The 53,128-nt window shown below is 69.3% G+C and carries 58 protein-coding genes, 1 tRNA gene and 7 pseudogenes (1 of these 66 cut by a window edge); 42 read left to right on the top strand and 24 right to left on the bottom strand.

The genetic code is table 11. The features are described from left to right. A protein-coding gene (ygfZ, locus tag FCI23_RS28330; protein ID WP_136726776.1) for a CAF17-like 4Fe-4S cluster assembly/insertion protein YgfZ crosses the window boundary here: on the top strand, positions 1–928 show its 3' portion. The gene continues 53 nt to the left of window position 1, outside the view; only the last 928 of its 981 coding nucleotides appear in the window; its start codon lies off the left edge, out of view; it ends in the stop codon at positions 926–928. A 9-nt stretch (positions 929–937) separates the two neighbouring features. On the opposite strand, the gene dtd is transcribed toward ygfZ, so the two are convergent. Continuing rightward, on the bottom strand, positions 938–1,363 hold the full coding sequence (gene dtd / locus FCI23_RS28325) for a D-aminoacyl-tRNA deacylase (protein ID WP_136726828.1): 426 nt from the start codon (positions 1,361–1,363) through the stop codon (positions 938–940). A 193-nt stretch (positions 1,364–1,556) separates the two neighbouring features. On the opposite strand from dtd, the gene FCI23_RS28320 reads away from it, so the two are divergent. Both FCI23_RS28320 and FCI23_RS28315 read left to right on the top strand, forming a co-directional pair. Further along, on the top strand, positions 1,557–2,087 hold the full coding sequence (locus FCI23_RS28320) for an RsiG family protein (protein ID WP_246144112.1): 531 nt from the start codon (positions 1,557–1,559) through the stop codon (positions 2,085–2,087). Positions 2,088–2,292: 205 nt separating this feature from the next. Next, positions 2,293–3,537, top strand: coding sequence for a GNAT family N-acetyltransferase (locus FCI23_RS28315; protein ID WP_136726774.1), 1,245 nt, complete (start codon positions 2,293–2,295; stop codon positions 3,535–3,537). Between the two features lie 22 nt (positions 3,538–3,559). Here the strand turns inward: FCI23_RS28315 and FCI23_RS56720 are convergent, their stop codons facing one another. Next, positions 3,560–3,727 carry a hypothetical protein gene (locus tag FCI23_RS56720; protein ID WP_169316966.1) on the bottom strand — a complete coding sequence of 56 codons (168 nt, stop codon included), beginning with the start codon at positions 3,725–3,727 and terminating at the stop codon, positions 3,560–3,562. 280 nt (positions 3,728–4,007) lie between these two features. Between FCI23_RS56720 and FCI23_RS28310 the strand changes: the two genes are divergently transcribed. The 3 genes from FCI23_RS28310 (at position 4,008) to FCI23_RS28300 (ending at position 7,161) form a co-directional block, all read left to right on the top strand. Continuing rightward, positions 4,008–4,871 carry a GntR family transcriptional regulator gene (locus FCI23_RS28310; protein ID WP_136726773.1) on the top strand — a complete coding sequence of 288 codons (864 nt, stop codon included), beginning with the start codon at positions 4,008–4,010 and terminating at the stop codon, positions 4,869–4,871. 31 nt (positions 4,872–4,902) lie between these two features. Then, complete coding sequence (locus FCI23_RS28305) at positions 4,903–5,607, top strand: HAD family hydrolase (protein WP_169316965.1); 705 nt, start codon at positions 4,903–4,905, stop codon at positions 5,605–5,607. 183 nt (positions 5,608–5,790) lie between these two features. After that, a complete protein-coding gene (locus FCI23_RS28300) occupies positions 5,791–7,161 on the top strand; it encodes a phosphotransferase family protein (RefSeq protein ID WP_169316964.1) in 1,371 nt (456 codons plus the stop codon). Here FCI23_RS28300 and FCI23_RS28295 read toward each other — a convergent pair. After that, entirely contained in the window at positions 7,095–7,514 is a 420-nt protein-coding gene (locus FCI23_RS28295; protein WP_211265497.1) for a GNAT family N-acetyltransferase, read from the bottom strand. The genes FCI23_RS28300 and FCI23_RS28295 overlap by 67 nt on opposite strands. 105 nt (positions 7,515–7,619) lie before the next feature. On the opposite strand from FCI23_RS28295, the gene FCI23_RS28290 reads away from it, so the two are divergent. The 4 genes from FCI23_RS28290 (at position 7,620) to FCI23_RS28275 (ending at position 11,962) form a co-directional block, all read left to right on the top strand. Next, on the top strand, positions 7,620–8,456 hold the full coding sequence (locus tag FCI23_RS28290) for a dihydrodipicolinate synthase family protein (protein WP_136726770.1): 837 nt from the start codon (positions 7,620–7,622) through the stop codon (positions 8,454–8,456). A gap of 169 nt (positions 8,457–8,625) precedes the next feature. After that, on the top strand, positions 8,626–9,654 hold the full coding sequence (locus tag FCI23_RS28285; protein WP_136726769.1) for an aspartate-semialdehyde dehydrogenase: 1,029 nt from the start codon (positions 8,626–8,628) through the stop codon (positions 9,652–9,654). Positions 9,655–9,778: 124 nt separating this feature from the next. Continuing rightward, positions 9,779–10,705, top strand: a complete 927-nt coding sequence (locus FCI23_RS28280; RefSeq protein ID WP_136726768.1) for an SRPBCC family protein — start codon at positions 9,779–9,781, stop codon at positions 10,703–10,705. A gap of 81 nt (positions 10,706–10,786) precedes the next feature. Then, a complete protein-coding gene (locus FCI23_RS28275; RefSeq protein ID WP_136726767.1) occupies positions 10,787–11,962 on the top strand; it encodes a zinc-dependent alcohol dehydrogenase in 1,176 nt (391 codons plus the stop codon). Here FCI23_RS28275 and FCI23_RS28270 read toward each other — a convergent pair. Together FCI23_RS28270 and FCI23_RS60195 are read right to left on the bottom strand one after the other, a co-directional pair. Beyond that, entirely contained in the window at positions 11,959–12,327 is a 369-nt protein-coding gene (locus FCI23_RS28270; RefSeq protein ID WP_136726766.1) for a TraR/DksA family transcriptional regulator, read from the bottom strand. The two genes, FCI23_RS28275 and FCI23_RS28270, sit on opposite strands and share 4 nt — an antisense overlap. Beyond that, entirely contained in the window at positions 12,317–12,514 is a 198-nt protein-coding gene (locus FCI23_RS60195) for a hypothetical protein (RefSeq protein WP_246144096.1), read from the bottom strand. Before FCI23_RS60195 ends, FCI23_RS28270 begins: the two co-directional genes overlap by 11 nt. Positions 12,515–13,059: 545 nt before the next feature. On the opposite strand from FCI23_RS60195, the gene FCI23_RS28260 reads away from it, so the two are divergent. Next, positions 13,060–13,989, top strand: coding sequence for a type IV toxin-antitoxin system AbiEi family antitoxin domain-containing protein (locus tag FCI23_RS28260; protein WP_136726765.1), 930 nt, complete (start codon positions 13,060–13,062; stop codon positions 13,987–13,989). 68 nt (positions 13,990–14,057) lie between these two features. Here the strand turns inward: FCI23_RS28260 and FCI23_RS28255 are convergent, their stop codons facing one another. Both FCI23_RS28255 and FCI23_RS28250 read right to left on the bottom strand, forming a co-directional pair. Further along, positions 14,058–14,276, bottom strand: a complete 219-nt coding sequence (locus FCI23_RS28255; protein ID WP_136726764.1) for a DUF397 domain-containing protein — start codon at positions 14,274–14,276, stop codon at positions 14,058–14,060. 4 nt (positions 14,277–14,280) lie between these two features. Continuing rightward, positions 14,281–15,108, bottom strand: coding sequence for a helix-turn-helix domain-containing protein (locus FCI23_RS28250; RefSeq protein WP_136726763.1), 828 nt, complete (start codon positions 15,106–15,108; stop codon positions 14,281–14,283). A 116-nt stretch (positions 15,109–15,224) separates the two neighbouring features. Here FCI23_RS28250 and FCI23_RS28245 point away from each other — a divergent pair, with 116 nt between their 5' ends. Both FCI23_RS28245 and FCI23_RS28240 read left to right on the top strand, forming a co-directional pair. Next, complete coding sequence (locus tag FCI23_RS28245) at positions 15,225–15,425, top strand: hypothetical protein (protein WP_136726762.1); 201 nt, start codon at positions 15,225–15,227, stop codon at positions 15,423–15,425. After that, positions 15,422–15,697: a hypothetical protein gene (locus FCI23_RS28240; protein ID WP_246144095.1), complete on the top strand. Its 276-nt coding sequence runs from the start codon at positions 15,422–15,424 to the stop codon at positions 15,695–15,697. The genes FCI23_RS28245 and FCI23_RS28240 overlap by 4 nt, the downstream gene beginning before the upstream one ends. 6 nt (positions 15,698–15,703) lie before the next feature. Here the strand turns inward: FCI23_RS28240 and FCI23_RS28235 are convergent, their stop codons facing one another. From FCI23_RS28235 to FCI23_RS60185, 3 genes and pseudogenes are all read right to left on the bottom strand, one after another. Further along, positions 15,704–16,240: a DinB family protein gene (locus tag FCI23_RS28235; RefSeq protein ID WP_136726761.1), complete on the bottom strand. Its 537-nt coding sequence runs from the start codon at positions 16,238–16,240 to the stop codon at positions 15,704–15,706. A 70-nt stretch (positions 16,241–16,310) separates the two neighbouring features. Then, on the bottom strand, positions 16,311–17,258 hold the full coding sequence (locus FCI23_RS60190; protein WP_136726760.1) for a hypothetical protein: 948 nt from the start codon (positions 17,256–17,258) through the stop codon (positions 16,311–16,313). 331 nt (positions 17,259–17,589) lie between these two features. Next, positions 17,590–17,874, bottom strand: a pseudogene (locus FCI23_RS60185) (cysteine hydrolase family protein); the annotation flags it as partial. A 37-nt stretch (positions 17,875–17,911) separates the two neighbouring features. Between FCI23_RS60185 and FCI23_RS28220 the strand changes: the two are divergent. Beyond that, positions 17,912–18,172, top strand: coding sequence for a hypothetical protein (locus FCI23_RS28220; protein ID WP_136726759.1), 261 nt, complete (start codon positions 17,912–17,914; stop codon positions 18,170–18,172). A 90-nt stretch (positions 18,173–18,262) separates the two neighbouring features. Here the strand turns inward: FCI23_RS28220 and FCI23_RS28215 are convergent, their stop codons facing one another. Then, positions 18,263–19,138, bottom strand: coding sequence for a class I SAM-dependent methyltransferase (locus FCI23_RS28215; RefSeq protein ID WP_136726758.1), 876 nt, complete (start codon positions 19,136–19,138; stop codon positions 18,263–18,265). Positions 19,139–19,185: 47 nt separating this feature from the next. Here FCI23_RS28215 and FCI23_RS28210 point away from each other — a divergent pair, with 47 nt between their 5' ends. Next, positions 19,186–19,764, top strand: coding sequence for a helix-turn-helix domain-containing protein (locus FCI23_RS28210; protein ID WP_136726757.1), 579 nt, complete (start codon positions 19,186–19,188; stop codon positions 19,762–19,764). 114 nt (positions 19,765–19,878) lie between these two features. Here FCI23_RS28210 and FCI23_RS28205 read toward each other — a convergent pair. Then, positions 19,879–20,597 (bottom strand): annotated as a pseudogene (locus FCI23_RS28205) (PP2C family protein-serine/threonine phosphatase); the annotation flags it as partial. A gap of 25 nt (positions 20,598–20,622) precedes the next feature. Between FCI23_RS28205 and FCI23_RS28200 the strand changes: the two are divergent. From FCI23_RS28200 to FCI23_RS28170, 7 genes and pseudogenes are all read left to right on the top strand, one after another. Further along, positions 20,623–21,177 (top strand): hypothetical protein, encoded by a 555-nt coding sequence (locus FCI23_RS28200; protein WP_136726756.1) that lies wholly within the window; start codon positions 20,623–20,625, stop codon positions 21,175–21,177. 10 nt (positions 21,178–21,187) lie between these two features. Next, positions 21,188–21,919, top strand: a complete 732-nt coding sequence (locus tag FCI23_RS63895; protein WP_136726755.1) for a TniQ family protein — start codon at positions 21,188–21,190, stop codon at positions 21,917–21,919. Between the two features lie 68 nt (positions 21,920–21,987). Further along, on the top strand, positions 21,988–23,166 hold the full coding sequence (locus FCI23_RS28190; RefSeq protein WP_136726754.1) for an alpha/beta fold hydrolase: 1,179 nt from the start codon (positions 21,988–21,990) through the stop codon (positions 23,164–23,166). Between the two features lie 50 nt (positions 23,167–23,216). Next, positions 23,217–23,339 (top strand): annotated as a pseudogene (locus FCI23_RS28185) (helix-turn-helix domain-containing protein); the annotation flags it as partial. A gap of 163 nt (positions 23,340–23,502) precedes the next feature. Then, positions 23,503–23,988: a helix-turn-helix domain-containing protein gene (locus FCI23_RS28180; RefSeq protein WP_136726753.1), complete on the top strand. Its 486-nt coding sequence runs from the start codon at positions 23,503–23,505 to the stop codon at positions 23,986–23,988. A gap of 84 nt (positions 23,989–24,072) precedes the next feature. Further along, positions 24,073–24,669 carry a hypothetical protein gene (locus FCI23_RS28175; protein WP_136726752.1) on the top strand — a complete coding sequence of 199 codons (597 nt, stop codon included), beginning with the start codon at positions 24,073–24,075 and terminating at the stop codon, positions 24,667–24,669. A 100-nt stretch (positions 24,670–24,769) separates the two neighbouring features. Then, the gene (locus tag FCI23_RS28170) at positions 24,770–25,117 is read left to right on the top strand and encodes a DUF2516 family protein (protein WP_136726825.1); all 348 of its coding nucleotides are present in this window, start codon (positions 24,770–24,772) and stop codon (positions 25,115–25,117) included. Between the two features lie 32 nt (positions 25,118–25,149). Here the strand turns inward: FCI23_RS28170 and FCI23_RS28165 are convergent, their stop codons facing one another. Beyond that, a complete protein-coding gene (locus FCI23_RS28165; protein ID WP_246144110.1) occupies positions 25,150–26,355 on the bottom strand; it encodes a PP2C family protein-serine/threonine phosphatase in 1,206 nt (401 codons plus the stop codon). Between the two features lie 199 nt (positions 26,356–26,554). On the opposite strand from FCI23_RS28165, the gene FCI23_RS28160 reads away from it, so the two are divergent. Further along, positions 26,555–27,076, top strand: a complete 522-nt coding sequence (locus FCI23_RS28160; RefSeq protein ID WP_136726750.1) for an O-acetyl-ADP-ribose deacetylase — start codon at positions 26,555–26,557, stop codon at positions 27,074–27,076. Positions 27,077–27,376: 300 nt separating this feature from the next. On the opposite strand, the gene FCI23_RS28155 is transcribed toward FCI23_RS28160, so the two are convergent. Then, the gene (locus FCI23_RS28155) at positions 27,377–28,198 is read right to left on the bottom strand and encodes a class I SAM-dependent methyltransferase (RefSeq protein WP_136726749.1); all 822 of its coding nucleotides are present in this window, start codon (positions 28,196–28,198) and stop codon (positions 27,377–27,379) included. 307 nt (positions 28,199–28,505) lie between these two features. On the opposite strand from FCI23_RS28155, the gene mshA reads away from it, so the two are divergent. Beyond that, positions 28,506–29,759, top strand: a complete 1,254-nt coding sequence (mshA, locus tag FCI23_RS28150; protein WP_136726824.1) for a D-inositol-3-phosphate glycosyltransferase — start codon at positions 28,506–28,508, stop codon at positions 29,757–29,759. Next, positions 29,752–30,273, top strand: a complete 522-nt coding sequence (locus tag FCI23_RS28145) for a type III secretion system chaperone family protein (RefSeq protein ID WP_136726748.1) — start codon at positions 29,752–29,754, stop codon at positions 30,271–30,273. Before mshA ends, FCI23_RS28145 begins: the two co-directional genes overlap by 8 nt. Positions 30,274–30,324: 51 nt before the next feature. Here the strand turns inward: FCI23_RS28145 and FCI23_RS28140 are convergent, their stop codons facing one another. After that, positions 30,325–30,960, bottom strand: coding sequence for an SCP2 sterol-binding domain-containing protein (locus FCI23_RS28140; RefSeq protein ID WP_322973905.1), 636 nt, complete (start codon positions 30,958–30,960; stop codon positions 30,325–30,327). Between the two features lie 718 nt (positions 30,961–31,678). On the opposite strand from FCI23_RS28140, the gene FCI23_RS28135 reads away from it, so the two are divergent. Then, positions 31,679–32,440, top strand: coding sequence for a phosphoglyceromutase (locus FCI23_RS28135; RefSeq protein WP_136726747.1), 762 nt, complete (start codon positions 31,679–31,681; stop codon positions 32,438–32,440). A gap of 172 nt (positions 32,441–32,612) precedes the next feature. Then, positions 32,613–33,377 (top strand): annotated as a pseudogene (locus tag FCI23_RS28130) (PP2C family protein-serine/threonine phosphatase); the annotation flags it as partial. 431 nt (positions 33,378–33,808) lie between these two features. Here FCI23_RS28130 and phoU read toward each other — a convergent pair. Then, positions 33,809–34,501, bottom strand: a complete 693-nt coding sequence (phoU, locus tag FCI23_RS28120; protein WP_136726744.1) for a phosphate signaling complex protein PhoU — start codon at positions 34,499–34,501, stop codon at positions 33,809–33,811. Positions 34,502–34,697: 196 nt separating this feature from the next. Between phoU and FCI23_RS28115 the strand changes: the two genes are divergently transcribed. Both FCI23_RS28115 and FCI23_RS28110 read left to right on the top strand, forming a co-directional pair. Then, entirely contained in the window at positions 34,698–36,017 is a 1,320-nt protein-coding gene (locus tag FCI23_RS28115) for a sensor histidine kinase (RefSeq protein WP_136726743.1), read from the top strand. After that, positions 36,014–36,694: a response regulator transcription factor gene (locus FCI23_RS28110; RefSeq protein ID WP_136726742.1), complete on the top strand. Its 681-nt coding sequence runs from the start codon at positions 36,014–36,016 to the stop codon at positions 36,692–36,694. Before FCI23_RS28115 ends, FCI23_RS28110 begins: the two co-directional genes overlap by 4 nt. A gap of 152 nt (positions 36,695–36,846) precedes the next feature. Here the strand turns inward: FCI23_RS28110 and FCI23_RS28105 are convergent, their stop codons facing one another. After that, the gene (locus tag FCI23_RS28105; RefSeq protein WP_136726741.1) at positions 36,847–37,446 is read right to left on the bottom strand and encodes a DUF461 domain-containing protein; all 600 of its coding nucleotides are present in this window, start codon (positions 37,444–37,446) and stop codon (positions 36,847–36,849) included. Between the two features lie 577 nt (positions 37,447–38,023). Here FCI23_RS28105 and FCI23_RS28095 point away from each other — a divergent pair. The 7 genes from FCI23_RS28095 (at position 38,024) to FCI23_RS28065 (ending at position 45,268) form a co-directional block, all read left to right on the top strand. Then, complete coding sequence (locus FCI23_RS28095; protein ID WP_033174074.1) at positions 38,024–38,506, top strand: CarD family transcriptional regulator; 483 nt, start codon at positions 38,024–38,026, stop codon at positions 38,504–38,506. Positions 38,507–38,790: 284 nt separating this feature from the next. Then, entirely contained in the window at positions 38,791–39,522 is a 732-nt protein-coding gene (gene ispD / locus FCI23_RS28090; protein WP_136726740.1) for a 2-C-methyl-D-erythritol 4-phosphate cytidylyltransferase, read from the top strand. Beyond that, entirely contained in the window at positions 39,512–40,021 is a 510-nt protein-coding gene (gene ispF, locus FCI23_RS28085; RefSeq protein WP_136726739.1) for a 2-C-methyl-D-erythritol 2,4-cyclodiphosphate synthase, read from the top strand. The genes ispD and ispF overlap by 11 nt, the downstream gene beginning before the upstream one ends. A gap of 122 nt (positions 40,022–40,143) precedes the next feature. Next, on the top strand, positions 40,144–40,536 hold the full coding sequence (locus FCI23_RS28080; RefSeq protein ID WP_136726738.1) for a PPOX class F420-dependent oxidoreductase: 393 nt from the start codon (positions 40,144–40,146) through the stop codon (positions 40,534–40,536). Positions 40,537–40,640: 104 nt separating this feature from the next. Beyond that, positions 40,641–42,041, top strand: coding sequence for a cysteine--tRNA ligase (gene cysS, locus FCI23_RS28075; protein WP_136726737.1), 1,401 nt, complete (start codon positions 40,641–40,643; stop codon positions 42,039–42,041). A gap of 75 nt (positions 42,042–42,116) precedes the next feature. Next, on the top strand, positions 42,117–43,076 hold the full coding sequence (gene rlmB, locus FCI23_RS28070) for a 23S rRNA (guanosine(2251)-2'-O)-methyltransferase RlmB (protein ID WP_136726736.1): 960 nt from the start codon (positions 42,117–42,119) through the stop codon (positions 43,074–43,076). Between the two features lie 515 nt (positions 43,077–43,591). Further along, positions 43,592–45,268, top strand: a complete 1,677-nt coding sequence (locus FCI23_RS28065; protein ID WP_136726735.1) for a DoxX family protein — start codon at positions 43,592–43,594, stop codon at positions 45,266–45,268. Positions 45,269–45,675: 407 nt separating this feature from the next. Here the strand turns inward: FCI23_RS28065 and FCI23_RS28060 are convergent, their stop codons facing one another. From FCI23_RS28060 to FCI23_RS28050, 3 genes are all read right to left on the bottom strand, one after another. After that, entirely contained in the window at positions 45,676–46,401 is a 726-nt protein-coding gene (locus tag FCI23_RS28060; RefSeq protein WP_136726734.1) for a nucleotidyltransferase family protein, read from the bottom strand. Between the two features lie 32 nt (positions 46,402–46,433). Then, positions 46,434–46,841: a hypothetical protein gene (locus FCI23_RS28055; protein ID WP_136726733.1), complete on the bottom strand. Its 408-nt coding sequence runs from the start codon at positions 46,839–46,841 to the stop codon at positions 46,434–46,436. A 194-nt stretch (positions 46,842–47,035) separates the two neighbouring features. Beyond that, positions 47,036–48,154, bottom strand: coding sequence for an ABC transporter ATP-binding protein (locus FCI23_RS28050; RefSeq protein WP_136726732.1), 1,119 nt, complete (start codon positions 48,152–48,154; stop codon positions 47,036–47,038). A 180-nt stretch (positions 48,155–48,334) separates the two neighbouring features. Here FCI23_RS28050 and FCI23_RS28045 point away from each other — a divergent pair. Next, positions 48,335–48,408: transfer RNA gene (locus FCI23_RS28045), tRNA-Thr, on the top strand. 161 nt (positions 48,409–48,569) lie between these two features. After that, positions 48,570–48,947 carry a hypothetical protein gene (locus tag FCI23_RS28040; protein WP_136726731.1) on the top strand — a complete coding sequence of 126 codons (378 nt, stop codon included), beginning with the start codon at positions 48,570–48,572 and terminating at the stop codon, positions 48,945–48,947. Positions 48,948–48,982: 35 nt separating this feature from the next. Here the strand turns inward: FCI23_RS28040 and FCI23_RS28035 are convergent. From FCI23_RS28035 to FCI23_RS28025, 3 genes and pseudogenes are all read right to left on the bottom strand, one after another. Further along, positions 48,983–49,564 (bottom strand): annotated as a pseudogene (locus tag FCI23_RS28035) (tyrosine-type recombinase/integrase); the annotation flags it as partial. A gap of 2 nt (positions 49,565–49,566) precedes the next feature. Beyond that, positions 49,567–49,854 (bottom strand): annotated as a pseudogene (locus FCI23_RS60170) (SCO3933 family regulatory protein); the annotation flags it as partial. A 199-nt stretch (positions 49,855–50,053) separates the two neighbouring features. Further along, a complete protein-coding gene (locus FCI23_RS28025; protein WP_136726730.1) occupies positions 50,054–50,842 on the bottom strand; it encodes a GntR family transcriptional regulator in 789 nt (262 codons plus the stop codon). A gap of 86 nt (positions 50,843–50,928) precedes the next feature. Here FCI23_RS28025 and FCI23_RS28020 point away from each other — a divergent pair, with 86 nt between their 5' ends. The 4 genes from FCI23_RS28020 to FCI23_RS28005 are packed head-to-tail and all read left to right on the top strand — an operon-like array spanning position 50,929 to position 52,635. Beyond that, positions 50,929–51,360, top strand: coding sequence for an NUDIX hydrolase (locus FCI23_RS28020; protein ID WP_136726729.1), 432 nt, complete (start codon positions 50,929–50,931; stop codon positions 51,358–51,360). A 46-nt stretch (positions 51,361–51,406) separates the two neighbouring features. Then, positions 51,407–51,841, top strand: coding sequence for an ATP-binding protein (locus FCI23_RS28015; RefSeq protein ID WP_136726728.1), 435 nt, complete (start codon positions 51,407–51,409; stop codon positions 51,839–51,841). After that, entirely contained in the window at positions 51,832–52,134 is a 303-nt protein-coding gene (locus FCI23_RS28010) for a hypothetical protein (protein ID WP_136726727.1), read from the top strand. Before FCI23_RS28015 ends, FCI23_RS28010 begins: the two co-directional genes overlap by 10 nt. A gap of 60 nt (positions 52,135–52,194) precedes the next feature. Continuing rightward, positions 52,195–52,635, top strand: coding sequence for a hypothetical protein (locus tag FCI23_RS28005; protein WP_136726726.1), 441 nt, complete (start codon positions 52,195–52,197; stop codon positions 52,633–52,635). 5 nt (positions 52,636–52,640) lie between these two features. On the opposite strand, the pseudogene FCI23_RS56715 reads toward FCI23_RS28005, so the two are convergent. Then, positions 52,641–52,778, bottom strand: a pseudogene (locus FCI23_RS56715) (hypothetical protein); the annotation flags it as partial. Between the last annotated feature and the right edge of the window lie 350 nt (positions 52,779–53,128).

Genomic DNA, 53,128 nt, shown 5'->3' with positions numbered 1-53,128 from the left:
AGCCGAAGGCCCTGACGAAGGTGTCGCCGGCCACTACGGTGACCTGTTCCGCGAGCAGCGCGCCCTCGCGGACGGCACTGGTTTCGTCGATCTCTCGCACCGCGGCATCGTCACCGTCTCCGGCGAGGACCGCCTTCCCTGGCTGCACCTGCTGCTCACCCAGCATGTCAGCGCCCTGCCGCCCGGCCAGGCCACCGAAGCGCTGGTCCTCTCCGCGCACGGACACATCGAGCACGCGCTGTATCTCGTCGACGACTCCACGACGACCTGGATACACGTCGAGCCCGGCACCCAGGAGGCGCTTGTCGCCTACCTGGAAAGCATGAAGTTCTTCTACCGGGTCGAGGTCGCCGACGCCACCGAGCGGTACGGACTCGTCCACCTCCCCGCAGGCAGCATCACCCCCGCCCCGGCGGGGTGGCCGGTACGGGAGACGCCGTACGGCCGCGAGGTCTTCGTGCCGCGCGACGAGCTGGAGTCGTACGCCAAGGAAGCCGCCCCGCCCATCGGCTCGCTCGCGCTGGAAGCCCTCCGCATCGAGGCGCACCGCCCGCGTCTCGGCCTGGAGACCGACCACCGCACCATCCCGCACGAGCTGGGCTGGCTGGCCACCGCCGTCCATCTCGACAAGGGCTGCTACCGGGGCCAGGAGACCGTCGCCCGGGTCCACAATCTCGGCAAGCCGCCGCGCCGGCTGGTCTTCCTGCACCTGGACGGCAGCGAGGTCCGGCTGCCTGGGCACGGCACGGCGGTCCGCCTCGCCGAGGACGGCCCGGAAGGCCGACAGATCGGCTTCATCACGTCCTCGGCACGCCACTGGGAGCTGGGCCCGATCGCCCTGGCGCTGGTGAAGCGCAATACGGCGCCGGAGGCGCTGCTGGACGCCGAGGGCACGCCCGCCAGCCAGGAGATCGTCGTAGCGCCGTAGCCCCCGGCGTCAGATGTCGATGACCACCGTGAACGGGCCGTCGTTCGTCAGCGAGACCTTCATGTCCGCGCCGAAGCGGCCCGTCTCCACGTGCGCGCCCAGTTCCCGCAGCCGCGCCACGACCTGCTCGACCAGCGGCTCGGCGACTTCGCCGGGCGCGGCGGCGTTCCAGGTGGGGCGGCGCCCCTTGCGGGCGTCACCGTAGAGAGTGAACTGGCTGATCACCAGAAGTGGCCCGGAGACGTCCGAGCACGACTTCTCACCGGGCAGAATGCGCAGGCTCCACAATTTGCGCGCGAGCTGGGCGGCCTTGTCCGGGGTATCGTCGTGAGTTACCCCGACCAGTACGCACAACCCTGGTCCGACGATCTCTCCGACCGTCTCGCCGTCGACCACCACACTCGCTTCGCTCACCCGCTGGGCCACCGCTCGCATGGCGTCATTGTCACTCATGCAAGTGGGGGAGCGCGGGCTCCCCTGTCCTGTACGCCTTCTGGCCGCGCGCACACCTGTCCGCCGGGGCCGTTCGGGTGCAGGGTCGATGCGCGCTGCCGGTGGTCGATGGGACGATCGAGGTCTGCTGGACGAGGGGACGACAGATATGACCGATACCGAGAAGAGCCAGCGCATGCTCAAGGCACCACCTGGCCCGCGCAGTCCGCTCGCGGAGACCGACGAACCCGAGCTGACCGGCCTCACCCTGGCCGGTCTGCGCACACTGCGCCGCGAGGCCCAGCAGGAAGAGGCCGACCTCTCCTACCTGCGACGCCTCCTCCAGGGCCGGATCGACATCCTCCGCGCCGAACTCGCCCGCCGTACCGCCCCCGACGCCCCCGTACTCGACCGCCTGTCGGAGATCCTCGCCGACGTCCCGTCCCGGGTCCGTTCCTCCGCCCGTCATGTCACCCTCGGCACCCCGGTCAGCGAGCGCTACCGCCGGCTCGCCGAGGAGATCCTCGCCGAGGTGGAGCTCTCCGACCTCGGCGCCCGCACCGACCAGGAACTCCACGACGGCATGGGCCGTCTCGTCCGTCACGAACAGCAGGTCTCCCAGCGCCGCCAGAGCCTCCAGCGCACCGTCGACGGCTGCAGCACCGAAATCACCCGCCGCTACCGCTCCGGTGAAGCCAGCATCGACGACCTCCTCTCCACCGACTGACCCGGCCCCCCGGTTGTGGGCAGGCGTTCCGCAGGGCCGAGCGGAGCGAGACGGGGGCACCCCCCGGCCGAAGGCTGGGGGAGGGTGGGCACAACCGGGCCACCGGCAGCGCCGGAGCCGGGGTCCGGGCGGAGCCCTGGAAAGGGCGGGCGGGTGGGCGAGAAACTCCGGTGCGTACGGCCCGGCGGCCGAATAGTGTGCGGCCATGGGTCTTGACGTACGTACGCTCGAAGCAGCCGATCTCCCGGAGTGGCTGCGCGCCGTGAACACCGGCTTCCTGCGGGCGCCCACCGTCTCCGACGAGGAGGTCGAGGTACGCCGCCAGGAGATCGACCTGAGCCGCACCCAGGGCGCGTACGACGCCGGCCGCTGCGTGGCCACCTTCCGCAGCATGCCCCGCGAAGTCACCGTGCCCGGCGGTGCCCTGCTGGATACCGATGCCATCACCAACGTCACGGTGACCGCCACCCACCGCCGCCGGGGCCTGGCGACCCGCCTGATGGCCAATGACCTGCGCGCCGCCAAGGAAGAGCGTGGCGAGGCGCTCGCCATCCTCATCGCCGCCGAGTACCCCATCTACGGGCGCTTCGGCTTCGGCCCCGCGACCTCGTACACCGAGTGGTTCGTCGAGGTCCCCCGCGCCCAGCTCCGGCCCGTCCCCCTCCCCGAGGGCGCCCGCATCGACCTCGCCGAGCCCGCCGAGGTCCGCAAGGTCGGCCCCGAGGTGCACGAGCGCTTCCGCCGCCGTACGCCAGGCGCGATCAACCGCACGGAGCTGTGGTGGCAGCTGGAAACAGGTGAGATCCGCAACCCGGCCCAGGGCTGGACCGAGCCGATGTTCGCCGTGTACCGCGACGCCACGGGCCAGGCGACCGGCCTCGCCACCTACACCGTCGAGGAGAAGTGGCACGGCATGTACCCCGAGTGCCCGCTCTCCGTCCGCGGCCTCATCGCCGCCACCCCCGAGGCGGAGGCCGCCCTCTGGCGCTTTCTGCTCTCCGTCGACTGGGTCTCCACCGTCAAGGCCGGCATCCGCGCCCCCGACGACCTGCTCCCCGACCTCCTCGGCGATCCCCGTTGCGCCAAGGTCGACACCACCGCCGACCTGATGTGGGTCCGGGTCCTCGACCCGAAGCGCGCCCTGGAGGCCCGTACCTACGCCCCCGTCCCCGGCGCCCTCGTCCTGGACATCCAGGATCCCCTGGGCCACGCCGCGGGCCGCTATCGCCTGGAGGTCGCCGCCGACGGCACCGCGCAGGCCGTCCCCACCACCGCCTCCCCCGACCTCACCCTCCCGGTCGCCTCTCTCGGCGCCCTCTACCTCGGCAATGAATCCGTCCTGCGTCTCGCCGCCCTCGGCCGCCTCGCCGAGGAGACCCCGGGCGCCGCGATCCTCGCCGACGCCCTCTTCCGGACGCCGCGCCGGCCGTGGTGCCCGGACATCTTCTGACCGGCATGCCGGGCTGACGGTTCTACTGCGCCAGGAGCAGGGCGACGGCGACCAGGCCGACGCAGGTGAGTGTGTGGAGCCGGGCCCGGAGGCCGAAGGTGAGGAGGCCGAAGGCGATGGCGCCCACGAGGCCGTACCTGCACTGGATTAGTTGTTCGAAGATGAACACGCAGACGGTGACAGCAGACATTTCCGGTCTCCCTCGTGGCACTGACTGTCACTGACGGACAGTCACCGACCTTTCGATCTACCACGAACGTACGCGCGATATATGCCGCCAACTATTGGACCGGCCCGCCGGATTTGCTGCTCCTGGCTGCTGTTCTGGATGTGACTCTCCGGAGTTGACAGGCCAAATCCCTTGGTTGACTGACATGGAATTGGCCAGTCAGGTCCGTCGCAGAACGGGTATTTGGCCAATCCTGGTTAGCCAACTGCCCTGACTTGACCAAGAGGTATACCTTCGCTGGGTGAGCTCGGAGAGCACATTCTTCCCGCCCTATCGACGTATCGCCCTGGAGTTGCGTGGTGAGATCGAAGCGGGCCGTTATCGCGTGGGGCAGCTGATTCCGACTCAGCAGGCTCTGGTGCGGCGGTTTCAGACGTCCAGGGCGACCGTGCAGCGTGCACTGGACGTCCTGCGCCAGGACGGCTACATCAATTCACAACAGGGCCGGGGCTCTGTCGTCCTCGACCGGAATGAAATGCTCCGTTCCCAAGGTGCCCCGCCGGACCTGACTAGCCATGTCGCCCGCGCATTCCGTGCGGACCGGGTCACCCTTGATGTCTTTTCCCTCACCACCGAAACTCTCAACTGGGCGCTCACGCCGACGCTGAACCTTATCCGCGACGGTGAGCTCTGCCCCCAGCACATCGCGGTACGCGTCCTCGTGCCCAGTCCCGACCTGGAGCTCCCCGTGCACCGGCGCGTGGACGACGCTCAGGACACCCGCCCTCTTAAGCGCTTCCAGCGGCTCCTGCGGAGCAGCGTGGTCGCCCTCAAGAGCTCGCTGGAGTCGCTGTCCAGCGACTTGGGCCTGGTTCCGGAGGTCTCCGTCGAGGTCCGTACGGTGGCGATCGCGCCCATGCAGAAGCTCTACGTCCTGAATGGCACCGATGTGCTGACCGGCTTCTACCGGGTGGTGCAGCGCAGTGTGCTGGTCGAGGGGGAGCGCATGGACATCTTCGACGCGCTCGGCGCCAAGGTGTCCTTCTTCCACCATTCAACCGCTGACGGCGATGCCAGCCAGGGGGCGCAGTACGTCCGGCAATGCCTGGTTTTCTATGACTCCCTCTGGTCTACAGTCGCCACCCCGTGGGAATTGTCTGAGTAACCCTGTCCCCTCCCCGACGGACGGATGGCGTGTGCTGGACGACGAACTGACCTGCCGGACCAGGTGTGTGATCTTCGACTTCGACGGTCCGCTCTGCAAGCTGTTCGGGGGCTACCCGGCGCATGAGGTGGCCCGGGTGATGGTGGGGCACCTCGGTGAACTGGGGCTGCCCGTCCCCGCCGTGGACGACCTGGACGATCCCCACGCGATCCTCCGCGCGACTGCCGCCGGGCATCGCGCCCCCGGGGGAGCCGGCAGCCCCGCCGGCCCGGCCGTCGTCGAGCTGGAGAGCCGGCTCACCGCCGAGGAGGTGCGGGCGGCCGCGTCGGCCGTGCCGACCCCGCATGCGGACGATCTCGTCCGCGCTCTCGCGGCCGACGGGCTCACCCTCGCCGTGGCCTCGAACAACTCTCCGCTCGCCGTGGAGCGTTATCTGCGCTCCCGGGGCCTCGCCGAACTCTTCGGGCGTCACATCCACGGCCGGCGGCCCGACCCGAGCCTGATGAAGCCGGATCCGGACTCCGTACGCCGAGTGTTGCAGTCGACGGGAATCAATTCAGCGCATTGTCTGATGATCGGCGACGCGGTTTCCGATCACACTGCCGCGAGGCGCGCGGGTGTTCCCTTCCTCGGTTTCGCGCCGGACGACCGCAGGGCGGAGGCCTTGCGGGGGGCGGGTGTTGGGGGCGTACTACGATCAATGGAAGCCGTTGATCAAAAACTGAGGTACATGTAATCCCCGCAGGTGTGGCGGCTTGTGAAGTTCCATGAGGTGGCTCCGGTGGTGTGCTAGCGACGCACTACACTGGGTGTTGGCAATGAGATGGCTGTGAACTGACCTGAGTTCTGGGGGCTGCTATCCGTCGGTCGGACCTGACGGTTGCCAATGATGATCATCGCGCAACCCCTGGAGCAATCCATGATCACCATTCCTCCGTCACGTTATTCCGGCCCCGATGGATATGTCCCTCTGTCGCCCGCCGGGCTCGATGCCTACCGTCGGGCCGTCGCGCTGGCAAGGGCGACACCCCTCAGGGTGATTCCGGGTCATCACCACGACAACTACGTCTTTCTCATTCCTGACGCGCTGGCCGCCGAGCTGGGCCTCCCGCGCGCCACGTCGGGGGTCCTCCGGGTGCGCCGGACCGACACGGTGCAGGTCGCCGTGCGGACCTGGGACTGTGAAGCCAACCTCGCAGCCGCCCTCCGGGGCCGGCTGGATGTCCCTGAACTCCTGGTGCAGGCCTGCGACGAGGCGATCTACGTCTTCCACAAGGGCAAGCCGCTGGTCCACCTCCTCAAGCCGGGCCAGCGGGTTCCCCAGGCACGCGTCGACCAGCTGGTCCAATTCATGGCCGCCAAGGCGCGAGTCGGGCGGGACCGCCTGCCCCAGCTGCCCCTGCTGTCCCGGCTGGGGGTCCGGGACGGCGACAGCGGCAGTGACCTGCTCCGGAACATACGCACGATGGAACGTTCCGTCATACGTCCCAACTGGCCCACCTTCGGACCGGTCTTCGAAGACCTGGGGCTGTCCATGAGCGGCCTGCGGGCCCTCAAGGGCCGTGCGGCCGGCATGCGCCGACGCCCGTCCGGCCTGCTGCACAAAGACCTGCACGCCGGAAACGTCCTCGTCAACCAGGGCGGCCGGCCCCTGTTCCTGGACTGGGAACTGGCCTCCTGGGGCGACCACCTGCATGACCTCGCCATCCACCTGATACGGATGGATTACCCCCCGGAACGGCGGCCGGACGTCATCGAGGCCTGGCGCGTCGCGCTGCGCGACGTACGCCCGGAGGCGGTCACCGGCCTCCACGAGGACCTGCCGCACTGGCTGGCCTACGAGCACGGCCAATCCGCGTACGCGGATGTGATCCGCGCCGCCGACAGAGTGGTCCGGGACGAGAAAGTGCTGTTGGAGGAGCAGGCGGAGAAGATCAACCGCGCCCTCCTGCTCGCCAAAGCGCCGCTCGGACTGGCCCGCGTCCCCTCCGCCGAGCAGGCCGCGAAGGCGCTCCAGTTCCACCGGGACCGCGCCGCGCAGGAAGGCACGCCGCGCTCGTACGCGGTCGGGTGGTTCGCCGAGGCACCCCGGCCCGACCGCCCCACGGCCTCCCTTTTCTGGCGCAGGCAGGCGCGCCGCGCCTACCGCGCTCTGCGGGCAGCCGGATGGGCGCTGGTGAACACCTGGCTGGACGAGGCCGAATTACCAGCGGTGAACCCGGGTCACCCGAGGAGCAGCGCCATCCAGAGCGAGGGGTCGGCGAGCGGTTCGAAGCCGATCTTCGCGTAGACGCCATGGGCGTCGTGGGTGGCCAGCAGCACACGACGCACCCCGGCCGGCTCCAGGTGATCGCGGACGGCGGTGACCAGGGCGGTGCCGAGGCCCTTGCCGCGGGCGCCGGGGGCGACGTAGACGTCGCAGAGCCAGGCGAAGGTGGCGTGGTCGGTGACGACGCGGGCGTAGGCGAGCTGCTGCCCGGAGACGGTGTCGTAGGCGCCGAAATTGAGTGAGCCGGCGATGGCGCGGTCCTGGGTGTCGCGGGAGCGGCCGAGGGCCCAGTAGGCGTCGGTGGAGAGCCAGTGGTGGACCCGGGCGGCGTCGAGGCGGCCCGGGTCGGTGGATATCTCGTAGCTGTTCGTCATGGCAGGGGAGGGTGCCAGACAACCCCTTCCGGTAGGGATGCTTAATGGTCGGATGAAGGACAATTAAATAGACCTTGACGGTCCGTGCCGGTCAGGCTCTGCGGCATGGGAATCCTCCACGTACCGCTGATCACGCCCTTCAACGCCGCCGGAGCAGTCGCCCCGGGCCCGCTGGAGGAGCTCGCGCACTCCGTGCTCGACGACGGCGCGGCGGGCCTGGTCGCGCTCGGCACCACCGCCGAGGCGGCGGTCCTCGACGCCGACGAGCGCAGGCTCGTGACGGAGGTCGTCACCCGGGTCTGCCGCGAGCGCGGGGCGCACCTCACCGTCGGCGCCGGGTCGAACGACACCCGGAGCACCATCGAGGCGCTGGCGAAGACCGGGGCGGACGCCGCTCTCGTGCCGGTGCCGTACTTCACCCGGCCGTCGGAGGCCGGGGTGATCGCGCACTTCGAGGCCCTCGCCGAGGCGAGCCCGCTGCCGCTGATCGTCTACAACATCCCGTACCGCACGGGCCGGGTGCTCGGCGCGGACACCGTACGGCGGCTCGCCGCGATCCCCGCCGTCGTCGGCATCAAGCACGCGGTCGGCGGCATCGACCAGGACACCGTCGCCCTCGTCCGGGACGTGCCCCTGCTCGCCGGGGACGATGTCTTCGCCCCCGCGCTCTTCGCGCTGGGCGCGGCGGGCGGCATCCTCGCCTCCGCCCACCTCGCGACGGACCGGTGGGTACGGCTGGCCGGGTCCTACGACGCCGGGCTCGGGCATGAGCTGGCGGCGCTGGCCGCTGCTGTGTTCGCCGAGCCCAACCCGACGGTCATCAAGGCCGTACTGCACGCCCAGGGACGCATCCCCACCCCCGACGTCCGGCTGCCACTGCTTCCGGCGGCCCCCGCGGCGGCCAGGACCGCCGAGGCCGCGCTGGCCGCCGTCCGGCCGTGACGCCGTGGCGCCGTGGCGCCGTCTCGGCCTGCGAACCGCCGAGCCGCCGCCCGCTCCCGCGAGGGATACTCACCTTGGAGCAGAGCCGCGCCCCTCACCCGGGCACCACGCCGGACCGCGTGGTCCGGACCGCGTAGTACAGCGTTGGACCAGATCGGAGACAAACCGCATGAGGATCGGAATCGTCGGAGCCACCGGCCAGGTCGGCGGGGTCATGCGCAAGGTACTCGCCGAGCGCGACTTCCCCGTGGAGCAGCTGCGGCTGTTCGCCTCCGCCCGCTCGGCCGGGCGCGTACTGTCCTGGCAGGGCGGCGACGTCGTCATCGAGGACGCCGCCACGGCCGACTACACCGGGCTGGACATCGTCCTCTTCTCGGCCGGCGGTTCCACCTCCAAGGCCCTGGCCCCCAAGGTCGCCGCCGACGGCGCCGTCATCATCGACAACTCCTCCGCCTGGCGGATGGACCCCGAGGTCCCGCTGGTCGTCTCCGAGGTCAATCCGCACGCGATCGCCGACCGTCCCAAGGGCATCATCGCCAACCCCAACTGCACCACCATGGCCGCCATGCCCGTCCTCAAGCCCCTGCACACCGAAGCAGAGCTGACGGCCCTGGTCGCCACCACCTACCAGGCCGTTTCCGGCTCCGGGCTCTCCGGTGTCGCCGAGCTCGACGGCCAGGTCCGCAAGGTCGCCGACCGCGCCGCCGAGCTGACCTTCGACGGCTCGGCCGTGGAATTCCCCGAGCCGGCCGTCTATGCCCGCCCGATCGCCTTCAACGTGCTCCCCCTCGCGGGCAAGATCGTGGACGACGGCCGCTTCGAGACCGACGAGGAGCAGAAGCTCCGCAACGAGTCGCGGAAGATCCTCGAAATCCCCGGCCTCAAGGTCTCCGGCACCTGCGTCCGCGTCCCGGTCTTCTCCGGCCACTCCCTCCAGGTCAACGCCCGCTTCGCCCGGCCGATCACCGTCGAGCGCGCCTACGAGCTGCTGGCGGACGCCCCTGGCGTCGAGCTCTCCGAGATCCCCACCCCGCTGCAGGCCGCCGGCCAGGACCCGAGCTATGTCGGCCGCATCCGCCTGGACGAGACCGTCGAGCACGGCCTCGCCCTCTTCCTCTCCAACGACAACCTCCGCAAGGGCGCGGCCCTGAACGCCGTCCAGATCGCCGAACTGGTCGCCGTCGAACTCTCGCGCTGACGCCGGTCGGCCGGACCGTACGTGTGTGACCCCTTGCGCGAGGGGTACTGCGAAAGGCCTGGAGCAGCCGGGCCGCTTTCCGCGCCTCCCGGCCGCATCGCGCGACAGCCGAGGTGAGGCCCTCATGACCCGTCACAAGAAGGACTCGTCGCATCGTCTTGCCCGCGCCCTGGGATGGTTCAGCGCCTCCCTCGGGCTGGCGCAGATCACCGCGCCGCATGCCGTCAGCGGGTTCAGCGGAGTCGATGACTCCGCCCTGGCCCGGACCCTGGTGCCGCTTGTCGGCGTGCGCGAGCTGGGCCACGCCGCGCTCCTGCTGGGCACTCGCAGGCCCGGGCCGTGGACGTGGACCCGGGTCGCCGGAGACGCACTCGACCTGACGCTGCTGGTGCGCGCCCGCCGTAACCGCACCGGCCTCAGGCAGCTCCGCGTCACGGCCGCCACGGCTGCCGTCGCCGGGATTACCGCGGTCGACCTCTACGTGGCGGTCCGGTCGGTCCCGCGGAGCGGTGGGAGGGGGAGGGACGGCATGCATGCCGCCGCGTCCATCACGGTCAAACGGCCGCGGAACGAGGTTTACCGGTACTGGCGCTCCCTCGAAAACCTGCCCGCCTTCATGCAGCACCTGGAAGCTGTGCGGACGGACGGTGATGGGCACTCGCACTGGATCGCCAAAGCCCCGGTGAAGAAGAAGGTCGAGTGGGACGCCGAGGTGGTCGAGGACCGTCCGGGCGAGCTGATCGCCTGGTCCTCGCTCAAGGGCGCGGATGTGGGCAACGCGGGCTCGGTCCGCTTCCGTGACGCACCGGGCGGCCGGGGCACCGAAGTGTGGGTGGAACTCCACTTCAGCCCGCCGGGTGGCTACGCCGGAGCGGCCGTCGCCAAACTCTTCGGCGAGCACCCCCAGCAGCAGGTACGCGACGATCTGCGCCGCTTCAAGCAGGTCATGGAAGTCGGCGAGGTGGTCCGCTCCGAGGGCAGCCCCGAGGGCCCGCACGCATGGCGGCTGGCCAAGCAGCACCCGGCGAAGCCGTACGGCAAGAAGGTCTAACACGCCCCGGACAGCGGCCCGGAGAACGGAGAACACACGAAACGCCACGCCGAGAACCCGAAACGCCGGAGAGGAAGCATCGTGAAAGCCAACTGCTGGATGGGCCGCAACTCCGTCGAAGTGCAGACGGTGCCCGATCCCCAGATCCTCAACGCCCATGACGCCATCGTCAAGATCACGTCGACCGCCATCTGCGGCTCCGACCTGCATCTGTACGACGGCTACATCCCGACCATGGTGGAGGGCGACATCCTGGGCCACGAGTTCATGGGGGAGATCGTCGAGACCGGCCCCGACGTGAGGACTCTCAGGACCGGCGACCGGGTGGTCGTCCCCTTCCCGATCGCCTGCGGTCACTGCACCGCCTGCGAGCACCGGATGTACTCGGTCTGCGAGAACTCCAACCCCAACGCCGGCCTGGCGGAGAAGTTGATGGGGTACTCACCGGCGGGGATCTTCGGTTACTCCCACATGCTCGGCGGCTATCCGGGCGGTCAGGCGGAATACGCGCGGGTGCCGTTCGCCGACGTCGGACCCATCAAGATCGAGGACGACCTCCCGGACGACCAGGTGCTCTTCCTCTCCGACATCCTGCCCACCGGCTACATGGGGGCGGAGATGTGCGACATCGAGCCGGGCGACACCGTCGCGGTGTGGGGCGCGGGGCCGGTCGGCCAGTTCGCGATCGCCAGCGCCTACCTGCTGGGAGCCGATCGTGTGATCGCGATCGACCGCTTCCCCTACCGGCTGCGGACAGCGCGGGACAAAGCCGGGGCCGAGACCATCGACTACGAGGAGACGGACGTCCTGGACACCCTCAAGGAGATGACCGCCGGACGTGGCCCGGACGCGTGTATCGACGCGGTCGGCATGGAAGCCCATCACCCCACCCCGGCCATCCACGCCTACGACCGCGTCAAGCAGGCGAGCCGACTGGAGACCGAGCGGCCGCACGCCCTGCGCGAGTCGATCCTGGCCTGCCGCAACGGCGGCACCGTATCCGTCATCGGCGTCTACGCAGGACTGCTCGACAAGTTCCCCATGGGATCACTCATGAACCGGTCGCTGACCCTCAAGACCGGTCAGTGCCATGTCCAGCGGTATCTGCAGCCCCTCCTGGAACGGATCAGGAACAAGGAGATCGACCCCAGTTTCGTCATCTCCCACCACCTGCGGCTCGACGAGGCACCACACGGCTACGAGATCTTCAAGCACAAGCAGGACGAGTGCAACAAGGTCGTCCTGTCGGCCGCCTAGGTTCTTCCGTGCGCCGGACCGGGTCGGCAATTGACGCACAGCTCGGTGTGGGGCAGCGCCATCAACCGCTCCCTGCCGATCGGTGTGCCGCAGGACGTACAGATCCCGAAGGTGCCGTTGTCCAGACGGCCGATCGCGGCAAGGGTCTGTTCCAGCAAGGAGCGCGCTTCCTCGGTGCGGGCGTGCTCCTCCTCGAGCGACGTGGTTTTCGCGCCGGAGTCGGCGGCATCGAGGTCGCATTCGGCCCGTAGGTCCGCGGCTGACGACTCTGCGGCGGCGATCCGCTCCCGCCACAGTTCGGCTCGCGCGGCCAGGTCATGGCGGAGGGCATCTCGGTCGTCCTGGGACGGGAAGTCATTGCTCATCGGACGCTCCCTGTGCTCCCCTCGCTGAGCCTGCGCCCGTCGGTGGTGGATTGCGCTGGAAGGTCGCGTACAGCAGCCACAGCGAGGGGACGAGGACCAGCGAGCCCACGCCCAGGGCGATCAGGCAGGCCGCCAGCACGCTGTCGTACGAGGCCGATTCGGCCACTGTGGTGGCGGGCACGAGCATGTACGGGTACTGGCGAGGCCCCAGGCCCACAGGATCGCCGCCACCGCGAGCGCTGCGGCCGCCCGCGCGATGACGTAACGCCGTCCTGCCATCAGCGCCAGCCCCAGCAGGCCCGCAACGGCGCTGAGGATGACCAGCGGAAGCGCGCGATGGGTGAGGCCGTGAAAGAGAAGCGGCGCGTCCCGGTGCAGAACCGCGATGCCGGCGAGTGCCACGAGGCCGCTCAGCAGTCCGCTGGCCACCGCCCTGCGGCGGAAGCCCGCCAGCAGTTCGGCGTTGCCCGCGCGGGCGGCGGGCAGCCGACAGATCCCCCGGCGACGCCGCTGCGACCACCAGGCGCCGCGCCAGCCCCGGGAACGGGAAGCTACCGGACAGGTCCACGAACGGCTCCTAAGGCCAAGGCATGCGATGAGTACCCCCAACATATCGGTACGAAACCGGCACTGTAGTGGATCAGTGCCGCGCGCCCACAGCCGACAGGGAGTTATCCACAGGGTTTATCCACAAGCCCTACCCAAGGCCACGCCCGGCGGCCACAGTGGGGCATGACACGGGAGAGCGAAGTACTGCGGGCCATCCGTGCCCAGGCCGCCTGCCAGGACGGCGTGGTGACATCGACCCAGTTGCAGACAGCCGGAACCGAACCGGCCTACTTGCGGCGGATAGTGCGCGCAGGACGCTGGGTGCCGCTCGCGCGGGGCAGCTACTGGGTGACCGTGGCCCCTGACGGGCCGTCACTCCGGACGCGGGTACGCGCGGTGATGCTGTCGTATGGATCACGGGTCGTGGCCGTCCACGAGACCGCTGCTCGGCTGTACGGCATCGAGGGCCTGCCCAAGGACGACGGCATCCTGCAGCTGGCCGTCCTCACGGGTCACAGCATGCGCGGCCGTCCAGGCGTGGCCATCAGCCGCCTCGACCTCCCGCCCGAGGCGTACCACGTGGTGAACGGAATCCGGTTGACCACCCCCGCACGGACCTGCGCCGACCTGCTGTGGCGCATGGACCGGCCCCACGCGGTGAGCATGCTGGACTCGGCCCTGCACAAGGGGGTGCTGGGCCCCGGCGACCGCTCCGCAGTGGCCGCCCAGCTGTGGAATCGCCCCAATGCGGAGCAAGCCCGCTCCTGGCTCGACCTGGCCGACCCCCGGGCCGAGTCACCCCTGGAGACCCGGGTGCGGCTGGCCTGCCTGGACGATGGCCTGCCCAGCCCCGTCCTGCAGTGGCGCATCCCCGACCCGCACCAGCGGAGCGACTGGCGCATCGACCTGGGCTGGCCCGCCCAACTGGTCGGCCTGGAGGCCGACGGCCGCGAGGAGCACGACAAGCCCGAGGCCCTCCACCGGGACCGCTTCCGCCAGAACCGCCTGGTGACCCTGGTGCCCGGCCTGACCCTGCTCCGCGTCACCTGGGCCGACACCTACGCCCCGGGCCCGTTCCTGAGTCGCCTCCGCGAGGCGCTGGGCCGGCGTTGATCGCCGAAATGACGGGGCCCTTGTGACCACTCTGAAACGATTCAGATGGTCATAAGGCCCCCGTCATTTCAGGCGACGCGGAAGCCGTCGCCCTTCAGGGCGCTGATGAAGGGGGTCCAGGAGTGTGCCGGGATGATGAGTGCGGGCCCGTGCGGGGCGGCCTTGCTGTCGCGTACGGGGACGAGGCCGGGTATGCCGTCGGCGACCTCGACGCAGTTGCCGCCGTTTTCGGCGCTGTAGCTGCTCTTGCGCCAGGCCGCGCTGGCCAGGCTGGCTGCGATGCTCATGGGGTCAGAGATCCTTCATGACTGAGGCGATCAGATCGGCCGACGCCTCCGGCGGCAGGGCGATGGCCCTGAGCAGATCATAGGCACGATGAGCTGACGATACGACCTCCGGTTCGGCGCGCAACTGGCCCTCGTAGTAGCCCTCCACGTAGATGACATCCGGTCCTTCAGTGAAGGACAGCGTCGCGAACGCTCCGGCGAGCGCCGGATGGCTCCGCACAGCGGCGGGAACCACCTGAACCAAGCTCCGGGGAACCTCGGATGCTTCCAGCAACCGGGCCAACTGCGCCCGCATGACGGCTGGGCCGCCGATGTTCCGCCGGATCGCGGTCTCGTCCAGGACCACCCAGAGCCGGGGCGGCTCGTCGCGGTCGAGGATGTGCTGCCTGTGCATGCGCGCAGCGATCAGTTCCTCAAGCTTGGGCCGGTCTGGCCGATTGCCGCCCAGGACAGCCCGCGCGTACTCCTCGGTCTGGAGAAGCCCCGGCACAATTTGCAACTCGAACGACCTGATAGCGACGGCCTGTTGTTCCAGATCCACGAACGGTCGGAACCAGGCCGGGAACGCGTTCCGGATCACGACCGGCCACAGCCGTGCGAAGAAGCCGTCCGCGCCAAGCGCGCCGTCGAACGCCTCCGCCAGGTCCTCCTTGGGCACGCGCACCGCCGATTCAATCTTGCTGACCAGCGACGGCGCGCAGTGCACGCGCTTCGCGAGTTGCGTCTGCGACAATCCTGCTCCCTCGCGCCGGAGGCGCAGTTCCGCGCCGAAGAAGGCGAGGGTCGATGCCTTGGGGTCGGAAAACGGCTCAAGGTCGAATTCTGCGGCCACAGTTGTCCTCCAGGGCTTGACAAGCGCTCCGTCTCAGCTTTCCCTCTGGCCACCGTAGCTCCGCACAGCGACCATGGGTATACACAGAGTGAAAACTATCCGAAGGAGAGCCTGCGATGCCCTACGCGACAGACGCCCGCCGCATCGGCGACCACGTGGCCGCGGAACTACAACTCACCTTCGCCGAGGCCGGGTTCTGGCTGGAGGCCCGGGGTGCCGTCCCGATCTCCGTCCGGGCGTACGTGGACATCGCGCCGATCCCCGCCGAGGTGGCCGCCCGCCTGATCGAGCGCGTACGGGAATGGGCGGCCCGGTGAGCACCGAAGGCACCAAAGGCACCGAAGGCAGCGAGGGCACTCCGGCGGAGACCCCGCGCGGGCCGCGGGTGGGGGCGTTGGCGCGGGATATCGGCCGGGACAAGGTGGGGGTGGTGATGGCCATCCTGGGTGACCGGATCTTCCTCCGGCCGCTCGGGGGCGGTCGGGAGTGGGAGACGGCCATGGACGGCGTGCGGGCGCTGAGACCCCGGGAGGAGCTGAGCGTGCGGCTCGCCGTGGCCAACGCCCGCAGCCGGAACCCGATCCGGTGAGGCCGGTCAGGCCTCGACTTGGGCGGCGGCGACCAGGGCGAAGGCGGTGGCGCCGTCCAGCGACTCGCGGAGAATGTCGGCGTGCCCGGCGTGGCGGGCGGTCTCCTCGATCATGTGCAGGAGGATCCACCGGGCGCTGACCTTCATGCCCGGCGGGAACCACGGGGCCTCGGGCAGGGCCACGACTCCTTCGAGGTCGGGCAGTGCGTTGACGGCTTCCTCCGTCGCCCGGGCGACCTGCTCGTACCGGTCCAGGGTGCTCGCCACCGTCTCGCCGTCGAGCAGCTGGAAGCCGCTGACGTAATCCGCCTCGCTCCCCGCGAACTCGGGGCGGCCCATGAGGATGGACTGTACCCAGACCTCTTCGGTCCGGGCGACGTGCTTGAGCAGCCCGGCGAGCGAGAGTTCGCCGGCGCTCGGCCTGGAGGTGGCCTGCTCGTCGGTGAGCCCGAGCACGGCCCGCCGCAGGCCGCCGCGCTGGGCGTCCAGGAAGGTGAGGAGGGCGTCGCGCTCGTTGGTCTCGGCTCGTACCAGTGTGGGCATGGTGACTACCTCTCGGCTTGCGGGCCTGTGCTGCCCGGTCTCGATACCTCGACGATATGAGCCCTTGCGGTCAGCTTCTGTCCGCGTTGCCTTCCGCGTTTCGTACGGCGTACGCGTAGCCGCCCGCCGCGCCTTCGCTGGGGGTGAGGTCGATGGAGAGTCCGCCGCTCCCGGCGGTCAGCGGGATGGTCCACTGCTTCGGTGACGTCTCGCACGGCACGGTCCGCTTCGCCTTCGCCGCGCCCGACGACACCTTGACGGTGAGGGTGCCCGATCCGGCGCAGGCGACCTCGACGTCGAGGTGCTGGCCGCGCTTGATGCTGCCGTCGTTCTCGTCGTAGCGCGGCTCGGACAGCCCGTCGCTGGACGCCAGCAGATAGGACCCGTTGCCCCAGCCGTTGGGCAGGAGCACCTTCTCCGCCGCCTTGCGCGGCAGCGCCTCCTGCGCCTGGGCGCCGGTGAGCAGTTGCACCGTACGTACGACGAAGCCGGCCGAGCTCTTGGTCTTCGCGCCCGCGCTCAGATAGACCCTCAGGTCCTTACTGTCCGCGACGGTGAAGATGACCGGCTGGAGCCCGGCCGAGTCGGGCCGGCAGTCCGCGGGCTCGCGCTTCGTGCGCGCGCCGGACTCGATGACCAGCGAAACCGGCCCGGCCCCGGAGCAGGAGACATCGACCTCGACGGCCTTGCCGGTCTTGACCGTGTCCGCGTATGAAGCGCCCCAGGTGCCGTTGTCACTCAGTACGCCGTAGACGCGGCCGAGTTCCTTGCCGGGCGGGTCGAAGAGGTCGCTGCCCTGGGCGAGCATCTCCTTGACCAGGCTGAGCTGCTGCTTCTCGGCGGTGGTCGAACCCTTCGTTTCTGTCGGCGCCCGCAATGCGGCGGCTGTGGCGCTCTCTTTGTGGCTCTTGTGGCCGGAGCTGCCGCCGGAGCACCCGGCGGCGCAGCCCAGAAGGCCGATGGTTACTGCGGCCGCGACGACGATCCGTGCGGTCCTCGCGATCCCCGTGTCTTCCATGCAGCGGATCTTTCCGCAGGCCGCTCGGCGTCAACCGGAGCTTGAGCAACATCAGAGGTTGAGTGCCACCGGGCCGTATTGCCGGGACCTTCCAGGCGGCAACCGCTTCGGATGCGGCAGACGGCGAGGCGTCGGCGCGTGAGGAGCGCCGGAGCGTCCGCGCGCGCCGGAATCCCATCGTCACGAGCTGGGCCGGGATGCGGCCGCGCGTAACGCTGGCACCGTCAGCGCGCCGCTGCCCAGTCGGCCACGGTCGTGACATCCGACTGGTGGGGTCTGGGTCGGCGTCCAGGCATCCGTCGGCCAGGACGGTGAGGCTGAAGTCCAGGTCGGCCGCTTGGCGCAAGGTGGACAACACGACGCCGCTCGTGGCGATGCCGGTGAGGACGAGGTGATCGATGTCGCCGGCCCGCAGAACCATGTCGAGGTCGCTGCCGGCGAAGGCGCTGACGCGTCGCTTGGTGACGATGATGTCGCGGGGTTCGGGTGCCACGTCCGGATGGACCCGGGTGGCTTCGCCGCTGCCGGCCGCTCCCGCGGTGCGCCCGAGCATTGGACCGAACATCTTGTTGCGGGTGCTGACCTCCGGGTACCCCGGGCGGAACCCGACGCCCACGTAGATCACGGGAAGGCCGCCCGCCGGACAGCGCCGATTGCCTCGCGCAGGCGCGGCGCTGGCGTCCACACCCCGATTCCTGGGGGGTGAAGGCGAGTTCCCCCAAGACCGCGCCGCCCTCGCCGAGGCACTCAGCCACCAATTGCCGGCCGGCGCCTGGCCGGAGTTCGGCGAGCACCCGGTGCTGATGTTGTTGCGCGTCTCCGGCGACGAGCGGGTGGACAGCCAGCGCAGGCATGCCCTGCAGGAATTCAGCCGACAGGTGCTCGACCGGGACGAACCGAGGGCAACCGCATGAGCCCCAACGCACTTAGAGGCCGCCCCACCTATTCGCGCGGCCTCTTACCCCGCCGGGCGCTGACCCGGTACCTCGCGACGGCCTCGCGTGTCATGGCCGCCTGGCCACCCATACGGTCCTCGCGGTGCGGACGGTGAGGTCGTCGCGCCGCAGGATGCCGTCGGGCCCGTCGCTGTCGATGAGGGTGTCGAGCGTGGCCAGATCGTCGGCGCTCATCCGGCCGTCGAGGTTGGACCGGATGCGTCGCAGAGATGCCTGAGCGTAACGGCCGGTGGAGGCGGGAAGCGGCGGCGTCAGATCGGTGGCGAAGGGCCGCTCGGCCTCGATGGTGAAGCCGGCCCGGGACAGACCTGAGCGCCAGTCGGAGCCGAGATGCGGTATGTCGGCGGCCCGTCCCTCGGCCAGGGCGGCATGGCAGCGCGCTTCGAGGCCGGGGCGGCCGATGCCGAGGTCGTCGGGCAGAAAGCGCGGGAAAGAGTCCATCTCGACCACAACCAGGAGCCCGCCGGGGTGGAGCGCGGCGAAGACCTCGGTGAGGATGCGATCGGGATCTGCCATGTGGTGGAGGGACAAGGACGCCCACACCAGGTCAACGGTGTCGATGGCCGGCCACGCCGCGTCCAGGTCCGCCTGGACGGTACGGACCCGGTCGGCCACGCCGAGAACGCGGGCTTTGCCCCTGAGGTGGTCCAGTAGTTGCGCGGATACGTCCAGGGCGATCGCGTCGGCCCGCTCGAAGCGCTCGAGCAGAGCGAAGGCGCCGGTACCGGTTCCGCTACCCAGGTCGAGGATCCGGCGGGGGAGCGGATCGGTAGCCAGCTCTTGGATCCAGGCGGTCACTTCTGACAGGTACGAGTGCATTACCTCGGCGTCGAGGTCCAGGAGCTCGGCCATGGCCGCCTCGTCGGTCTCGGCTGCGGGGTGGTGCTGCTGGTGCTGGCCGTGATGGTGGTGAATGTTTCCCATGGCTCCACGCTACGTGCTGCTTGCGCCGCTGGCATAGGATCTTGCGCATGACGCAAGACAGCGATCTCGACGGTCTGGTCCGCAAGCGGATCAGGGGGCTGCGGGTGGCCCTGGGCTGGTCGCTCGACGATCTGGCTGCCCGCTGCTACCTGAGTCCATCCACCCTGAGCCGTATCGAGACGGGCCACCGGCGGATCAGCCTCGACCAGCTGAGCTCGATCGCCCGGGCCCTGAGGACCACCCTCGACCAGCTGGTGGAGTCCGTCGCCGACGACGACGTGGTGATCAGGCCGCAGCACGATGCGGTGCGGGGGATGACCTCCTGGATACTGAGCCGTGAGCCCGGGCCGCACGGCGTAACCGTGTGCAAGATGCGTGTCACCAACCTGGAACCCCGGCGCGGCAGCGACGAGCTGAAAGTCCATCCCGGCAAGGACTGGGTCACCGTCTTGTCGGGAACCCTTGTGCTGCTGCTGGGAGAGCGGACCATCCTGGTCGAGGCCGGCGAGGCGGCGGAGTTCTCCACCATGATTCCCCACGCCTTCGGGGCCCACGGCGGTCCGGCGGAGATCCTGTGCATCTTCGACCACGACGGACAGCGCACCCATCTGCGGCCGCTGCCATGACGTCGGCCACCGGGTTCGCCTTCCTGGCTTGGCAGGCGAGGCGGTATTCGTCGGCCTCGCGGATGAGTTCCTGGGAGCGGAGTCGGTGCGTCTCTATGTGCATGCCGCTCGCTCCTACTGCTGGAGCTCCAGCACGTCGGCGACCACGCAGCTGATGTTGTCGGGGCCGCCGGAGCGGTTCGCCAGGGCGATGAGTTCGCGCACCGCCTGCTCGGGTTCGGTGATCGTGGAGATCACCTGGTGTACCTCTTCGCCTGGCACGACGGTGGACAGGCCGTCGGAGCAGAGCAGGAGCGGTCTCCGGGCTGGGCGTCGTGCAGGCGCGTGTCGGGGGTGACCTCGGTTCCTCCGGCCAGGGCTCGCTTCAGTAGCGATCGTTGGGGGTGGGAGGTGGCTTCTTCCGGGCTGATGCGTCCTGCGTCGACCATGGACTGCACCAGAGTGTGGTCGTGGGTGATCTAGAAGAGTTCGCCGTCGCGCAGGAGGTACGCGCGTGAGTCGCCGATGTGGACGAGGGCCAGCTGGGATCCGGTCCAGAGCATCGCGGTGAGCGTGGTGCCTACTTCCTGTGGCGAGGGGTCGGATTCGGCGATGCCGTGCACGGCCTGATTGGCCTGTTCGATGGCGTCTTCGAGGGCGTTGAGGAGGTTGCCTGACGGGATGCTGTCGGTTTCGAGGCGCTTGAGCACATCGATGGCGGCTGCGCCGGCGGGGGCTCCGCTACCTCCGAAGCCGTCGGCGACGGCGAGCAGGCGGGATCCGGCGTAGGCCGTGTCCTGGTTGCTTTCGCGGACCAGGCCGGTGTCGGACAGACCTGCGTGCTCGGATTTCAACGGGTTGCACCTCATCCGCGACCTGATGTCGTTCAACGCCACCGTCATCCTCATCGGCGTCGACATCCCCGGCTCGGGCCTTCTGCGCGAAGGACGGCCCGACCCCCGCACGGGCCAGTGGACTCTGCCCGGCGCCCGGCGTGGCCGCAGCGACCAGGCCGCCACCCAGACCGAACGCCGCTTCGACCTGGTCGACCTCGACCCGTTCGCCTACGACACTCCCAAGGAGATCAACGCCTGGATCGAGCACCTGGCCGGCACCGAGGAACAACTCCGCCTCCTCGGGGCCCGGGACGGCATGCTCACCGACGGCGACATGCCCGAATACCTCTTCCGCCGCACCGGAGGCATCGTCGGTCTGCTGCGGCGACTCGTCCAGGACGGCTGCACCCGAGCTATGGAGACCGGCCAGGAGGAGCTGACCATCCCGCTCCTCGACGAGATCACCATCAACCTCGGCAACCTTCTCGACCGCGACCCGCAGGCCGGCGAGGTCCCCGCCGTCCCTGCGAAGCCCGCTCCGAAGCGCCGCCAGAAACCCCGCAACACCGTCTTCGACAACAAGGCCGCGGGAAAGTGACGGCTGTCCCATGTCTCCGCTCCGGCCTCTGCCCCGCAGCCTCGCCCCGCTACCGGATGAAAGCCTCGTCGGCTTTCTTCTCCGCCTGGCCCACCACAACAACGTCAGCCCCGGAACGATCGTCCGTCACACCGGGCTGAGCAGCCACTGGACCGGGCTGACCGAACATCTCTCCATCAGTCAGCAGTATCTTCAAACGCCTGAGCAGTCGGCTGAGTTCGTACGCACCACTCGACTCGGTGAGGACGAGGTCGCCAACCTCTTTCTCGCCCCGTTCGGCGCCCGCTTCGGACCGCTCGATGCAACGCTGATACGCCGGCCCCGGGGACCGATCCTCCACGGCAACCATGACGTGTTCCGGCGCTGGTCACGGTTCTGCCCCCACTGTCTGGCCGGCGACTCCGGCATCGAGCGCGCTCACGGAGGCAGCTGGAAACGCCTCTGGCGGCTCCCGCCGGTCTTCGCCTGCCCCGTCTACCGCTGCCTTCTCCGCCACAACTGCGCCAAGTGCGGTCACCTCGGACGCGCTCGCCCCGGTCTATGCGCACCTGCAGGAAGTCCAAGGGCCCGCGGGCGACAGAATGCGCAACTCTCCGAGGAACTCCCCGCCGCTGAGGTTCCTCCTCACCCACAGGACTCCCATCACGATCGAGGGAATCCACCAGTACGCGACAGCACGCGACCGCGAGTGGCGACCTGCGCCGCTTGGCGACTAGTTGTGCTGACCGGACAGGTTGATTGAGTTGTCGAAGCCGCGGTCGGCTGACGATCGCTTGACCTGTACCGAGGTTCAGGGGCGAGGGTTGAGGCATGAGTGAGGCAGATGAGCTGTTTGGTATCGCGGAGGTCTCGGCGTGGATCGGTCTGGAGCCCGACACGTTGCGGTACTTCGAACGTCAGGGGGTTGTACCGTCTCCACGGCGCGACAGTGCGGGGCGTCGCCAATACACGACGGCCGACGTCGAGCTGATCCGCATGCTGGTTCATCTCCGTGAGACGGGGATGCCACTGGCCGATATCGCGCAGTTCACAGGCGCCGACGACAAGGTGGCTGATCCGGCCAGGCTCCGAGTGGAGTTGCTGACGGCTCATCGCCGTCGCGTCCGCGATAGGCGCGAGGAGCTGGACCGTGCGCTCGATGTGATCACTCGGAAGATCGCGGACTTCAGTGATCGGATCACGAGTTCGGTGGACCTTCTCGACCGACCAGACTGCACGATTGCCTTCGGTGTCCAGGGTGAGGGGCCACCGCTGTTCCTCGTCGGCGCGCCGGCTGGGCGGGCCGGTTTCGCAGCGCTGGCGCATGAGCTTGCAGGCCGGTTTACCGTCGTCACCCACGATCCGCGTGGTATCGGTGCCAGCCGTGCGGTCCCAGGGATGGCTGCGCCCACGCCCGAGGTCCTTGCCGAGGACCTTGCTGCACTTGTCGACAGGTTCACCGGAGGGCCCGCCCTGTTTGTCGGTACCAGTGGTGGTGCCGTGACGCTGCTGGAGCTGGGCAAGCAGCATCCTGACGTGGTCGGCCGGGCCGTCTTGCATGAGCCGCCCCTTGTGTCCCTCCTGGATGACGCAGACCTGGCTGGCCGAGCCGCAGCAGCGTTCAAAGCTGCAGAGGCTGATCCTCAGCGGGCAGTGCAAGAGTTCTTTGACCTCAGCGGCGCTGCCCACCACACAGGACCAGATCAGACGCCTCCCGCCCATATGGCGCTACCCGAGCTACCGGTCGAGGAACTCGACAAGAACCGCTACTTCCTGGGGCGGATGGCCGGCCCCACGGTCTTCTACGTCCCCGACATCGAGGCCATCCGTCGCGTTTCGGTGACGCTGTGCGCTGGCTCGCTGAGCCATCACCAGATGGCGCGCCGGGCGACCCAAGCACTCGCTGAACTTCTGGAGCTACCTCTGATCGACATGCCCGGCAACCACCTCGGCGCAAGCGCCGAGCCGGCAGAGTTCGCCCACGTCCTCGGGCTCCTGCTCGAACCCTGAACACATCCCAGTGCCCCTCCGGGGCCGAACGGCCCAGGAGGGGCCTTGCCCTGTCGCACCGCAACGCCGCACTGACTCCGCGCCACCGCCTGAAGGTCGCACGACTCGTTGTCGAGGACGGGTGGCCTATCAGCGAGGTTGTCGCTCGGCTCCAGGTTTCCTGGCCTACCGTCCCTTCACGCGATTGATCAACGTCCCCGGTCAGTACAACTAGTGACAGATATCGCTGCGAAGTGACAGTTATCGCTGCGAGTCACACTCAGTCACACAACAGCAGCGAGACTTTTGCAAGCGGTGCGCTTGCAAAAGTTAGCAGTGGTGAGGCACTATCGAAGCATGGCTTCACTCAACGTCGGCAATCTTGGCGAGTACCTGCGGGAGCAGCGGCGCAGCGCGCAGCTGTCCTTGCGCCAGCTGGCGGAGGCCGCTGGGGTGTCGAACCCCTACCTCAGCCAGATCGAGCGCGGGCTGCGCAAACCCAGCGCCGACATCCTGCAGCAGCTGGCGAAAGCGCTGCGGATCTCCGCCGAGAGTCTCTATATACAGGCGGGGATTCTCGATGAGCGCGATCGGGACGGCATGGAAGTGCACAACGCCATCCTGACCGACCCGACGATAAACGAGCGGCAGAAGCAGGTGCTGCTGCAGATCTACGAGTCGTTCCGCAAGGAGAACGGCTCGGCGGAAGAAGGGCCGGCCAAGTCGGCGGTGCCGCGCAAGCGGGCGGCGAAGAAGGCGGCGAAGAAGGCGGTCGCCGTACTGAAGCCGAGGACGGCGGCGGAGAAGCATGACGGGGACGGCGAGGACGCCGCCACCGCGTAAGCGCAGTAGTAGGGCGTGCAGTAGTAGAGCGTGATTCGTAAAACGTAGACGAAACCTCCACCAACCCTCATACGGAGAACTGTCATGGCGATCGCCGAGGACATCGTGAAGACCCTCAAGGACCCGACCCCGATCTATTTCCTGGCCGGCAGCGCCGATCTGGCGGCGGAGAAACTGCGGGAGGTGCCGCCGCTGATCGACAAGCTCCGGGCCGAGGCTCCGGAGCGGTTCGAGAAGGTGCGGACCGCCGATCCGAAGGTCGTGCAGGAGAAGGTCACGGCACAGGCGAAGGATGCTCAGACCAAGGCGCAGGCGAAGGTGGCCGATCTGGTCGGGCTGATCGACACCGATCTGAAGAAGCTCCGCGACTCGGCGCAGGACTTTGCGCTTCAGCAGGTCGGCCGGGCGGCGGAGTACGCGGTGAAGGCGCGGGAGACGTACGACGAGTTGGCCGAGCGCGGCAAGGGCGCGGTTTCCACCTGGCGCGGCGAGACCGCCGACCAGGTGGAGGAGCTCGCCATCGCGATCGAGCCGGACTCGGAGCCGAAGCCGTCGCCCTCCGGGGCGCCGGCCTCCGAGGCGCCGGCCAGGCCGGTGCCCGCAGCCGAGAAGAAGATGCCGGCCCCGCCGGCGCGCAAGCCCGCCGCCAAGAAGCCGATGGGACCCAAGCTCGGCGAGTAGCAGCCGCGTAGCAGGACAGTAAAGGGCCGGGCACGCATCGCGTGTCCGGCCCGTTGTGCGGGTACGGTTGGCGGCACGGAGAGAGAAGGCGGTGGATGGCGTGTTGGTGCAGGGATTTTTCAGCATCCTGGGGCTGGTCTCGTGGGCGCTGTTCGTGTTCGCGCTGTTCGCGTTCGTCGACGCCGCGATCCGTCGCAAGGATGCCTACCGGGCGGCGGACAAGAACAACAAGGTCTTCTGGCTGATCATCCTCGGTATCGCGGCGGTCGTGATGAAGCTCTTCTCGATCATCTCGTTCCTGCCGATCCTCGGACTGATCGCCGTGATCGTCTACACGGTGGACGTCCGGCCCGCCCTCAAGCAGGTCTCCGGTGGGAGCGGCGGCGGACGCTGGGGTGGTGGCGGCGGCAGCAGCTCCGACGGGCCGTACGGCCCGTACAACCGCTAGCCACTGGCCGGGGCCAGGAGGCCGGCCCCGAGTCAGCCCCGGTCCAGCAGCACCAGGGCCACGTCGTCCGTCAGTTCTCCGGCGTTGAGTTCGCGCACTTCGGTCACCGCCGCGTCGAGGAGGTCCTCGCCGCGCAGCCCGGCCGCGAGCTGGGCGCTGATCAGCTGGACCATGCCGTCCTGACCGAGCCGCTGGTTGCCCTGGCCGATCCGGCCCTCTATCAGGCCGTCCGTGTAGAGCATGAGGGTCCACACCTCGCCGAGTTCGACCCGCTCCGCTGCCCAGTCCGTCTCCGGGAGCAGGCCGAGGGCCGGGCCGCCGTGCTCGTACGGGAGCAGTTGCGGCACCCGTCCGGGCCCGGCGAGCAGGGGGGAGGGGTGGCCGGCGAGGTAGAGGTCGGCGGTGCGGCCGTCGGGCGCGATGTCGAGGGCGCAGAGGGTCGCGAAGATCTCGTCGTCCTGGCGTTCGTTCTCCAGGACCTGTTGCAGGGTGGCGAGGAGCGTGCCGCCGCTGAGGCCGGCGAGGGTCAGCGCGCGCCAGGCGATGCGGAGCTCGACGCCGAGGGCGGCCTCGTCGGGGCCGTGGCCGCAGACGTCGCCGATCATCGCGTGCACGGTGCCGTCGGGGGTTCGTACGGTGTCGTAGAAGTCTCCGCCGAGCAGCGCGCGGCTGCGGCCGGGGCGGTAGCGGGCGGCGAAGCGCAGGTCGGCGCCCTCGAGGAGGGGCCGGGGGAGGAGGCCGCGCTCCAGGCGGGAGTTCTCCTGGGCGAGCAGCCGGGCCTCGGTCAGCCGGCGCTGGACCAGGTCGGCCCGCTTGCGCTCCACCGCGTAGCGGATGGCGCGGGTGAGGTGCGAGGCCCGGAGTTCGTCGCGGTGCAGATAGTCCTGGGCCCCGACCCGTACGGCCTCGGCGGCGCGCTCGGTGTCGGCCTCGCTGGTCGTCACGAGCACGGCGGTGGCCGGCGCCAGCCGCAGCACCCGGCGTAGGCCCTCCAGCTCCGCCTCACCGGACAGGTCGAGAAGGATGCAGTGCACGTCGTCCCGCAGCAGCCGCTCAGCCTCGGTGAGATTGCGGGCCCGGCGGATCCGCACCCGGGTCCCCGAGGCATCCAGCAGGTCGGGGACGGTGAAGGCGCCCGTCGGGTCCTCGCCGATGACGAGCAGCGTCAGGGCAGGCGCGGCCGCAGGCCCCAGCCGGCCGTCGCCGGGCAGGGTCTCTTGGCGCTGGCTTGGCAGCATGGCTTGTTGCTGTTCGGTGTGCCGCTCGGTTGTGGGCATCGGGCGTGTCCTTCCCTCCCCCCGAGGTCCGGTGGTCGTCGGGCACTGAGAGGCGACCATAGCGCTAGCCCGCGACCCAGCGGGAGGCCCCGCAGGTAAACCACCGGTGTCATATGCGGACGCTAGCTGGGGATTTCGGTTCCGATGGGAGAATCCGGGCATGACCAACGTCACGCTCGTCCAGGGCGATATCACAGAGCAGGCCGTGGATGCGATCGTCAACGCCGCGAATTCTTCGCTTTTGGGCGGAAGTGGTGTCGATGGCGCCATTCACCGGCGCGGCGGCCCCGCGATTCTGGATGATTGCCGCAAATTGCGCGCCTCGCGGTACGGGGGCGGGCTGCCGACGGGGCAGGCCGTCGCCACGACGGCGGGGCGGTTGGCCGCGACCTGGGTCATCCACACCGTCGGGCCGGTGTGGTCGGCCGATGAGGACCGGTCGGAGCTTCTCGCTTCCTGCTACCGCGAGGCGCTGCGCGTGGCCGATGAGCTCGGGGCGCGCACGGTCGCCTTTCCGGCGATCTCGGCGGGGATCTACGGGTACCCCGTCGGGGACGTTGCGCGGATTGCGGTGCGGACGGTCCGCGAGGCGGGGGTCGGGGTGGGGGCCGAGGAGGTGCGGTTCGTGCTCTTTGACGCGGTGGCTTACGGGGCGTTTGCGGCGGCGGTGGCGAACGCGTAGCGCTGGGCCTTTCCCCTGTCCCGCCCCTTCCCGGCTGCGGCCCATATGGGGCTGGCGCCGAGTGGTGGGCTCTGCCCCGGGCCCCGGTTTTCATCTGCGGGCCGGTGGCCGGTTGTGGCCACCCTCCCCCATAGCCTTAAGGGCATGGGAGGTGCCCCCATCGCCCTGCGGCACGCCTGCCCACAACCAGGTGATATCTCAGCCCGTCCGGCGTTCGAGGACCGGGGGCTGGGGCGGAGCCCCAGTGTCGGGAAGGGGCGGGGAGGGGAAAGCGCCGCAGGCGCCGGCCCCGCACCTTCCTCAGCCGCGCCGCCCCGGCGCCAGGGCTGCCCAGCGTACGGTCACCTCGCCCTGGCGCCAGCGCGTGGGGTTGTCGGTCACCGGCCAGCCGCTGTCGGCAAGGCTGCGCACGGCGCGGATCCAGCGCTGACGGGCCCCGAGGGGTGCGAAGGGTGCGGCGGCGGCCCAGGCTCGGTCGAAGTCGGCCAGGAAGGAGTGCACGGGCTCCCCGGGGACATTGCGGTGGATGAGCGCCTTGGGGAGGCGTTCGGCCAGGTCGGACGGCCGGGAGAGGGTCGCGAGCCGGGCGGCGAAGGTCACGGTGCGGGGTCCGTCTGGGCCGAGGGCGACCCAGACGTGGCGGCGGCCGATCTCGTCGCAGGTGCCTTCGACCAGGAGCCCGCCCGGTGCCAGGCGGGACCGGAGCCGGTCCCAGACGGCGCCGACCTGGTCCTCGTCGTACTGCCGGAGTACGTTTGCGGCGCGGATGAGCACGGGCCGGCGGCCGGCGGGCAGCGGCACCTCGAAGCCGCCGTGCGCGAACGTGAGCCCTTGGCGGGCGTACGGCTCGGCGGCGGCCACGCGGGAGGGGTCGATCTCGATGCCGACGACCTCGGTGTCGGGGCGTACGGCCCGCAGCCGGGTGAGCAGCTCCACGGCCGTCCACGGCGCGGCGCCGTATCCGAGGTCGACGGCGACGGGGTCCGCGCAGCGGCGTAGCGCGGCGCCGTGGGTGGCGGCGATCCAGCGGTCCATCCGGCGCAGCCGGTTCGGGTTGGTGGTGCCCCGGGTCACCGAGCCGACCGGGCGTGCTGCCGGAATACGGCGCGGGGGCGGGGGCATGGGCCGATTTTCGCACCCCGCGCGATCCGCCCGCTCCGCGAGGGTCATGCTTTGGTAAAGCGGAAATGGCAACGGGGTGCCAGCGGTTGTACCCGTTCAGGGCATTCGTGCGACGGTGAAGCCGGACCCGAACGGAACGCGAAGGCGAAGGAGGGCACGCCACGTGAGCCAGCATCCGGCGGCCGACAAGGCCGGGGCCACGGCTGGTGCCACGGCCAATGCCAAGGTCAAGGGCAAGGCCAAGGCCCGGTTCGGCCAGCGACTTCGCTGGGGCGCCACGGGCGGTCGCGGCCCGCGCAGAGTCGCGATGCTGAGCGTGCACACCTCACCGCTGCATCAGCCGGGCACCGGCGACGCCGGCGGGATGAACGTATACATCGTCGAGCTGGCGAAACGTCTCGCCGAGATCAACATCGAGGTCGAGATCTTCACCCGCGCCACCACCGGCGCCGTCCCGCCCACGGTCGAGCTCGCCCCCGGCGTCCTCGTACGGCATGTGGACGCGGGCCCTTACGAGGGCCTCGCGAAGGAGGACCTGCCCGCGCAGCTGTGCGCCTTCACCCACGGTGTGGTGCAGACCGAGGCGAGTCACGGGCAGGGCCACTACGACCTGGTGCACTCGCACTACTGGCTCTCCGGCCAGGTCGGCTGGCTCGCCGCCGAACGCTGGGGCGTGCCGCTGGTGCACACGATGCACACGATGGCCAAGGTCAAGAACGCCGCTCTCGCCGAGGGCGACACCTCGGAGCCCGCCGCCCGCGTCATCGGCGAGACGCAGATAGTCGGTGCCGCGGACCGGCTCATCGCCAACACCGCCGAGGAGGCCGACGAGCTTGTGCGTCACTACGACGCCGACCTGGCCAGGACCGCCGTTGTCCACCCCGGCGTCAACCTCGACCGGTTCTGCCCGGCCGAAGGCGGCCGGGCCGCCGCCCGTGCCCGCCTCGGCCTGCCCCAGCACGCCGTGATCCCGCTCTTCGCGGGCCGCATCCAGCCGCTCAAGGCCCCGGACATACTGCTCCGCGCGGTCGCCGTGCTGCTCGACGAGGACCCCTCCCTGCGCGAGCGGATCTGCGTCCCCGTCGTCGGCGGCCCCAGCGGCAGCGGCCTCGCCAAGCCGGAGCGGCTGCAGAAGCTCGCCGCCCGCCTCGGCGTCGCCGATGTCGTACGATTCCAGCCGCCGGTCTGCCAGGAGGAGCTCGCCGACTGGTACCGGGCGGCGTCCGTGCTGGTCATGCCCTCCTACAGTGAGTCCTTCGGGCTCGTCGCCATCGAGGCTCAGGCCTGCGGCACCCCGGTCGTCGCCGCCGCGGTCGGCGGCCTGCCGGTCGCCGTCCTGGACAACCGGACCGGCTTCCTCGTACCCGGCCACGATCCGGCCGACTACGCCCGCCTCCTGCGCCGCTTCATCGACGAACCCCGGCTCGGCGAGGAATTCGGAGCCGCCGCGGCCCGCCATGCCCAGGACTTCGGCTGGGCCGGTGCGGCCGCCGCCACCGCCGAGGTCTACACCGCTGCCACGCAGGAGCGCCGGCGTCGCCTACGATCGCCCCATGGGTGACTCCACGGGTGGTGACGCCGCCGAAGCACGCAAGGTCGTCGAGGACACGCTGAAGGACGCGGAGCTGGAGTGGGAATCCCCCCAGCCCGGCACATACGTCGTCACGCTCCCCGGCACCCGCAAGCTGTCCACCACCTGCTCGCTGATCGTCGGCAGGCACACTCTCTCCGTCAACGCCTTCGTCGTCCGGCATCCCGACGAGAATCACGACGCCGTCCACCGCTGGCTGTTGGAGCGCAACACCCGTCTCTATGGGGTGGCTTACGCCATCGACCGCCTCGGGGACGTCTATCTGGTCGGCCGGCTGCCGCTCGCCGCCGTCACCCCGCAGGAGCTGGACCGGCTGCTCGGCGCCGTCCTGGAGAACGCGGACGGCAGCTTCAACACCCTGCTGGAGCTGGGTTTCGCCTCCTCCATCCGCAAGGAGTACGCATGGCGCGTCTCGCGCGGGGAGTCCACCCGCAATCTGGAGGCGTTCACACACCTCACCGGGGACGACCGGCCCGCCAACTGACGGGCCGGGCTGCCGCTCGCACTCCGGGAGCGCCCGCCGCAAGGGTACCCGTCACGGCGCGGTGAAGAGCTCCGGAAAGCCCGGCGCCAGCCACGGTTTGCGGCCCCACGCCAGGACCTTGCCCCGGACCATGGCCCCGGCGGCGGTACGGCGCCCCAGTGCGACCAGGAGGAATGTGACCGGCTCCATCGCGATCGTGCAGTCGGGGCGGCGTGGCAGTTCGGAGGTCACCGTGACCGCGCCGTCCGCAAAGGTCACCGCGAAGGAGGAACCGCTCGCCGCGCCGCGCAACCGCAGTTCGTAGCAAGCGTTGTGGCTCGTGGCACGGGCGCTCAGCACGCGCGGCATCGCAAGCCGGAGGAAGGGCAGTGTCATACCGGCGAAATCGCGTTCGATCATGTGGGGCCGACGCAGGGCCACGGCGATGTCGTAGCCGTGGCCGAGCATATGAGTGAGCAGATACGACCCGAGGGTGGCCAGATCCATCGGGCCAAGGGGGGTCACCGCCCCTTCGCCCGGCGAACGCTGCTCGGCCGCCGCCGTAAAGGCTCGCGCGTGCCGCACGATCCCCTCGGCCAGCACGCCCGGCGTACGTTCGGGAAATGCCTCCAGCGACGCGGTGTTGGCCGCGGCCAGACTTCCCGGGGGTGCCGTCCCCGTACGCCCGCGCATGGCCGGCAGCCACATCGGCCATCAGTTCATTGGCCAGGAGGAGGTGCGCCGCGGCCTCCCCTACGGTCCACTCGGCGCCGGGGATGGGCACGGCAGGGTCCGGGCAGGCTCGCAGGAGCGCCGCTATGCGGTCGGCCACGGTGGCGATGGCCTCGGGCAATTGGGAACACACGGACACGGTCATGGACGAGAAGGCTGTACGAGGATGGCACGCATGTCCAGAGTCCAGCGTTCAGAGGGCGTGCCCAGGTTCGGACTGCGCGGCAGAGGAAGTGACCGGCTTCGGAATCCTGACCTCCGAGGCGGCCCGTTCCGGGAACGCCCGCATCAACAGCCAGAATCCGGCATGGGGACCGTGCCGACCACCGCGCACCCGGCGGTGCTCACGCCCGTGCGGTCGATGACGAAGCCACCGGCCAGCGGCTCGGCGAAGTTCGCGACCGGCCGACCAGGACAGCCCCGCGATCCCCTGGTAGCGGCCACGCAGCCCGAAGAGCGAAGCGAAGAGGCCCGCGTAGGAGGCGGACTAACCGCGCGCCCCGGTTGACCGGGGTCGAAAGCCACAGCCACCAGAAACCGGTCGGCAGCCCGGACACGGTTTCGCGTAAGGCACGGCGGAGATCAGGTACGGCGACTCCCGACATGTAATAGCCATGTAATGGCCACTAGCGGCTAGCGCAGATGGCATGGGTGCCCCGCGAGGGGCCATCGGTTTTCGATTAGGCTCGACGCCATGGCCGACGCACCGTACAAGCTCATCCTGCTCCGCCACGGCGAGAGCGAGTGGAACGCGAAGAACCTGTTCACCGGCTGGGTGGACGTCAACCTCAATGAAAAGGGCGAGAAGGAGGCAGTCCGCGGCGGAGAGCTCATCAAGGACGCAGGCCTGCTTCCGGACGTCGTCCACACCTCCCTCCAGAAGCGCGCCATCCGCACCGCGCAGCTCTCGCTGGAAGCCGCCGACCGCCACTGGATCCCGGTCCACCGCAGTTGGCGGCTGAACGAGCGGCACTACGGCGCGCTGCAGGGCAAGGACAAGGCGCAGACCCTCGCCGAATTCGGCGAGGAGCAGTTCATGCTCTGGCGCCGCTCCTACGACACCCCGCCGCCGCCGATCGAGGACGACAGCGAGTTCTCGCAGGCCAACGACCCGCGCTACGCCACCATCCCGCCGGAGCTGCGGCCGCGCACCGAGTGCCTCAAGGACGTCGTCGTCCGCATGCTCCCGTACTGGTACGACGACATCGTCCCGGACCTGCTGGCGGGCCGCACCGTGCTCGTCGCGGCCCACGGCAACAGCCTGCGCGCGCTGGTCAAGCACCTCGACGGCATCTCGGACGCCGACATCGCAGGCCTGAACATCCCCACCGGCATCCCGCTCTCGTACGAGCTGGACGCGGACTTCCGCCCGGTGCTGAAGGGCGGCACCTACCTGGACCCGGACGCCGCCGCGGCCGCCATCGAGGCCGTGAAGAACCAGGGCAAGAAGAAGTAGTTACGCCAAAAGGGCCCCCTACCAGCGGTTTTCTCGCTGGTAGGGGGCCCTTTCGGCTCTGGGGGCCGTGTCGAGGTTGGTTCAGAATCGTGCATATCATCCCGAGTCGTGCGCGATTTACTCATAATCTAATATATATGCGCATAATGCTTTCTTCGGAACGATGATCTCTGAGCGCGCGCTGCTCGGCGAGGAGCCCCTGGCCCGGCTGGGGCCGATGGGCCGGCACACCCCCGTCTTCCGCCGCGCGGGCCTGGCATCGATCCACCAGGGCGCCCCGGAAGCCCTGTGGCCACCCGGGGAGGCGGTCCTCGTCCCGCCGACCTCGCCCTACACCAGCGTCCTGTCCTCCGGGAAGTCCCACCTGGAACCGGTCATAGACACCTCCCCCGGCACCTGGCTCGACCAGGACCCGGCACGGGTGGAGAAGATCCATGACTACAGAATGCACTCCTGGATGTATGTGCCGATCCACGCGCGCGGCAGGATTCTGGGCGTGGCGGTCTTCGCCCGTACGGATTACCTGGTGCCGTTCGAGCAGGACGACCTGCTTCTGGCGGAGGAACTCGTCACGCGGGCCGCGCTGTCCTTGGACAACGCCAACCGGTACACCCGCGAACGCACCGCGGCCCTCGCCCTCCAGCGCAACCTGCTGCCCCAGCATCTGACGGGCGGGTCCGCGGTCGAGGTGGCCTCGCGCTACCTGCCGGCCGACATCCACCACGGCGCCGGCGGCGACTGGTTCGATGTGATCCCGCTGTCCGGGGCCCGGGTGGCGCTGGTCGTCGGCGACGTGGTCGGGCACGGCATCAACGCCGCGGCCACCATGGGCAGGCTCCGCACCGCCGTGCACACCCTCGCCGACATGGACCTGCCCCCCGACGAACTGCTCGCCCACCTCGACGACCTGGTCATCCGCCTCACCGAGGAGGACACTATGGGCCGAACAGGAACTGCCATCCGCGAACTGAGCAGGATCGGCGACACGATGCAGCCAGAGGGCCCGTCCGGCGCACCGGACGGGCCCTCTGCCATACGCGCACGACTCAGCCGGAGCAGCCTGCGCACTGGCATGACCCGCCGGACTGGCAGCCGCATCCGCAGCCCGATCCGCAGCCACACGCTCCGAGTAGGGGCATTTGCTTGCTGATCCTGACGATGGGCTGCGGGGCCCGGTCAGGTGAATTCTCGTTTCGGGCGCTCGTCGACGTGGGGGCTTCCGACATCATTACCCTCCTGGGCTGGGCGGCGATTATGGCTGCCTGCATGCCTACTACCCAGTGAACGCCGTCCCGCGCAGGCGCATCAACGGCGCATTGAAGCAAACGCGGCGCGGGCCGGGGCGGGCGAGCGCGGGGGCGACCGGGCCTACTTGCCCTCCGTCACCTCGGGGATCACCGTCGGAGCCGGGGTCAGCTCGTCCGCGTGCTCGCCGGTCACCAGGTACACCACGCGCTTGGCGACGGACACCGCGTGGTCCGCGAACCGCTCGTAGTAGCGGCCGACCAGCGTCACGTCGACCGCGGTCTCGATGCCGTGCTGCCAGCGGTCGTCCAGCAGATGCTGGAAGAGCGTGCGGTGCAGTTCGTCCATACGGTCGTCGTCGGACTCCAACTGGAGCGCGTCGTCGACGTCCTTGCTGACGATCACCTCCGCCGCCTTCGCCATCAGCCGCTGCGCCAGCTGCCCCATTTCCAGGATCGTGGCGTGCAGATCACCCGGCACGGCGGTCTGCGGGAACCGCAGCCGGGCCAGCTTGGCCACATGCCGGGCCAGGTCGCCGGAGCGCTCCAGGTCGGCGCTCATCCGGAGGGAGGTCACGACAATGCGCAGGTCGGTGGCGACCGGCTGCTGCCGGGCCAGCAGGTTGATCGCCCGGGCCTCCAGCTCGCGCTGCAGGTCGTCCACCTTCTCGTCGGCCGCGATCACGCTTTCCGCGATCTTCAGATCGGCGTCGAGCAGTGAGGTGGTGGCCCGCCCGATGGCAGAGCCCACGAGTCGGGCCATCTCGACCAGCCCTTCGCCGATCGAGTCGAGTTCCTCGTGGTATGCGTCCCGCATCGCGTTCCTTCCATCCGTTCATGCACGTCGTCCACAGACGTTTGCCCCTACGCTGCCACGCTTACGGGCGTACGCGTATCCTCCGGACATCCGGAGTGAACCACTACTGACACCACGGTGAACTCTTGGCAACGCCTGTTCGAGAAGACGCTCTCATGGCTGTGGGTCTGCGCAAACGTCCGCCTAACCTGAAGGCATGAACGTGAACGCGGCCGTCGCCGCAGCCAGTGCGATCGCCGGTCTCTGCACCGGTGTGATCGCTGTGCTCGCGTTCCGCTGGAGCGAGCGGGAGCAGGCCCGCCCCACTCGCGCGTCCATGCGGCCCGACGACGCTGTCGTGCTCCCGCCAGGGGTGGACACGGTGCTTTCCGTACTCAGCTCATCGGCGGTCGTCCTGGACGAGACCGACGCGGTGGTCAAGGCCAGCTCGGCGGCGTACGCCCTCGGCCTGGTACGAGGCGGCCACCTCGCCGTCGACCGGATGCTGCAGATGGCCCGCGAGACCCGGCGGGACGGCGAGATACGCCAGATAGAGCTGGACCTTCCACGCAGAGGCGCCAGCCGGGGCGAGGGCCTCGCGGTCTCGGCCAGAGTCGCGCCGCTGGGCTCGCGACTGGTGCTCCTGCTGGTGGAGGACCTGACCGAGGCGCGGCGCATCGAGGCGGTACGGCGTGACTTCGTCGCGAACGTCAGCCACGAGCTGAAGACCCCGGTCGGCGCGCTGTCGCTGCTCTCCGAAGCGGTGATGGACGCCAGCGACGACCCCGAGGCGGTCATCCGTTTCGCGGGCCGGATGCAGCACGAGGCAACCAGGCTCACCAGCCTCGTCCAGGAGATCATCGATCTCTCCCGGGTGCAGAACGACGACCCGCTGGACGACGCCGAGCCGGTCGAGGTCGACGACCTGGTCGCCGAGGCGGTCGACCGCTGCCGCCATCCGGCGAACGTCAAGCAGATCACCATGGCCACCGGCGGCGCCCCCGACCTCCACATCTGGGGCAACCGGGGCCAGCTCGCGGCCGCCCTCGGCAACCTGGTCGAGAACGCGGTCAACTACAGCCCGGTCCGTACCCGCGTAGGGATCGCGGGCCGCAGGATCGCCGCACCGGGTGGCGATCTGATCGAAATCTCCGTCACCGACCAGGGGATAGGGCTCTCCGAGAAGGACCGGGACCGCGTCTTCGAGCGGTTCTACCGGGTCGACCCGGCGCGTTCGCGCCAGACGGGCGGCACCGGGCTCGGCCTGTCCATCGTCAAGCACGTGGCCGCCTCGCACGGCGGGGAGGTCACGGTCTGGAGCGCCGAAGGCCAGGGCTCCACCTTCACGCTGCGGCTGCCGGAGGCCGGGATAGCCCGCGACCGCGCACTGGCGGCGGCCGGCGCCGCCGATTTCCACGATTCCGGCCTCGATTCCGGCCCTGATTCCGACTCCGCCGATACCGATACCGATCCCGATACCGATTCGCTCTACGAGACGTTCCCTGATCACATCCCTGCCCCGGAGGTCCTTCCGTGACCCGTGTACTCGTCGTCGAGGACGAAGAATCCTTCAGCGACGCGCTGTCGTACATGCTCCGCAAGGAGGGCTTCGAGGTCGGCATTGCCGCCACCGGGCCCGACGCGCTGGACGAGTTCGAACGCAATGGTGCCGACCTGGTACTGCTCGACCTGATGCTGCCGGGCCTGCCCGGCACGGAGGTCTGCCGTCAGCTGCGGCTGAAGTCCAATGTCCCGGTCATCATGGTGACCGCCAAGGACAGTGAGATCGACAAGGTCGTCGGCCTGGAAATAGGAGCCGACGACTACGTCACCAAGCCCTTCTCCTCCCGGGAACTGGTGGCCCGGATCAGGGCGGTGCTGCGCCGGCGCGGCGAACCCGAGGAGATCTCCCCGGCCGCCCTGGAAGCCGGCCCGGTCCGGATGGACGTCGACCGGCATGTCGTCACCGTCTCCGGCGGCAAGGTCGACCTCCCGCTCAAGGAATTCGACCTCCTGGAGATGCTGCTCCGCAACGCCGGGCGTGTCCTCACCCGTATGCAGCTCATCGACCGGGTCTGGGGCGCGGACTACGTCGGCGACACCAAGACCCTTGACGTCCACGTCAAGCGCCTCCGCGCCAAGATCGAGCCCGACCCGGGTGCGCCGCGCTATCTGGTTACGGTGCGTGGTCTGGGTTACAAGTTCGAGCCGTAAGCCGGGCTCCGCGCAGGACGGCCCCTCGGGGCTGGTCGGGCCGCTTCGCGCCATGGGCGTGAGGGGGTCCGATGGCGTTTTGCCGGGCCTGCGCCGTCGGCCGGGGAGGCCGGCCGTACGGTGCGGGCGTGGGCGGGGGAGAGCCGCGGGGCTCAGCTCTTTTTGGCGCCCGGGGTCTTGGAGGCGGAAGCGCCGGCCGATGCGGACTTCGAAGCGGACGCCGATGCGGAGGCGCTCGGCGAAGGCGTAACGCTAGGGCCGTACGAGGCGTAGTAGCCCGTGGCGGGCTGGACGGGGGTCGTGACGCTGACCGCGCCGGTTTGGCTGAGGTCGAAGACGACGGGCTGGAAGTCGCCGTCCTTGGTGGCCGCAGGGAGGTTCGGGAGGGTCGCGGCGGCGTTGCCCTTGCCGCCGATCAGCACCGATCCCTGGGCGGGGACGGTGATGGTCTGGCCGCCGTCCTTGTCGGAGAGCTTGGCCTGTGCGGAGCCGACCTGGATGGAGTCGATCGTCTGCTTCTGGCTGCCGTTGTTGTAGACGCGGGCGGAGACCGAGGCCGGTCCGGTGGCCTGGGTCTGCGGCGGGGTGAGGACCACGGCGTTCAGGATCTGGATGACGCCCACGGCGGCCCCGGCGGTGTCCGGCCTGACCTCCGTCGTCTGCGCCGAGTTTCCGGCGGCGCAGGCGGTGAGCGGGGCGAGAGAGAGCGCGAGGGCGGCGGCGAGGGCGCCGCGTCGAAGGCTGCGGCTCACGGCGGCGGCATCTCCTAGAGGGCAGGGGTGGGGGCACGGTATGTGACGTTGGACCAACTAACAGCGGGCTCAGGTTACCGAGCCGCTGTCGGCGCCCCGCACCCGGCCACCCCCTCGGCGGGACAGCCTCACCCACCTGGGGGCGTGCAACGGCGCACAAGGGCGCGCAATGCATTCCGGGATTGCTCCGAACGGTGCCGTGTGATTCCCGGCGGGGCCAGCAAGATCGATTTACCTGGTGTTCACCGGACCCGGCGCGGCGCCCAATTTAAAGTTGTACGAAAATCATCCCCCGTGCTGGTCCTTGGGTCGAACGGCGTAGCGAAGATGCACTCGTACGAGAGCGACAAATAGGGATGTTCCGCCCCTTCGTGGAAGGTGTCGCAATCGGTAACGGGGGCGTTTCAACCTCCCCGCATACCCGCTCCGACCTGCGGATACCGTTCTCCCGCCAATGGCTCCAGCACGTTCCGGCCGCACTTGTCAAGCCCTGAGATATGCTCTGACCTGCGAAAACGCCATTCAGATGAGGCCGTTCCCGTGTTACCCTGGATAGCCACGGAAGGGGTACCCGTACATGACGTTCAAGGTTGGCGACACCGTGGTCTATCCCCATCACGGGGCCGCGCTGATCGAGGCTATCGAAATCCGCCAGATCAAGGGCGTGGACAAGACCTATCTGGTGCTTAAGGTCGCTCAAGGCGACTTGACGGTGCGCGTTCCCGCGGACAATGCGGAGTTCGTAGGCGTGCGCGACGTGGTCGGTCAGGAAGGACTGGACCGGGTCTTCGAGGTGCTCCGCGCGCCATACACCGAAGAGCCGACCAACTGGTCCCGGCGCTACAAGGCAAATCTGGAGAAGCTCGCTTCCGGCGACGTCATCAAGGTCGCCGAAGTCGTTCGTGACCTGTGGCGTCGTGAGCGCGAGCGCGGGCTGTCGGCCGGCGAGAAGCGGATGCTCGCCAAGGCTCGTCAGATCCTGGTCAGCGAGCTCGCTCTCGCTGAGAACACCAACGAGGACAAGGCTGAGGCTCTGCTCGACGAGGTACTCGCTTCCTGAGCGCCCCTCGGGCCGTGCGATTCGATTCGATGTGATTCGATCGGGCCCTGTGATTCTGGCGATCTCGCAGGTCCTGAGATAATGATGCCGCGGTACCCGGTGCCACACCGGGTGCTGCGGCATGTCTGCTTCCGGTATCCCGTATCCCGCGGGTCGGTAGGGAATACTGGTGTTGGTCATGCGGTGCTCGGTCAGCCGCCGTCGCGGGGTTCACGGAAGGGGTCCCGCGAAGGTGTCGTGCCCGGCACGTTGAGGCGATACCCATTTCGGCCAAGGATGCAAACCTGACTTCTTCCCCCCTGTCCGCGAAGCGAACGGTCGCGGCAGTCATTCCCGCCGCCGGACGAGGAGTCCGGCTCGGCCCAGGGGCACCCAAGGCGATGCGCGCTCTGGGCGGCGTCCCGATGCTGGTGCACGCCGTACGAGCCATGATCCACGCCCGCTCCGTCTCGCTCGTCGTCGTGGTCGCTCCGGCCGACGCAGTCGCCGATGTCCGGTCACTGCTCGGCAATCACGGGCTCCCCGAGGCCAAGGACATCCTGATAGTCGCGGGCGGCGACACCCGCCAGGAGTCGGTGCGGCTCGGGCTCGCCGCCCTGCCGGAGGACGTCGATGTCGTCCTCGTGCACGACGCCGCGCGCCCGCTCGTCCCCGTCGAGATGGTGGACGCCGTCGCCGCCGCCGTACGCGACGGCGCGCCCGCCGTCGTACCCGGGCTGCCGCTCGTCGACACCGTCAAGCGGATCGACCCCGGCACCGACCTCGTCACCGGCACCCCCGAGCGGGCGCTCCTGCGCGCCGTCCAGACCCCGCAGGGCTTCGACCGGGCGACCCTCGCCAAGGCGCACGCCACCATCACCCAGGACGTCACCGACGATGCCGGCATGGTCGAGCAGCTCGGCATCCAGGTCCTGGTCGTACCCGGCCACGAAGAGGCATTCAAGGTGACCCGTCCTCTCGACCTGATCCTCGCCGAGGCCGTACTCGCCCGTAGGAGGGCCAGCGATGTCTTCTGACGTTCCCGGGATCCCCCTCGTCGGCGTCGGCACCGACATCCATGCCTTCGAGGCGGGCCGCGAACTGTGGTGTGCCGGTCTGCTGTGGGAGGACGAGGGGTACGGGCTGGCCGGTCACTCCGACGCCGACGTCGTCGCGCATGCCGCGTGCAACGCGCTCTTCTCCGCCGCCGGTCTCGGCGACCTGGGCGCACACTTCGGCACCGGCCGCCCCGAGTGGTCCGGCGCGTCCGGTGTCACCCTCCTCACCGAGGCCGCCCGGATCGTCCGTGCGGCGGGCTTCGAGATCGGCAATGTCGCCGTCCAGGTCATCGGCGTACGACCCAAGATCGGCAAACGCCGTGACGAGGCCCAGAAGGTTCTCTCCGCCGCGATCGGCGCGCGCGTCTCCCTCTCCGGAGCCACCACCGACGGCCTCGGCTTCACCGGCCGCGAGGAAGGCCTGGCGGCCGTCGCCACGGCCCTGGTGATCCCGGGCGCCCCGGCAGCCGAGGTCTGAGCCCCCCGCCCGGACGGCCCCGCCGGACGCCCGGCACCGCTGGTGACGGAATACGGGGGCCCCGCCGGGGAGTTGCTCACCGGAGGCAGCATCAGTGACCCACGCACCGCTCCGGAGGAGACATGGCAGTCGCTCTCACCGACAAGTCCAAGGAACTGCTCGACGGCAAGAGCTTCGCCACCCTCGCGACACTCCAGCCCGACGGCAGCCCGCAGTTGTCCGTGGTCTGGCTGAAGCGCGACGGCGACGACATCCTCGTCTCCACCGTCGAGGGCCGCCGCAAGCACCTCAACCTGGTGAAGGACGACCGGGTCACCGTGCTGATCATCCCGCCGGAGGCCCCGTACACGTATGTCGAATTCCGCGGCACCGCGTCCCTCACCACCGATGGCGCCCGGGAGCTGACCGACGAACTCTCGGTCAAGTACACGGGCAAGGAGTACGGGAACGACGGCCCGGACGACGTCCGGGTGGTCGTCCGGATCACCCCGACAAAGGTCATCGGCCAGGACTGACCGGCGTTCGCGGGGGGCCGCGACCCGGACATAATTGTCACCGTTGCGTGTCCCCGCTGCCATAAGGTCGCGGGGCACCCGCTGTTTCCCATTACCCTTGTTGCGTGACCATTCGCCTGTACGACACCAGCGCACGTCAGGTCCGTGACTTCACCCCGCTCGTTCCGGGCTGTGTCTCGATCTACCTGTGTGGCGCCACCGTGCAGGCGGCCCCGCACATCGGGCACATCCGGTCGGGCCTCAACTTCGACATCATGCGCCGCTGGTTCGCGTATCGCGGCTATGACGTGACCTTCATCCGCAATGTCACGGACATCGACGACAAGATCCTGACCAAGTCCGCCGAGCAGAAGCGCCCATGGTGGGCGATCGGCTACGAGAACGAGCGCGCGTTCAGCGCCGGCTACGACACGCTCGGCTGCCTGCCGCCCACCTACGAGCCGCGGGCCACCGGTCATGTCCCCGAGATGATCGAGATGATGCGCGGCCTGATCGAGCGGGGCCACGCCTACGCCGCCGAGGGCAACGTCTACTTCGACGTGCGCTCCTTCCCCGGGTATCTGCAGCTCTCCAACCAGGAGCTGGACAATCTGCTCCAGCCCTCCGGCGAGGGCGAGACCGGCAAGCGCGACCCGCGCGACTTCGCGATGTGGAAGGCCGCCAAGCCCGGCGAGCCGTCCTGGGAGACGCCGTGGGGCCGGGGCCGGCCCGGCTGGCACCTGGAATGCTCGGCGATGGCGCACAAGTACCTGGGCCAGGAATTCGACATCCACGGCGGCGGAATCGACCTGATCTTCCCGCACCATGAGAACGAGATCGCCCAGGCGAAGGGCTTCGGCGACGATTTCGCGCGGTACTGGGTGCACAACGCGTGGGTCACCCTGGCCGGCGAGAAGATGAGCAAGTCGCTCGGCAATTCGGTGCTGGTCTCGGAGATGGCCAAGCGCTGGCGCCCGATCGTGCTCCGCTATTACCTGGGCTCCCCGCACTACCGCTCGATGATCGAGTACAGCGAGGACTCGCTCCGCGAGGCGGAATCCGCGTTCGCGCGTATCGAGGGCTTCGTACAGCGGGTGGTCGAGAAGGCCGGCCCCGTCGAGCCCGCAGCCGAGGTGCCACTGGCCTTCGCCGAGGCGATGGACGACGACCTGGGTGTCCCGCAGGCGATCGCGCGCGTCCACGACACCGTCCGGCAGGGCAACTCCGCGCTGAGCGCGGACGACAAGGAGACCGCGGTCGCCCGCCTGTCGGAAGTTCGTGCGATGCTCGGGGTACTGGGCCTGGATCCACTGGACGAGCAGTGGGCCGGCGGGGCGGGGGACCGCGACGAGGATCTGCATGGGGTCGTGGACTCCCTCGTACGCCTTGTGCTGGAGCAGCGGCAGGCGGCACGGGCGCGCAAGGACTACGCGACCGCCGACGCGATCCGTGACCAGCTGAAGCAGTCGGGTCTGGAGATCACGGACACGCCGAATGGTTCGAAGTGGTCGCTGGGCTCGCGCTGAGCGCAAGCGCCGCCCCGGGAGCCCGGATAATGCAATGTACGTACGTATGCCCGCAGCAAGAGATGAGTGTGACCCATGGCCGGGAACAGCCAGCGGCGAGGCCGCCGCACGTCCAACAAGAAGGGCGCGACGGTCGGTAGCGGCGGGCAGCGGCGCAGGGCCCTGGAAGGCCGGGGCCCCACCCCGCCCGCCGAGGCCCGCAAGGGGCACGCCAAGCAGCGTGCCGCGAACGCCAAGGTGAAGCGCGCGACGGCGTCCGGGCAGTCCCGGCGGCCGTCCGGTCGCGGTGCCAAGTCCACCTCCGAGCTGGTCGCCGGGCGTAACCCGGTCGTGGAGGCGCTGCGCGCCGACATCCCGGCCACGGCGGTCTACGTCCAGCAGTACATCGACAGTGACGACCGCGTGCGTGAGGCGATCAAGCTCGCCACCGACCGCGGCGTCCCGCTCCTCGAAGCCGCGCGCCCCGAGCTCGACCGGATCACCAACGGCCTGAACCACCAGGGCCTGGTGCTCCAGATCCCGCCCTACGATTACGCCTATCCCGAGGAACTGGCCGAGATCGCCTTCAGCCGTTCCGAGGACCCGCTCATCATGGCCCTCGACGGCATCACCGACCCGCGCAACCTCGGCGCCGTCGTCCGCTCCGTCGCCGCCTTCGGCGGCCACGGCGTCGTCGTCCCGGAGCGCCGCGCCGCCGGCATGACCGCCGGCGCCTGGAAGACCTCCGCGGGCACCGCCGCCCGGGTCCGCGTCGCCCGCGCGACCAACCTCACCCGCACCCTGGAGGCCTACCAGAAGGCCGGCCTTCTCGTCGTCGGCCTCGCGGCGGACGGCGAAGTCGAACTCCACGAACTCGAAGCCCTCGCCGGGCCCGTCGTCATCGTCGCCGGATCCGAGGGCAAAGGCCTCTCCCGCCTCGTCGGCGAGACCTGCGACCTCCGGGTGCGGATCCCGATGCCGGGCGGTGCCGAGTCGTTGAACGCCGGTGTGGCGGCGGGCATCGTGCTCTACGAAGCGGCTCGCCGCCGGGCGTAAGGGACGGCGGACGGCCCGTCCGGCGTCACGGGCCCCGTGCCCGGTGCTGGGGGGCCGTGCTGCGCCGGGTGCGCAAGGCCGGCTCGCCCGGGCGCGTTGCCGGGTGGCGTGTTTTTAGCCCGTCCGGTGTTTGTGGGGGCACCTCCCGGACGGGGGGTCCGGGGGAGGAACCGGTCCGCAGACCAAGGGCAGCTGTGCCGCGCCGGGGGAGCGCGGGGCTGGCCCGTCCGGCGCGTTGCCGGGGGCGGTATTCCAGCCCGTCCAACGTTTGCGGGGGCACCTCCCGGACGGGGGTCCGGGGGAAGAACCGGCGCCCGGGTCGGGGGTCGTGGTGCTGCGCCGGGTGCGCAAGGCCGGCCCGTTCGGGCGTGTTGTCGGGTGGCGGTGTTTTTAGCCCGTCCGGCGTTTGAGGACTGAACCGTACGCCGACCGGGGGAAGCCGTGCCGCGCCGGGCACGACGCCAAGCCCTGCCGGGCCCGAGGCAACGTGTCTTTATCGGGCGTCACTCGGTTAGATGAGTGTGGACACCAGAACACCCCGCACTCATACGGGGGGACGGTCGTCGGCACCGGCGGACGAACCCGTGCTCAGCATGGTGAAAGTCGCCTCCGACCCGGCCCAGGTCATCGTCAATCACGCGAGCTTCCGCGTTCAGCTCGGCGCGACGTCGGCCGCCCGTGCGCTGGGGCGGACCGTATACATCCCCGTCGCTGCGGGCACCGCCCGGCGGGCCGCGCCCGTCGTATGGTCGGGGCGTAGCACCCCCGGCGACGAGGCCGCGACGCAACTGCTGCAGGCGGTGCGGAACGCCGACGCGGAAAGCGCCGGCAGCACCACGCAAGTCCTCCCCCGGATCGAGGCCGAGGCGCCACGGCGGGCGACAGTGGCCGGCCCACGGCGGCCCTCCGGGCTGGCGCCGGGTGAGCTGCTCGGCGGCGTACAGCCGGCGCGCGGCGCGTTCGACGACGAGTACGAGTACGAGTACGGGTACGACGAGTACCCGTCCGCACCCGGCTCAGCCTCCCGCCCCAGCACCCGCCCCAACAACGGCACCAGCACCCGCGCACGCCCCCGTTCCCGCTCCGGCGCGGCCTCCGGTTTCGGCGAGGACCGGGAGCGCACCGCCGACCCGGTCAAGCACGCCTGGTACCCCGGCCGCCGGATGAACCTCGGCATTGTGCTGCTGCCGCTCCGCGTGTTCCTCGGCTTCATCTCGATCTACGCCGGCATGGGCAAGCTCTGCGACCCCGTGTACTTCGACGGCGGCGAGCGCGGCTCCATGGTCACCTGGCTCGCCTCGCTGCACCCATGGGCAGCCGCCGAGCCGCTCCGCAACGTCGCCCTCAACCACCCGGTCGGTTCCGGGCTGACCATCGCCTTCCTCCAAGTGGTCGTCGGCGTGCTGACGGTCGCGGGCCTCTGGCAGCGCGTCGCGGCGTCCTTCGGCGCCCTGTTGAGCGCCGCCCTGCTGGTGACCGTCAGCTGGCGGATCGTACCGGCGTACGACGCGCCCGACATCATCTACCTCGCCGCGTGGAGCCCGCTGGTCATCGCCGGTGCGCCCGTCTACTCGGTCGACGGGCGGCTCGCGAGCGAGGCCTGGCGGCGGCTCGGACCCCGCGCGGCCATCTGGGACTTGCGGCGGCGCGTACTGCGGCGCGGCACGGTGATCGCGACTGTGCTGCTCGGGCTGACACTGGTCGTCGGCTCCACGCTCGGCGCGGCCGTACGGTCCACCACCACGCGTGGTGATCTGACCGGGCCGAGCGACGTCCCGACCAACAACCTCCAGGGCTCGCCCCTGCCGGAGGTCGCCGGCGGCGCCAACGGCGCCAAGCGCTCCGCCGGCGCGGCCTCCACCTCGTCCCGGCCGTCCGCCGCCCCCTCGGCGTCCGCCACCCCGTCCACCTCCGCGTCCACCACCCCCGTCCCCGGCGCCACCGCCCGGCACACCGCCGGCACCGCGGGCGGCAGTTCCGGCGGCTACACCGCCCCCAGCCACCAGCAGACGGCCCCGAAACCCGCCCAACCCCGCCCCAGCCACCACTCCTCCGCCCCCGCCCCCTCCGGGGGCTCGTCCTCCGGCGGCGGCTCTTCCGGCGGCGCCCTCGGCGGTCTCCTCGGCTCCGGCCTCCTGGGCATGCACAGCGCCCAAGGTGGCGCCGCGCAACACCAGAGCGGCCTCGCCTGACACCACCAGCCCGGCCCACCGGCCCAGAACCCACGACGGCGCCCCGCGTAGTGCGATGCGGGGCGCCGTCGCCGTAAGAGGCCGCGCGAATAGGTGGGGCGGCGTCGCGTGCCGAGCTGTGACATCAGCCGACTCCGTCGGCGGGGGCGCCTGGAAGTGTTGCCGTCGGTGTCGGTCAACGACTCTCCCCCAGACTCCGTCCGGTGCCCCCACCAAGCTCTCGGCTCCGCTCGAGCAGGGGGCACCCCCATCGCGTCGCCTCCTCCCCCAGCTACCGCTGGGAGGTGCCCCCACCTCCGCCTTGCCAGACTTGCCCCTCGCCCCGCTCCTTCACCCGCCCCACCTATTCGCGCGGCCTCTAAGGCCGAAGGATTCGTCAGGCTCGTGAATCTCGTGAGGCCGGACCGTCAGCCGGCTTGAGCGGCGAGTTCCTTGGCGGCTTCGGTGAGATCCTTCGCCGTGTCGATGGCCCGCCAGTACGCCCCGTGCGGCAGCGGGAAGCCGGCGAGCCGCCGCTCCCGCGCCAGCTGCGGGAAAGTCGTCCGCTCATGGTCGCCCCGCTCGGGGAGCAGCTCGGTGAATTCGGGGGAGAAGACGTAGACCCCGGCGTTGATCAGGTACGGAGAAGGCGGCGACTCGATGAAGTCGAGCACCTGCCCGAACTCGTTCGTCTCCACGGCGCCCCAAGGAATGCGGGGCCGGGCCAGCGCCAGCGTGGCCGTAGCGGCCCGCTCGAAATGAAACGCGGCCATCTCGCGCAGCGAGAAGCGGGTCCAGATGTCGCCGTTGGTGGCGTACCAGGCCTCGTCGGGCCGTGGCAGGGACGCCGCCGCGTACTTGAGGCCGCCGCCGCGCCCCAGCGGCTCCTTCTCGATGACGGTGGTGACCCGCAGCGGGAGGTCGGCATTGTTCAGCCAGTCCTGGAGGACCTCAGCAAGGTGGCCGCACGAGATAACGGCGTCGGTGACGCCCTCGGCGGCCAGCCAGGCGAGTTGGTGGCCGACGATCGGTATCCCGGTACCCGGGATCTCGATCATCGGCTTGGGGCGGGTGTCGGTATAGGGCCGCAGTCGCGAGCCCTGTCCTCCGGCGAGGAGGACGGCTTGGGTGACGGAATGGGCGCCGGTGGTCATGCCCGGCACCCTACGGGACCTTCCCGCTCCCGTCAGCGGACGGAGGCGATGCCGGTGGCGAACGAGGTGTCGCAGACCGGGCGGGACCACGCCTGGGCGCGCTGCGGACCGTACTTGGCGACGGCGGCGCGGCCGAGCGAGCGGGCGATGGACGTGCAGTGCTGGGCGAGCGAGGGCCGTTCGGCGATTTCACGCTGCAGATTGGTCAGCGCCACCCCGGGGTTCTTCTCCTGGAGTTCGGCGAGCAGCCGGCTGCGCAGGACCTCCTGCGGGGCCGACGCTACGGACACCTTCTTGCCGTGCGCGGCAGTGAGGACCTGAGCCTCGGAGGCCGGAGTGGCCCACGGGACGCGGGTGACGGCGAGGGTCCCGGACAGCACGAGGACCACCGGGAGGACGAATGCGAGAGTTTTGCCGATTCGGCTAGCAACCTGGTTCACGTCCAGGATCGTAGCGAGGAGTGATGATTTGGCGACATTTAGCCACTCTGACGGGTGAAGAAAACCCCTTCACTCGTTAGGGGCGGGTTGACGAACGGGATCGAAAATACGGTTTCTGCCACCATTTGCCGGAAAAGCCCGGCCGCGTATGCGCGACCGGGCCCCTCCATTCCGTACAGCTGCCTGCAGCTCCGTCAGTCGCTGAGCCGCTCGCCCGTGGACGTCGCGAACACGTGGGTCTCACCGGCGCGCGGCACCACGTGGATGACCTCGCCCTTCTCCGGCACCTTGCGCCCGTGCACCCGCACGACCACGTCCTTGTCCTCGCCGCCGATACTGGCGGATCCGTACACGTTGCTCTCGGAGCCCAGCTCCTCGACGACGTTCACGGTCACCGAGACACCGGCCGGGTCATCCTTCGACAGGCCCTCGCTCTCGCCGTTGACCAAGTCGAAGTGCTCAGGCCGCACACCGACGGTCACCGTCGTGTCGCCCTTGCCCGACGCCTCCGCCACGGAGTCCCGGTTCACCGGCACGATCGAGTTCCCGAACTTCACGCCGCCGTCCACGATCGGCACCTCGATGAGGTTCATCGCGGGCGAGCCGATGAAGCCGGCGACAAACAGGTTTGCCGGACGGTCATACATATTGCGCGGCGTGTCCAGCTGCTGGAGCAGCCCGTCCTTCAGCACCGCCACCCGGTCGCCCATCGTCATGGCCTCGACCTGGTCGTGCGTGACGTACACCGTCGTCGTCCCCAGGCGCCGCTGCAGCGTCGCGATCTGGGTACGCGTCGAGGCGCGCAGCTTGGCGTCGAGGTTCGACAGCGGCTCGTCCATCAGGAACACCTGCGGCTCACGCACGATCGCCCGGCCCATCGCGACACGCTGCCGCTGACCACCCGAGAGCGCCTTCGGCTTACGCGCCAGGTAATCCGTGAGGTCGAGGATCTTCGCGGCCTCCTCGACGCGCTTACGGATGTCCGCCTTGTTCACGCCCGCGATCTTCAGGGCGAAGCCCATGTTGTCCGCGACCGTCATGTGCGGGTACAGCGCGTAGTTCTGGAACACCATCGCGATGTCCCGGTCCTTCGGCGGCAGGTGGGTGACATCGCGGTCACCGATGCGGATCGCGCCCGCATTGACGTCCTCCAGGCCCGCGAGCATGCGCAGGGAGGTGGACTTTCCGCAGCCGGAGGGGCCGACCAGGACGAGGAACTCGCCGTCGCCCACTTCGATCTGCAGGGAGTCGACAGCGGGCTTCTCCTGCCCGGGGTAGACCCGGGTTGCCTTGTCGAACGTGACAGTAGCCATGCTGATGCGTTCCCTTCACCGGCAGGAACGTGCCGGACGATCCGAGTAAAGGAATGAGGTCTAGTCCACAAGACGCGAACTGTCCGTGACGCTACCCGCAAGGTATGCCGCTTGTCAGCAGTCCAAGGGTGAGCAATTTTCAACCATGATCATCGGACGGGTTGGGTACACTGCTCCTGCGCCTCCTTAGCTCAGTTGGCCAGAGCACCGCTCTTGTAAAGCGGATGTCGTCGGTTCGAACCCGACAGGGGGCTCATGGCGAAGGGCCAGCTCAGGGACTTAATCCCTTGAGCTGGCCCTTTCGTTTGTCTGGTGCCGTGCCACACGCGTGCCACTTGGACTCATCTGGGCGAGCGTCTACGCACTGCCACTAATGCCTTGGACCTGTCCGTGAAGTGCATGCTCCACTGAGGCCATGAGCCTGCTGGTTGACGTGTTCGTCATAGAGGAGAGCGGCGCGACCCGCTTCCTGGATGTGCCTCCTGAGTCCTCCGACATGGCAGGGTTCGAAATCTGGCGCACTGTTGTGTGGGGATCGGAGGCTGTTCGCTCTTTGGGCGCGCGGTTCCTGCCCCGACTTGCTGACGGTGACTGCGAGGTCGCCCCGGACCAGGTCCAGGACTTCCTGACGGAGTGCGCCCTGGTCCGCGAAAAGCTCGCTTTGATCGCCTTGCGCATGGATCCGGCGCGGTCCCGCGAGCACCACATGTATGAGGTAGGAATCCGTCTGGACAACTTCGTTGACGCAGGTCGACGAGCGCAGCAGGCCGGGGGCGGAGTACTCATCTGGTAGCACGGGCCGTGAGCCGACAGCCGGAACCCAGCCCGTCACGAGTCCTCCTTCCTACTCTCGCGGATCATCGTCCCGAGCTTGTCGGCGATGGCACGGTCCCGGTCGCTGGTCATGTGCTGGTAGACCAGTGCGGCGCGGGTGCTGCTGTGGCCCATCCTGGTCATCAGCGCCCGGGTGCTGGCGCCCGCGCTGGAGGCGAGGGTGTTCCCGGTGTGACACAGGTCACGAAAGTGCAGCTCGGACGTGACCCCGGCTGCGGTACGGGCGGCGATCCAGTCGTCGCGGAAGTTGCTGCGGCGTAGTCGTCCTCCCTTGGGGCCGATGAACACGTGACCGTCGTGGCCGGGGGCGGCGTAGTGGTCCAGGTGGTGGGTGACCGCGTCGAGGAGTTCGTCCGGGAAGGCGATCGGGCGCACTCCGGCAGCCGATTTCGGTGCCTTGTCGAGGAGCCGGCCGTCCTGCAGCTCCGCTTGAGCGCGCTGCACGATGACCACGCGGGCCGCCAGGTCGATGTCCCTGCGGCGAAGCGCGGCCAGCTCGCCGAAACGGAGCGTAGTGAAGGCCGCCAGGAGCACGAGGAGCCGGTAGCGGGGGAGCATCGCTCCGGCGACGGCGTATCGTGCCGCTGCTGGCCGTTGAACACGCTGTCCCAGGGCCGGGCCACGAGCCCGGGCAGCGAGACCGGAGCCCCCAGCGTCAGTCCCTCGGTGACGCCGCTCTCCGGAACGGTGACCTGGATGATCGAGGACTCTCCCCCGTCGATGTAGACGACGCCGATCTTCATCAGCGCCTCACCGCTCACGGCGTCCTTGGCGATCTCGCCGGTCTGCCGGTCCTTGACCTTCGGCTCAGGCGCTTCGGTCAGCAGGATCGTCGCCGACGAGGTCTCAACTCGGATGGTGCGCAACGTGCTTCTCCTTCAGGTAACACCGAACTTAAGGCACCTAGTCGTCTAGACAAGCTGCCTGGAAGCAGTCCGGCGACGGGAACAGGAACCACTCTGCCACACAGCTTGCCCGCTCGTCTATACGAGTATGCGTGATGGCGTGTACGAGTCCCAAGATGCTGTCCACGAAGCCACGCTCATGTCCCATCTCGCACGCCCCTCAGGTCGCCGGAAGCTCGTAGGCCAGGACGTACGCGTCAGCGGCCATGACCGTGTCACAGACCTCCACCGGCCGCCCCTCGGTGTCGTACGCCGTACGGATGAGATGGATCACCGGCACGCCCGACGCCAGCTGTAGCGTCTTGACCTCGTGCGGCGAAGGCATCCGGGCCCGGATCTCCTCGTCGAAGTGGTCCAGGCGGTGTCCCAGCTCCTCCAGCCGCGCGTAGATCCCGCCGGGGCCCGGGTTCGGCTGGGCGATCGGGGTGTTCCGGGCCAGGTCCAGCGGGAGGTAGGAGACCGCGAACTCCACCGGCCGCCCGTCCAGCAGATACCGCCGCCGACGAGCCAGCACCCGGCGCGGCGACCCCAGCCGGGCGGAGATGTCCTGCGAGGGCCGCTCTTCCTTCACCTCCAGGCTGTCCACCTCCGGTCGGCTCCCCGCCGCGTCCGCTTCCACGATGAACGCCGACTTCCCCTGGTCGCGATGGCGGCGCGCGAACCGGTCGGATGCCAGCCGGCGGACCGGTGGTCGAGGCCGGACGAAGACACCCTTGCCATGCTCGGCCAGCACCAGACCCTCGCCCTGGAGGACGGAGAACGAGTTCCGCACAGTCATCCGGGAGACGCCGAAGTGCTCGACCAATTCCGCCTCCGAAGGGAGCTTGTCCCCCTCACCGAACTGCCCTTTGTCGATCGCTTCGCGCAACTGGTCGGCGATCTGCCGGAACACCGCGCGATCACTGGTGGGGTCGAGCGCCCCGAGAACGCCGGACGGAAGAGCGGCCATATCCGTTACTCCTTTAGGTATCTAGACGAGCGGCTGAGTTTTGTTGCTACCGTGGAGAGCCTAGTCAGCCGAGAGGGCAGAGGAACGTGAGCACTGACCGCCCGCACTCTGTAAGCGTCGCCGGAGTCATCATCGACGGCCGGGGCCGCGCTCTGCTCATCCAGCGCCGTGACAACGGCCAGTGGGAACCCCCGGGCGGCGTCCTGGAACCCGGCGAGACCATCCCGGACGCCCTGGAGCGCGAGGTCCTGGAAGAGACCGGCATCAAGATCGCGACCCCGGCCACCCTCACCGGCGTCTACAAGAACATGACCGGCTTGATCGTTTCTCTCGTCTTCCGCTGTGAAGCGATCGACGGATCCGCATCCACCGGTGAGGAAACCCGCGCCCTGCGCTGGGCCACCCGTGAAGAAGTCACCGAGCTCGCCGACGAGGCCTACGCAATTCGTGTCCTGGACGCACTGGACGCGGCATCTCCGCCGGCCGTCCGCGCCCACGACGGCGTGAGACTCGTCTAGCCGAAAACCCCTACCCATGGCGGCCTACCAGCATAAAGGAACTTGTATGGACGAGTATATGAGTAGCGTGCGGGTCTGGGGGCTCACTTGCCCAGGTTCCCTGGAAGAGGTCAGCCGCGCCCGCCGCTGGACCCGCGACATCCTCAACAACTCCCCATGCGCCGACGACGCAGCCCTCATCGTCAGCGAACTCGGGACCAATGCCCTCGTCCATACGACCAGCGGGCACGACACCGGCGCCTTCCACATCACGCTCGCCCTCTCCGAGCACGTCGTAGCCATCTCCGTCACCGACTCCGGAAGCGCCGACACCACCCCACGCGTCGAGCACCCCGACGACGACACCCCACGCGGCCGAGGACTCGGCATGGTCGCCATCCTCGCCACCCACGTCCAGGTCCACGGCGACCACCACGGCCGCACCGTCACCGCGGAACTCCGCATCCCACCACCCCGCCGCGAGGACACGCCATGGCTGTAGACCCTGCCGAGACCAACCAGGCCCACCGCTACGAGATCACTGCCGCCATGAACGCAGTCGTCCGAGCCTGCACCGACATCGCCCGCGACCACACCAGCCTCGGCGGCATCTGGGCCCCCAAGAGCGCATCCGGCCACGACCTCCACCCCACCGCCCTCGCCGCATGCGCCCGCCGCGACGTACTCGACAGACTCCAACTCGCCATCAGATGCGCCGAAACCGTCATCCACGAGACGCAAACCGAACGCAACAGCCCTCCCCATCACCCGTGTCCGGGTTCAGTTGATGCTTGACGGTTCGGTGTCAAGTGAGGCTTGACGCTCGTCCTAGACATCGTGCGTTACGGTCCTGCCATGCCGGACCGTTTTCCTGAGATCACCTCCGTCGAGGAGTTCATACGCCTGCGCCTGAGTGAGGACCCGGCGGAGAGGGACCGTTCGGCGTGGGCGGCTATGCCGCTGCCGGTCTGGAAGGAGTTGTTGCGGGAGCATCCGGACATGCGGTTCTGGGCCGCCCACAACCGCAGCTGCCCGCCGCAGATCCTTGCTGAGCTGATCAGGGACGACGACTGGCGAGTCCGCAGCAGGGTGTTGAGCCGCCGGGACTGCCCCGCCGAACTGCTGGCGGAACTGGTCGGCGATCCCCACGACGCGGTCCGCAACACCGTCGCCACCCATCGACACTCCCCGCGCAGTGCAGTGGCCCGTTTGGTGGACGACCCCTGGGTCGTGATTGGCGAAGCAGCCCGGACCCGCCTCGCCAACTGGCCCCAGACGGGCCCGGAAACGGTGTAAGGGCATCAGACGACCTTGCGTCGGTGGTTCTCGCAGGACTTGCCCACTACCAGGTCCTTGCGTGTGGTGCGCGGGACGGTGGTGATCAAATCGGGGCCGTGGAAGACCCTGATCGCGTCCTGGTCCAGGTGGGCGTGGACCACCGACTGAGTAACAACCTTCTCTACGGGTTCAAGGCACCCGGCTGCGCTACCGCTCCGCCGGGCGCGTCCGGCTCCCAGCCGCGCTGCGCTCCTACCTTCGGCCCGCTCCGCGCCGCCGTCCGCCGACCTCGCCCACAGGTGATCCCGGAGCCTACGAGGTCAGACCCGACGGGGGCCGGTCGGCTCCGAGACTTTAAGGTCCGTCCCTTGGGGCGAGCCTCTAACGACGTCGTGCGCGGTAGCTGAGACCCCGGTCTGAGCATGCAAACGGCCGTGCGAGACGATCATGATTGTGACGTCAAGAGGGGCCCGCACGGCCTTGAGCCATCGTATCTGCACCGGGATCCCGC

It is taken from the genome of Actinacidiphila oryziradicis, assembly GCF_005047355.1.
Lineage (GTDB): Bacteria > Actinomycetota > Actinomycetes > Streptomycetales > Streptomycetaceae > Actinacidiphila > Actinacidiphila oryziradicis.
The sequence above is the reverse complement of the archived record's forward strand: the minus strand, read 5'-3'. Positions and strand labels throughout refer to the sequence as shown.

Bases quoted from the DNA above. Each gene is read 5' to 3' on its own strand.
- FCI23_RS60195 (WP_246144096.1), bottom strand. From the start codon at position 12,514: ATGCTCGTGCCCGCCACCACAGTGGCCGAATCGGCCTCGTACGACAGC.
- FCI23_RS28180 (WP_136726753.1), top strand. From the start codon at position 23,503: ATGGCTTCACTCAACGTCGGCAATCTTGGCGAGTACCTGCGGGAGCAG.
- FCI23_RS28065 (WP_136726735.1), top strand. From the start codon at position 43,592: ATGAGTGTGGACACCAGAACACCCCGCACTCATACGGGGGGACGGTCG.
- FCI23_RS56720 (WP_169316966.1), bottom strand. From the start codon at position 3,727: ATGTCTGCTGTCACCGTCTGCGTGTTCATCTTCGAACAACTAATCCAG.
- FCI23_RS28280 (WP_136726768.1), top strand. From the start codon at position 9,779: ATGACCCGTCACAAGAAGGACTCGTCGCATCGTCTTGCCCGCGCCCTG.
- FCI23_RS28040 (WP_136726731.1), top strand. From the start codon at position 48,570: ATGAGCCTGCTGGTTGACGTGTTCGTCATAGAGGAGAGCGGCGCGACC.
- FCI23_RS63895 (WP_136726755.1), top strand. From the start codon at position 21,188: ATGTCTCCGCTCCGGCCTCTGCCCCGCAGCCTCGCCCCGCTACCGGAT.
- FCI23_RS28290 (WP_136726770.1), top strand. From the start codon at position 7,620: ATGGGAATCCTCCACGTACCGCTGATCACGCCCTTCAACGCCGCCGGA.
- FCI23_RS28135 (WP_136726747.1), top strand. From the start codon at position 31,679: ATGGCCGACGCACCGTACAAGCTCATCCTGCTCCGCCACGGCGAGAGC.
- FCI23_RS28260 (WP_136726765.1), top strand. From the start codon at position 13,060: ATGACACGGGAGAGCGAAGTACTGCGGGCCATCCGTGCCCAGGCCGCC.
- FCI23_RS28320 (WP_246144112.1), top strand. From the start codon at position 1,557: ATGCTCAAGGCACCACCTGGCCCGCGCAGTCCGCTCGCGGAGACCGAC.
- FCI23_RS28155 (WP_136726749.1), bottom strand. From the start codon at position 28,198: ATGCCCCCGCCCCCGCGCCGTATTCCGGCAGCACGCCCGGTCGGCTCG.
- FCI23_RS28025 (WP_136726730.1), bottom strand. From the start codon at position 50,842: ATGGCCGCTCTTCCGTCCGGCGTTCTCGGGGCGCTCGACCCCACCAGT.
- ispF (WP_136726739.1), top strand. From the start codon at position 39,512: ATGTCTTCTGACGTTCCCGGGATCCCCCTCGTCGGCGTCGGCACCGAC.
- FCI23_RS28285 (WP_136726769.1), top strand. From the start codon at position 8,626: ATGAGGATCGGAATCGTCGGAGCCACCGGCCAGGTCGGCGGGGTCATG.
- FCI23_RS28210 (WP_136726757.1), top strand. From the start codon at position 19,186: ATGACGCAAGACAGCGATCTCGACGGTCTGGTCCGCAAGCGGATCAGG.
- FCI23_RS28115 (WP_136726743.1), top strand. From the start codon at position 34,698: ATGAACGTGAACGCGGCCGTCGCCGCAGCCAGTGCGATCGCCGGTCTC.
- dtd (WP_136726828.1), bottom strand. From the start codon at position 1,363: ATGCGAGCGGTGGCCCAGCGGGTGAGCGAAGCGAGTGTGGTGGTCGAC.
- FCI23_RS28175 (WP_136726752.1), top strand. From the start codon at position 24,073: ATGGCGATCGCCGAGGACATCGTGAAGACCCTCAAGGACCCGACCCCG.
- FCI23_RS28095 (WP_033174074.1), top strand. From the start codon at position 38,024: ATGACGTTCAAGGTTGGCGACACCGTGGTCTATCCCCATCACGGGGCC.
- FCI23_RS28235 (WP_136726761.1), bottom strand. From the start codon at position 16,240: ATGCCCACACTGGTACGAGCCGAGACCAACGAGCGCGACGCCCTCCTC.
- FCI23_RS28140 (WP_322973905.1), bottom strand. From the start codon at position 30,960: ATGTGGCTGCCGGCCATGCGCGGGCGTACGGGGACGGCACCCCCGGGA.
- FCI23_RS28255 (WP_136726764.1), bottom strand. From the start codon at position 14,276: ATGAGCATCGCAGCCAGCCTGGCCAGCGCGGCCTGGCGCAAGAGCAGC.
- FCI23_RS28295 (WP_211265497.1), bottom strand. From the start codon at position 7,514: ATGACGAACAGCTACGAGATATCCACCGACCCGGGCCGCCTCGACGCC.
- FCI23_RS28160 (WP_136726750.1), top strand. From the start codon at position 26,555: ATGACCAACGTCACGCTCGTCCAGGGCGATATCACAGAGCAGGCCGTG.
- FCI23_RS28005 (WP_136726726.1), top strand. From the start codon at position 52,195: ATGCCGGACCGTTTTCCTGAGATCACCTCCGTCGAGGAGTTCATACGC.
- FCI23_RS28245 (WP_136726762.1), top strand. From the start codon at position 15,225: ATGCCCTACGCGACAGACGCCCGCCGCATCGGCGACCACGTGGCCGCG.
- FCI23_RS60190 (WP_136726760.1), bottom strand. From the start codon at position 17,258: ATGGAAGACACGGGGATCGCGAGGACCGCACGGATCGTCGTCGCGGCC.
- FCI23_RS28060 (WP_136726734.1), bottom strand. From the start codon at position 46,401: ATGACCACCGGCGCCCATTCCGTCACCCAAGCCGTCCTCCTCGCCGGA.
- mshA (WP_136726824.1), top strand. From the start codon at position 28,506: ATGCTGAGCGTGCACACCTCACCGCTGCATCAGCCGGGCACCGGCGAC.
- FCI23_RS28215 (WP_136726758.1), bottom strand. From the start codon at position 19,138: ATGGGAAACATTCACCACCATCACGGCCAGCACCAGCAGCACCACCCC.
- phoU (WP_136726744.1), bottom strand. From the start codon at position 34,501: ATGCGGGACGCATACCACGAGGAACTCGACTCGATCGGCGAAGGGCTG.
- FCI23_RS28015 (WP_136726728.1), top strand. From the start codon at position 51,407: ATGGACGAGTATATGAGTAGCGTGCGGGTCTGGGGGCTCACTTGCCCA.
- FCI23_RS28190 (WP_136726754.1), top strand. From the start codon at position 21,988: ATGAGTGAGGCAGATGAGCTGTTTGGTATCGCGGAGGTCTCGGCGTGG.
- FCI23_RS28010 (WP_136726727.1), top strand. From the start codon at position 51,832: ATGGCTGTAGACCCTGCCGAGACCAACCAGGCCCACCGCTACGAGATC.
- FCI23_RS28165 (WP_246144110.1), bottom strand. From the start codon at position 26,355: ATGCTGCCAAGCCAGCGCCAAGAGACCCTGCCCGGCGACGGCCGGCTG.
- FCI23_RS28200 (WP_136726756.1), top strand. From the start codon at position 20,623: ATGTCGTTCAACGCCACCGTCATCCTCATCGGCGTCGACATCCCCGGC.
- FCI23_RS28315 (WP_136726774.1), top strand. From the start codon at position 2,293: ATGGGTCTTGACGTACGTACGCTCGAAGCAGCCGATCTCCCGGAGTGG.
- FCI23_RS28270 (WP_136726766.1), bottom strand. From the start codon at position 12,327: ATGAGCAATGACTTCCCGTCCCAGGACGACCGAGATGCCCTCCGCCAT.
- FCI23_RS28080 (WP_136726738.1), top strand. From the start codon at position 40,144: ATGGCAGTCGCTCTCACCGACAAGTCCAAGGAACTGCTCGACGGCAAG.
- rlmB (WP_136726736.1), top strand. From the start codon at position 42,117: ATGGCCGGGAACAGCCAGCGGCGAGGCCGCCGCACGTCCAACAAGAAG.
- FCI23_RS28050 (WP_136726732.1), bottom strand. From the start codon at position 48,154: ATGGCTACTGTCACGTTCGACAAGGCAACCCGGGTCTACCCCGGGCAG.
- FCI23_RS28300 (WP_169316964.1), top strand. From the start codon at position 5,791: ATGATCACCATTCCTCCGTCACGTTATTCCGGCCCCGATGGATATGTC.
- FCI23_RS28145 (WP_136726748.1), top strand. From the start codon at position 29,752: ATGGGTGACTCCACGGGTGGTGACGCCGCCGAAGCACGCAAGGTCGTC.